This is a genomic window from Cellulomonas sp. NS3 (assembly GCF_024757985.1).
GTDB lineage: Bacteria > Actinomycetota > Actinomycetes > Actinomycetales > Cellulomonadaceae > Cellulomonas_A.
Genome location: NZ_CP103289.1, coordinates 511,759 through 567,660 on the forward strand (window position 1 = coordinate 511,759; position 55,902 = coordinate 567,660).

Below are 55,902 nucleotides of genomic sequence, written 5' to 3' on the forward strand. Positions count from 1 at the left end.
GGCACGCCCGCGATCGCGCGCGTGATCTCCGGTGCCGTCGAGCCGCAGGGGCGGCTCCCGCTGAGCGTCCCGGCCTCGGAGCACCTGCAGCCGACGACGTACCTCGCGCCGCCGCTCGGCCGGCAGAACGGGGTCTCGAACCTCGACCCGACCGCGGCGTTCGCGTTCGGCCACGGCCTGACCTACACGTCGTTCGCGTGGTCGGACGTCGAGCTCGACCGCCCCGACGTCCCCACCGACGGCGCCGCGACGCTCGCGTTCACGCTGCGCAACGACGGGCCGCGGACCGGCACCGAGGTCGTCCAGGTCTACCTGCACGACCCCGTCGCGACGGTGGTCCGCCCGGTCCAGCGGCTCGTCGGGTACGGGCGCGTGGTGCTCGCTGCGGGGGAGGAGACGCGCGTGCACGTGCGCGTCCCCGCCGACGTCGCCGCCTACACCGGGCGCGACGGCCGCCGGGTCGTCGAGCCCGGTGAGCTCGAGGTCCGGCTCGGGGCGTCCAGCGCCGACACCCGCCTGACCGCGACCGTGACGCTCACGGGCGCCGAGCGCGCCGTCGACCACACGCGCGAGCTGCACGCGACGGTGGCGTTCGGCGAGGTCTGAGGCCCGGGGCGGGACGTCCGCGTCGGCCCGGGACCCGCGCGACGGGTCCTGGGCCGACGTGCGTCCGGCGCGGTCAGCCCGTGATCGCGGTGGCGAAGCCGTCGAGCAGCCCGGCCCAGCCGTCGGGTGCCCCGAGCGACGCGCGCATCTCGGACGCCTGGTCCCCGTAGGCGTCGAGGCCGCGGTGCTCGAAGTCGACGCGCGTCGCCGCGGCACCGTCGGGCCCCGTCTCGGGCGTGAACCGGACCTCGATCTCGGTGACGAGCGAGGCGTCGAAGGCCCAGTCCGCGCCGACCTGCCAGGCCAGGACCACGCGCCCGGGCGGCTCCCAGGCGATCACGTGACCCCACTCGCACTCGGTGCCGGCGGCGTCGCGCTCGAACCAGCGGCCGCCCTCGCGCGGCTCGACGACGACGTCGACGAGGGGCTGCTCGCCCAGGTGGTAGTCGGCCTTCCACCAGCGCGCCATGCCCGCGGTGAACACGTCGAACGCGCGCTCGGGCGGCGCGGCGACGGTGAGGGTGCGGACGATCGGCTCGGTGGTGCTCGAGCTGCTGGTGCTGGTGCTGACCTGCTCCTCGGTGCTCATGGTCACTCCTCGGGTGCGGCGGGGTCGTGCTCGACGGCACGGGCGAAGGCGGCGAGCTGGTCGTCCCAGAACCGGTCCAGGTACGTGCGCAGCGCCGCGAGGCCGCGGGTGTCCAGCCGGTAGACGCGCTGGGTCCCGACGGCGGTGTCGGTGACGAGGCCGGCGTCCTTGAGCACGCGCAGGTGCTGCGAGACGGCGGGACGGCTCACCGGCAGGCGGGCGGCGAGCTCGCCGACGGCGTGCGGCCGCTCCGCGACGAGCTCGAACACGCCGCGCCGCGTGGGATCGGCGAGGGCGTCGAGCACACCTCCGTAAGTCGTCACGAACGGTAAGTTACGGCTGACGGATGCGCGGCGTCAACGCCCGGCCTCGATCCGGGTGAACTCGGGCCGGTGGTCGGGGTGTGCCGGGTGACCTCGCCCACACGGCGGCCGACGGGCCTCGGGCGTGCGGTACAACGTGACGCGTGACGACTCGGACCACCCCGCCCGACCTCGACGACGGCCCCGTCGCGCCTGACCCGCCCGCCGCCGGTGAGGCGTCCCGGGCGCCCGAGCGCCGTGCCGTGCGCGACGCGCCCGGCGCCCTCGACTGGCCCGACGAGCCCCGCCGCCCCGACGACGCCGACTGGCGGCCGCTCTCCCGCGCCGAGCGGCGCACCGCGTGGTGGGACCGCGCGGTCGCGAGCGTCGGGCTCGCCGCGCTCGGGCTCTGCCTCGGCGCGCTCGTCCTCACGGTCGCCGACCTCGGTCCGCGCGACGTCGCCCGCGACCTGGCCGCGACCGGCGTCCGCGCCCAGGTCCAGCGGATCGCGGTGCGGCCCGCCGAGGAGCCGGGCGGCCGGCTCGCTGTGACGTTCGAGGCGGGCGGCGCGACGGTCGTCGCGAACGCCGTCGGCTCGGGGACCGACCGGGCCGACGAGGACGCGGCGACGATGGTCGTGCTGCACGACCCCGACGACCCGACCCGCGTGATGCTCGCGGAGGACGTGCGCCACCTCGCCGACGACGCGCTCCGGGACGGGCTGGCGACCGCCGCGCTCCTCGCCGCCGTGGCCGCAGGCGTCGCCGGCCTGCGGGTCGCGCGCGCGGCGCGGGCCCGTCGGCGCGGGGGCCACCTGCGCGCCGTCGAACCGGGCGCGGTCGCGGCCGTCCTCGTCGTCGCCACCACCGTCTCGGGTGTCGTCGTCGCCGGTGAGCACGTGCCCGCGGTGTGGAGCTGGCTCGGGTTCCCGCTGTCCCTCACGGTCACCGTGGTCGCCGTCCGGCTGGGTGTTAGGGTCGCGCTGAACGACAGGGGAGCGCCTCGGCCCACCCGCCCGTGACCGGCCACCACCGGCCCCCGGGCGGCCCGGGTCCCGGCGCTGAGAGTGCGGTCCGCCGCAGACCCTCGAACCTGATCCGGCTCGCACCGGCGTAGGGAGTCGGGCTTCTCAGTCCTCGCCGTCGCCGTGCCGCACGGCCGCCCCCGGGCAGCCGGACCGGGCCGGTGCGGCGACGACCCCCTCCTGCATCCCATGAGGAGGAGCACCACGCATGGCACGCACCACCCCGCGCACCCGGTTCGCCGCCGGAGCGCTCACCGTCCTCGCCCTCGCCGGCTGCTCCACGATCGGTGCGAACGACGGGTCCGACGGCGCCACCGGTGACGCGACCGGCGCGGCCGGCGCCACCGTCACGCTCGTCACGCACGACTCCTTCGCGCTGAGCGACGGCATCCTCGCGCAGTTCGAGGAGGAGACCGGGCTCACCGTGAAGCAGGTCGCCCCCGGCGACGGCGGCGCGCTCGTCAACCAGCTCGTGCTGACCAAGGAGAACCCGCTCGGCGACCTCGTCTACGGCATCGACACGACGTTCGCGTCGCGCGCGATCGACGAGGGCGTCCTGCAGCCGTACAGCTCGGGCGCACCGGCCGCCGCCGACGCCGCCCAGCACGCCGTGCCGGACGACGACGAGGGGCTCCTCACCGCGATCGACCTCGGCGACGTCTGCCTCAACGTCGACCACGCGTGGTTCGCCGAGCGCGGCGTCCCGGAGCCCGTGACGCTCGAGGACCTCACGAGGCCCGAGTACAAGGACCTGCTCGTCGTGACCAACCCCGCGACGTCCTCGCCCGGGCTCGCGTTCCTCGTCGGGACCGCCGCCCGGTTCGGGTCCGTGCAGTACAAGGACTACTGGGCGAAGCTCCGGGACAACGGCGTCAAGGTCGCCGAGGGCTGGTCCGACGCGTACTACACCGACTTCTCGGGGGCCGACGGCAAGGGCCCGCGCCCGATCGTCCTGTCCTACGCGTCCTCCCCGCCGTCCACCGTCCCCGAGGGCGCCGACGAGCCGACGACGGGCGCGCTGCTCGAGACGTGCACGCGCCAGGTCGAGTACGCCGGTGTGCTCGCGGGCGCCGAGAACGTCGAGGGAGCCCAGCGCCTGCTCGACTTCCTGCTCTCCGACGCCGTCCAGGCCGACATCCCCGGGTCGATGTACATGTACCCGGTGAGCTCGGCGGTCGACCTCCCCGAGGAGTGGGAGAGGTGGGCCCCGCTCGCGACCGACCCCGCGCCGATCCACCCGAAGGACATCGAGGCGAACCGCGAGACGTGGATCGCCGAGTGGACGGAGATCGTGATCGGCTGATGCTCCACCCTGGCCGCGACCACCACCGCACCCGACGGAGCCGGCTGCCCGCCGGGTCCTCGGCGCTGTGGGTGCTCGCGGCCGGGCTGCCGCTCGCGTTCCTCGCCGTCTTCTTCGCGTGGCCCGTCGCGACGCTCGTCGCGCGCGGGTTCGTGGCCGACGGCGCGCTCGACCTCGGCGGGTTCGCCGACGTGTTCTCGCGGCCCCGCACGTGGCGGATCCTCGGGCTCACGCTCGCGCAGGCGGGCGTCGCGACGGCGCTCGCGGTGGTGCTCGGTGTCCCCGGCGCGTACGTGCTGTTCCGGTGCCGGTTCCCCGGGCGCGGTGCGCTGCGCGCCTTCGTGAGCGTGCCGTTCGTGCTGCCGACCGTCGTCGTCGGCGTCGCGTTCCGCGCGGTGCTGGCCGAGGGCGGGCCGCTCGGGGCGCTGCACCTCGACGGCACGTTCGCGGCGATCGTCGCCGCGCTCGTGTTCTTCAACTACACCGTCGTGGTGCGGACCGTCGGCGGGCTGTGGGAGCACCTCGACCCGCGCGCCGAGCAGGCCGCCCGCGCCCTCGGGGCCTCACCGGTGCGGGCGTTCGTCGAGGTCACCCTGCCCGCGCTCGGGCCCGCGATCGCCTCCGCCGCGTCGCTCGTGTTCCTGTTCTGCTCGACGGCGTTCGGGACGGTCCTCGTGCTCGGCGGCCTGCGCTACGGGACCATCGAGACCGAGATCTGGGTCCAGACCACGCAGTTCCTCGACCTGCGCGCCGCGTCGGTGCTCTCCGTCGTCCAGCTCGTCGTCGTCGCGGCGGCGCTCACGCTCGCCGCCCGGGCCCGCCGGCGCCAGGAGCGCGCGCTGCACCTGACCGCGACGGCCGGCTCGGCGCACCCGCTGCGGCTCGGGCGTGGGCACGGCGTCGACACCGCGGCCGCCGCCGTCACGGCGCTCGTGCTCGTGGGGCTCGCGCTGCCCCTGGTGACGCTCGTGGTGCGCTCGCTGCGCACGCCCACCGGCTGGGGGCTCGGCAACTACGTGGCGCTCGGCACGACCGGCGACAGCACAGGCGGCGGGAGCCCGCTCAGCGTCACCGTGTGGGATGCGGCGCTCACCTCGCTGCGCACCGCGACCGACGCGACGGTGATCGCGCTCGTCGTCGGCGGGCTCGTCGCGCTCGTCGTGTCCCGACGCCCGGGCGCCCGCACCGCCCGGCGGACCGTCTCGGTGCTGGACGCGCTGTTCATGCTCCCGCTCGGGGTCTCCGCCGTGACGGTGGGCTTCGGGTTCCTGCTCACGCTCGACCGGCCCCTCGGGCTGCCCGTCGACCTGCGCACGAGCGGGCTGCTCGTGCCGATCGCCCAGGCGGTCGTCGCCGTGCCGCTCGTCGTGCGGACCGTGCTGCCGGTGCTGCGCGCGATCGACCCGCGGCTGCGCGAGGCCGCCGCGACGCTCGGCGCCGGGCCGGGCCGGGTCCTGCGCGCGGTCGACCTGCCCATCGCCGCGCGTGCGCTCGGGCTCGCCGTCGGGTTCGCGTTCGCCGTGTCGCTCGGGGAGTTCGGTGCGACGTCGTTCCTCGCCCGCCCCGACCAGCCGACGCTGCCCGTCGTCGTCTACCGGCTGATCGGGCGCCCGGGGGAGCAGAACTACGGCATGGCGCTCGCGGCGTCGGTGCTGCTCGCGCTGCTGACCGCGGGGATCATGGCGCTCGCGGAACGGCTGCGCGGGTCGGTCCGGGGAGGGGAGCTGTGAGCGGCGGGCTGCGCGTCGACGGGCTGGTCGTGCGCTACGGGTCGGGCGACGGGGCCACCGTCGCGGTCGACGGCGTGACCCTCGGCGTCGCGCCCGGGGAGGTCGTCGCGCTGCTCGGGCCGTCGGGCTGCGGCAAGTCCTCGCTGCTGCGCGCGGTCGCCGGGCTCGAGCCCGCCGCCGCCGGGACGGTCACCTGGGACGGTGCCGACCTGACGGGCGTGCCCGTGCACCGGCGCGGGTTCGGCCTGATGTTCCAGGACGGCCAGCTCTTCCCGCACCGGGACGTCGGCGGGAACGTCGAGTTCGGGCTGCGGATGGCGCGCGCCCCCCGCACCGAGCGGGACGCCCGCGTGCGCGAGCTGCTCGCCGTCGTCGGGCTCGCGGGGTACGAGCGGCGGGCCGTGGCGACTCTCTCGGGCGGCGAGCAGCAGCGCGTCGCCCTTGCGCGCGCACTCGCCCCGCGGCCCCGGCTGCTGCTGCTCGACGAGCCGCTCTCCGCACTGGACCGCGCGCTGCGCGAGCGCCTCGCGGACGACCTGCGCACCGCCCTGACCGCGACGGGCACCACCGCGCTGCTCGTGACGCACGACCACGACGAGGCGTTCGCCGTCGCGGACCGCGTCGCCGTGATGGACGCGGGCCGCCTGCTCCAGGTCGCGCCGCCCGCCGAGCTGTGGCGGCGGCCCGCGAGCCGTCGCGTCGCGGAGTTCCTCGGCTACGAGGCGTTCGTCGCGCTCGACGACCCGGCGGCGGCGCCGCTGCGGACAGCGCTCCTGGCGGCCGGGCGCGGCCCGGCCGACCCGTCGACCTGGGCGTCCGACGTCGCGGCGCTCGTCGAGGGTGCGTTCGTCGTCGCCCCGCACGAGGAGGACAGCACCGCTATCGGGACCGTCGTCGGTGTCGCCTTCCGGCGCGGGCGCGCCGAGTACGCCGTCGACGTCCCGGATCTCGGCCGGGTCACCGTGCTCGCCCCCGCGGGCTCGGCTGCCGCTCCGGGGACGGTGCTCGCGCTCGCGGTCGACCCGGACGGCGTCGCGGTCCTCACCCGCTGAGAAGGCCTGGGCCGGGGGATGCGTCAAGCGGCTCGGTGCGCTGGTCGGCGGCCCGCGCTACGGTCGGAGGAGCCCGCCGACTCGACGAGGAGTGCGTGATGACGACCATGCGCCTGGAGCACCGCCAGATCGTGTCCATCGACATCAAGGCCGACGCGGCCACCGTCTGGGAGCACCTCCGCGAGCCCGCGAAGGTGCGCCGCTGGTTCGGCTGGGACTACGACGGGCTCGACGCCGAGATCCGGCAGATCTTCGTCGACGAGGCGCGCGCCGCCGAGACGAGCGCCGTCGACGAGCCGGCCCAGCCGGTGCGCAGCCTCACCTGGAAGCACGGCGACCTCATCACGGTGACGCCCGTCGACGAGGGGCGCAGCCACCTGACGATCGCCCGCCAGCACGACGGGCTGCACCGCTACGACGGCGTGCGCGACGAGATGGACGAGGGCTGGATCGCGTTCGCCCAGCAGCTCCGGTTCGCGCTCGAGCGGCACCCCGGGCAGGACCGCCGCACGCTGCGCGCCGAGGAGCTCGACGCGGGCGGCCCCCAGGACCGCCTGCTCGACCGCGCCGGGCTGCACGGGGTGCGGGGCATCCCGCTCGGGGGCCACGTCGAGGCGCGTCGCCCCGACGGGTCCCCGCTCGGCGGGACGCTGTGGCACCGCACCGAGTTCCAGGTGGGGATCCAGCTCCACGGGCTCACGGAGGCGCTGCTCGTGATCGAGGAGACGCCCGCGGCGAGCCGCCCGCCGCACGGCCTCGTCACGGCGACGCTGTCGCTGTACGGCGCCGACGACGCGCTCGTCGCGGAGGTCGAGCGCCGCTGGTCGACGTGGTGGGGCGCCCGCCGGGGCTAGCCCGGCAGGTCGGTGGCCGCGCACGCGTCCGGTCCGCACGCGGTCACAGGTCAGACCAGCTTCGCCTGCCACTCGCCGGAGCCGCCGGCCGGGTGGAACCCGAGCGCGACGTTGATCGAGAGCATGAACGAGTTCTCCTCGGCGTTCCACGTGCCGACGCGCCGCGCCTCCGGCTGCTCCACGGCGAGGCGCTCGAGGTTCGCGGTCTTGACGAGCATCCCGAGGCGTCGCCCGCGGTGCTCCTTGAGCACGAGCGTGTCCTCCTGGTTGACGTACTCCCGGTTCCAGCCCGAGGAGCCGAACGAGGTGTACGCGGCGAGCGTGTGCGTCGGCACGTGCTCGGCGGCGGCGACGCGGAACTCCATGCCGCGCTCGGCGAAGTCCTGCTCGTAGACGCGGATGCGCTCGGCGTCCCACGCGTCCTCCTCGAGGTCGAGCCCGCCCGCCGGGGCGTCGGTGCTCATGCGCGTGTTGAGGACGGCGAACTCGTCGACCCACTCGTCGGGGCACCGGGCGCCCCACGTGACGACGCGGTACTCCTCGCCGGCCGCCGCCTCCGCCGCGGCGCGGTGCTCCGCGAGGAACGCCGGGTCGACCGGCACGTCGAGCACCGAGTACCGGGCGACCTGCTCGAGCGCGAACCCGCGCGCGACCGCGAACCGGACCCCCGGGTCGTCGGCGCGGACGCGGCCGGTGCCGGTCGACGGCACGAGCGTGCCCGGGCCCTCGTCGGGCTCGGTGCGCTGGTCCGTCGACGTCTGGAGGGTCGTGCGGCCCGCGGCGGTCGCGACCTCGACGACCGCGTCGTACAGCGCCGAGCCGATCCCCCGGCCGCGGGAGCCGGGCCGCACCGACACGAAGAAGATGGCCAGATGGAGGTTGTCGGCGAGGGGCAGGTTGAGGATCGCGGTGCCGAGGACGCGCGCAGGGTCGCCCGGATCGGTGTCGTCCCCGGTGACCGCGACGAGGCGCACGCGTCGCACGTACTCCTGGTGACGCATCGCCGTGAGGATCTCGTGCGGGCTGCGCGCGTGGTCGAGGGTGCCCCACGAGTCGCGCATGGACTCGCGATCGGCCTCGACCGACCCGTGCAGCAGCCACGCCTCCGGTGCGTCGAGGGAAGCCGGGACGGGGACCTCGCGGATGCTCCAGTCGCTCATGCCGTCAGGGAACCACCGGCGGTTCGCCGGGGTCCACGCAATTGCGGGCCGCCCGGTCCGGGCTGCCCGTCGGGGCGGCCGGACGGGCAGCGCGCCGCGCGGGACGGGCTTCCTGTCCGGTCACGCCTCGGTCGCGGCGAGCCGGCCCTCGAGGTGGCGGCGCTCGACCGGGTTGTGCACGAGACCCAGCGCCGCGCGGAACGACGCGGCGGCCTCGGCGGGGCGGCCGGCGCGGGCGAGGAGCTCCGCGCGGACCGACGGCACGCGGTGGTGCGACGGCAGGGCGGCGTCGAGCCCGTCGAGCAGCGCGAGCCCCGCCTCGGGCCCCTCGGTCTCCGCGACGGCGACCGCCCGCGCGAGGCGGACGACGGGCGACCCCGTGAGTTCCTCGAGCCGTCCGTACAGGTCGGCCACGACGCCCCACCGGGTCGCGTCCGCGGTCGGCGCGGTCGCGTGCTCGGCGGCGACGAGGGCCTGGAGGCGGTACTCCTCGGCCTGCCCGACGCCGGGCGGGACGCTGCGCAGCACCGCGAGGCCCTCGGCGATCTCGTCGGCGTGCCACCGGCTGCGGTCCTGGTCGGGGAGCAGGACGAGCGCACCCGCGTCGTCGAGCCGGGCGTCGCGGCGCGAGTGCTGGAGCAGGAGCAGCGCGAGCAGCGCCCGGACGACGGGACGGCCGGGCAGGAGCCCGTCGAGCACCCGCACGAGCCGGATCGCCTCGTCGCCGAGCGCGGTCCGCAGCGGGTCCGGCTCGTCCGTCGGGTGGTACGCCGCCGTGAACACGAGGTAGAGCACCGTCGCGACGACGTCGAGGCGCTCGTCGAGCCGCTCCGGCGGCGGCGTCGCGAACGGGATGCCCGACGCGGCGAGCCGCTTCTTCGCGCGCGTGAGCCGGGCCGCCATCGTCGGCTCCTGCACCAGCAGCAGCCGGGCGATCTCGGCGGTCGCGAGCCCGGCGACGAAGCGCAGGGTCAGTGCGACGCGCGCCTCGGGGGCCAGCGCCGGGTGGCAGCACGCGAACACGAGCCGGAGCCTGTCGTCGCTCACGTGCGCCCCCGGGTCGGTCGCCTCCACGGCGAGCGCGCGCGTGCGCTCGTCGACCACCATGAGCGGCTCCTTGCGCCGGTGCACCGCCTCGGCGCGGAGCCGGTCGAGCACCCGGCGCCGGGCCGCGGTGAGCAGCCAGGCGCCGGGCGAGGACGGCACCCCGTCGGCCGGCCAGCGGCGCGCCGCGGCGACGAACGCGTCGGCGAGCGCGTCCTCCGCGAGGTCGGGCCGCCCGAACTGACCGATGAGCAGCCCGAGGACGGGCGACCAGTGCGCGCGCCACGCACGGTCGACCGCGTCCGCCGCGTCCGCGGGCTCGGTGGCCGCGGCTCCCGTCGTCCGTGCCGGTCCGGCCACGTCGGCGAGGCCCGCCGTGCCGGCCCGTCCCGCGTCGCCCGGCGGCGGCGTGCTCGCCGCAGCCGCACGCGCGGGATCGGGGCCGTCGGTCACCGCGGCGTCACAGTTCGATCGTCGGGCGGATCTCGATCGTGTACTCGGGGAGCAGCCGCACCAGCTCGCTCACCACGTCGAGGTCCGGCGCGTCGACCAGGTAGAAGCCGCCGAGCTGCTCGGCCGTCTCCGCGAACGGGCCGTCGGTCACGGTCACGTCGTCACCGCGCCGCCGGATCGTCGTCGCGGCGTCGACCGACGCGAGCCCCTCGCCCCCGGCGATCGTGCAGCCGTGCGCGGCGACCGCCGCCGAGAACGCGTCGTGCTGCCGGAACACCTCGGCGCGCCCGTCCGCGTCGAGAGCCGCCCAGGCGCGCTCGTCCTCGTAGAGCAGCACGAGGAACCTCATGCGTCCGCCGTCGCGCGCGCCGCGACCTCGGCCGCCGTCGCGTCGGCCTCGCCGCCCGTGACGACGGGCCGGATCTCGACCGTGCCGTCCTCGGGCCCGAGCAGCAGCTCCGCAGCGAGCCGTGCGAGGTCGCGGACGTCGTCCGTCGCGATCTGGTAGTACCCGCCGAGCTGCTCGACCGTCTCGAGGAACGGGCCGTCCGTCACGACCGGGGACCCCTCCGCGCCGGTGACGCGCACGAGCAGCGACGTCGCCGCCGGGGCCAGCTCGGCACCGCCCGTGACGGTGTGACCGCGCTCCGCGCAGAGCTCCATGAACCGGCCGTGCGCCGCGTACGCCGCGGCGCGCGCGGCCTCGTCGGCCTCCGCCCACACCCGCTCGTCGCCGTGCAGCAGCACCACGTACTCCTGAGCCATGATCGGTCTCCCTCGCGTCCGCGGGTGCACGGTGGGCACCCGTCACCAGCATGACGGGCGAGCTCCCGCGGGATCGACAGCTCGGCGGTGCGGATCTCACGGCGAGTGCCGAGAGCTGCTGCCGGCCCGCGCGCGGTCAGCCGCGCAGCGAGCGGGCGAACGTCCGCATCCGCTGCGCGTCGCCCGGGAACCACGAGGACCACAGCGGCGTGAGCGGGTGCCAGACCGCGGCGTGCCCGGTCGTGCTCGTGAGCTCCGGCCGGCCGCCCATCACGGCGGCGAAGGCGAGGCACAGCGTCGGCGCCCAGCCCGACCGGTAGGCGCGGGTCGTCGCGGCGGCCGGGGCGTCGAGCAGCGTCGGCTCGAGGTCCGTGAGCTCGGCGACCGCGCGCAGCGCCGCCTCGCGCGGGGCCTCGCCGGGCTCGACCGCGCCGCCCGGGGGGACGAGCCCGCGCCACGGGTGCTCGACGAGCACGACGTGCGTGAGCGTCCGGTCGTACACCCAGACCTCGGCGTGCAGCGCGGGCCGCTCGCGCAGGAAGGACGTGCCCGGCGGGCGCGGTGCCGGCGCGGCGTCGCCGTCCGCGGCCGGGTCGGCGCCGGCGCGCGGGGAGGACGTCACGCGGGTCTCGGGCGAGCCGGGGTCGCGGGCAGGGCCGGTGCTCTCCGTGCCGGTGCCGGTGACGCGCGGCGTCGGACGGGGGCGGGGGGTCAGGGTCTTCGACGCGCTCACGGGCTCCCTGTCGGTCAGGTCGGTCGTGCGGATCGGTCGTGCCGCCCGGCGCAGCGCTCCCCTCGCGGCGGCCCGGCGCGACGACCCTAGGCCATCCCCGTGACGGTCGGGCACATCTCACCCGCCGCGTCGGCGCTGTCCGGTTCGGGCGGGTCTATCCTGAAATGCTCACGGACATCGCTCCGGTGCCCGTACGACGAGGAGGTCGTGCGATGAGGCGGACATCCGTTCTCGCGATCCTGCTGCTGGTCGGCTCGTTCCTGCTGGTCCCGGCGTCGCCGGCCGGGGCCGCGCCCTACTGCGGCATCCGCTGGGGCTCGCTCACGAAGTCGGTGCTCAACTTGTCGCCCGCGACCGTCTCCGACGTCCGCACCGGGCGGCACACGTGCTACGACCGGCTCGTCGTCGACGTCTCGGGCGCGAGCGGCGGCTACCACGTCGGGTACGTCGACGAGGTCCGCGAGGACGGCTCGGGGCACGTCGTCCCGACGCGCGGCGGTGCCTCGCTGCAGATCACGCTGGGGAACCCGTCCTACGACGACTACGGCAACGTGACGTACGCCCCGGCGAACCCGTCCGAGGTCCGTGACGTCACGGGCTACCAGACGTTCCGCCAGGTGGTCTGGGCCGGGACGTTCGAGGGGCACACGAGCCTCGGGCTCGGCGTCCGTGCGCGGCTGCCGTTCCGGGCGTTCGAGCTCGCGGGGCCGGGGTCCGGGTCGCGGATCGTGGTGGACGTCGCGCACCGGTGGTGACGGTCGCGCACCGGTGATGAGCGTCGCGCGCGGGCGGTGACGCCGTCGGCCCAGCCGCCTGCGGCGCGCCGCGCCCGCGCGCCGCAGGTCCGCGGCGAGGCGGTCCTGCGGCGGCCGGGCGTGTCGGTGGCCGCCGCTAGCGTCGGGCGCGTCCGACGACGGTGCGGCCGGTGCGAGACGCATCCCGCGGGCGGCGCCTGGTGACGCGGACGGCGACGCAGGGGAGCGTGACTCATGCGGTTCGGGTTCGTGGGGAGCTTCGGCTCGGTGGCGCAGACGCTCGCGCTCGCGCAGGAGGCCGCGGCGCACGGCTGGGACGGGTTCTTCACGTGGGACGGCATCAGCGTCGGGGAGCTCGACACCTGGGACCCCTGGACGCTGCTCGGCGCTCTCGCCGTGAGCACCGAGCGGATCCGGCTCGGGGCGATGATCTTCCCGCTCGCCCGGCGCCGGCCCTGGAAGGTCGCGCGCGAGTCGGTGACGGTCGACCACCTCTCGGGCGGGCGCCTCGTGCTGCCGGTCGGGCTGGGAGCGGTCGACGACGGCGGGTTCGCACGCGTCAGCGGTGAGGCGACGACCGCACGGGGACGCGCCGAGCGGCTCGACGACGCGCTCGCGATCCTCGAGCGCGCGTGGAGCGGCGAGCGGTTCTCCTACGCCGGCACCCACCACACCGTGACCGACCTCGTGTTCCGTCCGCAGCCCGTGCAGCGCCCGCGCATCCCCGTGTGGGTGGTCGGCGCGTGGCCGAGCGAGCGGTCCATGGGACGGGCGGCGCGGTGGGACGGCGTGATCCCCCAGGGCCGGACCGGCCCCGTGACCCCGGACGACGTGCGCGCGCTCGTCGCCTGGGTGGCCGAGCGGCGGTCGGCGCTCGCGGCGGCCGAGCCCGAGCGGTTCCTCGGGGACGTCGACGTGGTCGTCGAGGGGGTGCTCCCGGACGGGCCCGCCGCCGCCGCGGCGCACGCACGCGCCTACGCCGACGCCGGCGCGACGTGGTGGGTCGAGTCGCGGTGGGACGGCGAGCGCGACACCCCGGAGGCGCTGCTCGACCGGGTCCGGCAGGGACCGCCGCGGCTCTGAGCGGGCCGCGGAGCGGTCAGCGCGTCGAGGGGTCGACCCCTCGGTCGCCGATCCTCACGGACTGCACCGAGACACCGTCGGTGCCGCCGACGGCGAACAGGACTCCCCCGTCCGGGTCGACCTGGAGGAGCCGTGGCGAGAGGTCGCCCACCGACCCCACGTGCTCGATCTCTCCGTCGTGCGCGATCCGGGCGACCTCGCCGTCGCGGACCGCGTAGGGCCGACGAGCGCTGTCGAACCCGACCGGATGGACCAGCCAGGCGTAGTGCTCGGGGCCGGTCAGGACGGTCCGGTGGACCGTTCCGTCGCGGTCGAGCTGCTCGACACCGCGGTGCCCGCCGGCGAAGTCGGTGAACACCGCGCACAGGACGCCGTCGACGAGGAACGGCTCGCCCGCGTCGGGGCTGCGGAGCAGGGTCCGGACCGGGTCCCCGGTGGCCGGCTCCCACTCGTACACCGCCGGGCCGTGCCGTTCGGACGTGAACACCTGCCGACCGTCCGTCAGGAGCTTCCCGAAGTCGCCCTCACGCTGCCAGGCCAGCGCCGCCCCGTCGTACCAGCGCAGCCGGGTCCCGCCGTCGACCCGGTCGAGGAGGCCGTACCTCCCGGCGTCCACGACGGCGAGGTCGAGCAGCGGCCCGCAGTCGCCGGGCAGCTCGATGACGCCGGGTGGTGCGCAGCGCACGACCCGTTCGGCCCCGTTGGTGACCCACAGCTCGCCGGCGCCGTCCCGTCGCACGTGGACCGGGGCGGGCACCAGGCGGACGTCCTCGGCCAGCACCCAGCCCGACCGGGGCGTCTGCTCCAGGCGCTGCGGGAGGCCGGTCGGCTCGGCCGACCAAGGCACGGTCGCGAGGGTCGTGGGTGCTACCACCGCGGGCTCCAGAACGTGACCGGCTTGCCCGCGCCGTTCTTCAGCAGGTCCTCGATCGTGGTGGTCTCGATCTTCAGGTTGTTGTGCGGCGGACCCCAGTGGCTGATGATCTCGACCTGACCTCCGACCAGACGTCCCGTGGCGAGGGACACGTGTCCCGCTGCGTCCTGGAAGATGACGACGTCTCCCCGCAAGGGTCTCGGCGAGCCGGGCTTCGCCGGATCGTAGACGTACTCGGTGCCTGCGCGGAGCTCGGCCTCGACGGTCTCCGGGAACGCGTACCCGCCTCGGGCCTTGTCGGCCGCCTGACCCTTGGTGTAGATCTCGCGCATCCGGGCCTCGGTGAGCTGTCCGGCCCGGAACGCCGAGAACATCACCATCTCCCAGCAGTTCCCCTTGGCCGTCTTCACGGCGGGGACCGAGCCGCCGCCCAGCATCCACCGCATGAAGTCGCTGCCCGACGTCGTCGGCCCCTGGACGTCCGCAGGGCTCAGGCCGACCCACTCCCCGGACCCGACGGCGCCCTCGGCCGTGCCCGCCACCTTCGACCGGGCCTGTGCCGTGCGCAGCCAGCCGTCGAGGTCGTGCGGGCCGAACATCGTTCCTGGGGGCAGCTGGTCTAGGTAGCGCAGCAGCAGCCGCAGCGCCAGCCGTGCGTCGTCGGGGCTGACCTTCTTGGCGGGCGTGCTCGACGCGATGTAGGCCTTGAACTCGTCGGTGGCGTCCAGCTGGGCGTCGGTCACCTGCGACGGATCCGTCTTCATGTGGTCGGCGACGGCGGCCCGCTGGAGCTGCAGGAGCTGCAGTCCGCCACGGCTCGCACCTCGCTGCAGGAGCGCCGACGTCGCAAGGTTTCCCGCTGTGCGTTGCAGCGCCAGGATCCCGGTCGCCCGTGCGGTCGGGGCGAGCGCGCCGGAGGGCCGGACCCGTCGTGCGGGCGCTCCCGGGGGCTGTCGCCGCTCGTCGGCTGAGCTCTCACGCGCGGAGCTGGACCGACCCATCGCCGTCGCCCCCTCGCGCCGCGTCAGTGCGAACCTACTCGCGGACGAGCCGCGGGACCACGGTCGAGATACCGCAGGGCCGCGTCCGGCTCGGCCGACCGCGCACCGGCACGGCCGCCTCACGCTGCGGCTGGTCCCGGCGTGGACGGGGAGCGCCGCGCCCCGCTCGGGCGGGCGCGGGTGAGATCCACCCGGTCGCGTATCAGCCTGGCGGTCGTCCCCTCATGTACCGGTGCTGCCGCGAGGGCGGCGGCCGGACGCCGCGCGCCCAGGTGGTCCGGCGTGATTCACCCGGGGCGGCCGAGGGCCGGACGGCGTGTCGCGCGACCGGTGCGTCGGCATCCTTCAACTTCCCCGGCCGAGCGCCGATGAATTGAAGCATCAAGCAGACAGTGCGGCGCGGCTCTTCCGGGGCCTGAGCGCCTCGGACGCAGTGGGGGCAGACATGACGAACGGAACCATGGTCGAGCCGGGCCGGACCGCAGCGGGCGTGCAGATGCTGACGCCGCGCGAGCGGGTCGTCCTCGCCGAGCTCGCGGAGGACGTGACGCTCGAGGAGATCGCCTCGCGGCTCTGGGTCAGCCGGAACACGGTCAAGTCCCAGCTCCGAACCGCCTACCGCAAGATCGGCGTCTCCACGCGCGCCGAGGCCGTCGCCTGGGTCGAGGCCTCCGGCCTGCGCTGAGCCGTCGTCTCCGGGTGTCTCCCGGGGTGCCCCGGGCGCCCCGGCTCTGGGGTATCACCGGCGCCCGGCGCCCTGCTCCTTGGTGAACCGCCGACCCACGGCATGAGACGGACATGCCGCTCACCCGCGGCTACGGCGTCGTCGTCGGCACCCGGCACAGCGACGACCGGGGCCCGGTCGGCGACCACTGCCCGTACTCCACGGCAACCTGCGCGTGGCGACGCCCCCGGGGGTGTGCCGATGCGCCATCGACGTCGACAGCACGTCCGTGCCGATCGGCATCTGGCAGGACGGCGCGACGGGCGTGCGCCGGGGCGACGGCGCCACGCGGTGTTCTGCACGACGTTCTCGACCCAGTCGGACGCGACCGACGACCTGGGACGCCGGCCTCCTGACGGGCAGCGCCGCTGACGGGGCCCGGTCGCGGTCGGGTCGCAGCGGCGATCCGGCCGCAGGCCTGATCCGGCCGAGGCCCTCCCGAGGAACTCGTCCGCCTCGACCTGTCCATCCGCGGCCTCCCCGTTCGTCGACCCCGTGTCGGCCGAACCGCACCGCAAGGTGCGAGGCGCCCTGTGCAAGGGCGCCGGCGACCGACCTGGGCAGGACGGTCGCCCGGAAGACTTGACCGGTACAGACGACGCCGCTACTTTAGCGGTACAGAATCGTCCGGAGGAGATCGCCATGATGGAGAGCCCGCAGCTCGCCCTGCTCCTGTCCCGCAGGGCCACCCTGCACGAGTCCCGCAGCGCCCGGCCCGACGCGCCCGTCGTCGAGCCGCGCCCGCAGCGCGAGCGCCCGCACGTCGCCCGGCGCACGCGCGGCGCGCTCGCGACCGCCCTGCACCACCTGGGCGACGCGGTCGCGCCGCGCTGCACCCCGTCCGGTGCGCACCCCGCGCACTGACTCGTCGGGCCCGGGCGCCCTCGCGACGGCCACGGCCGCGCAGGCCCCGGGCCCGTCGGGCGACCTCGCGGCGACCTACCCTGGACCCCATGACGGGGAACCGGGTGGCACAGTGGGGCGCGTGACGCTCCAGACGGTCGCCGAGAAGGTCGGCGTGAGCCGGATGACCGTCTCCAACGCCTTCTCGCGGCCCGACCAGCTCTCCGCCGACCTGCGCCGCACGATCCTCGCCGCAGCCGACGAGCTCGGCTACGTCGGCCCCGACCCCGCGGCGCGCGCGCTCGCCCGCGGCACCACCGGCGCCGTCGGCGTCCTGCTCACGGATTCGATCGGCACCGCGTTCCAGGACGAGATCGCGACCGGCTTCTTCGGCGCCCTCGCCGAGGAGCTCGCGCCGACCGGCCTCGCACTCGCGCTACTGCCCTCGACGGGCTCCGCGGCGATGATCCCCGCGCGCGACATCCCGATGGACGGCGCGCTCGTGTATGCCTGCGCGGGCGACACCCAGGCGCTCGACTGGCTCGTCAGGCGCCGGCTCCCGCTCGTCTTCGTCGACCAGCAGCCGCTCCCCGGGGCCGGCGGCGTGGTGCTCGACGACGTCGGCGGCGCCCGGCTCGGCGCGCAGCACCTGCTCGCGCTCGGCCACCGCTCGGTCGGCCTGCTCACGCAAGGCTACGGCGGCACGCACGGGCTCGTCGACCCCGAGACCGCGGGCACCACCTACGTGGACACCGCGCGCGTCGAGGGCTGGCTCTCCGTCCTGCGGCCCGCCGGCGTGCAGGTCAGCGCCGCGCAGGTGCCCGGCAACACCGAGCCCGACGCCTACGAGGGCGCCCGGCTGCTGCTCGACACCCCGGACCGCCCGACCGCGGTGCTGTGCTTCTCCGACCTCATGGCGCTCGCCGTCGTGCACGCCGCGCAGGACCTCGGGCTGCGGGTGCCCGACGACGTGTCCGTGGTCGGGTTCGACGACAGCGCACTCGCGAGCCGCATGCGCCCCGCGCTCACGACGATCCGCCAGGACCTGACCGCGAAGGGCCGCGCCGCCGCGGGGGCGCTGACCCGCGCGATCGAGCGCTCCCGCACGGGGGAGGCTGCGGAGCCCGAGCGGGTCGTGCTGGCGACCGAGCTCGTCGTGCGCCGCAGCACCGCGCCGCCGCCGGCCTGACGGCCCGCACGGCAGCCGGCCGCTCGGCGACGTGTGAGATGCGTCTCGTTCCTGAGAACCGCCGTAGGGGCTTCCTGTGAACGCCGCCCGGAGCGGTCGCCGCACGCGACGTCCGCGCGGAGAGTGGAGGGCATGAGCGACTCGTACGACGTCCTGGTCATCGGCGCCGGTCCGGCGGGGACGGCGGCCGCCCTGCGCGCCGCGGAGCTCGGCGCGCGCGTCGCCGTCGTCGAGGCGCGGCGGACGGGCGGCACGTGCGTCAACACCGGCTGCGTGCCGACCCGCGTGCTCGCGAAGACGGCCCGGCTCATGCGCGAGGTCCGCACCGCCGACGCGTACGGCATCACCGTCACCGAGCAGACGATCGACTGGCCCACCACGGTCGCCCGCGTGCGCGCGACCGTCGAGCGCGTGCTCGCCGCGAAGGACGAGCCCGACCGGCTGCGCGCCGCCGGCGTCGACCTCGTGCTCGAGGGCCGCGCGCGGTTCGTCTCGCCGCACGAGGTCGTGCTCGAGGCCACCGGGCGCACGCTGCACGCCGACCAGGTGATCCTCTGCGTCGGCGGGCACTCGCGCCGGCTGCCCGTGCCCGGCGCCGAGCTCGCGACGCTCCCCGAGCAGGTGCTCGATCTGCCGCGGCTGCCCCGTCGCGTCGCCGTGGTCGGCGCGGGCAACACGGGCGCGCAGCTCGTGACGATCTTCAACGCGTTCGGCAGCGACGTGACGCTGCTCGAGGTCGCGCCGCGGATCCTCGCGCAGACCGACGACGCGGTGTCGGCGGCCGTCGCGCTGGCGTTCACCGAGCAGGGGGTGCAGGTCGTCACCTCGGTCGAGCGGGTCGTCTCGCTGCGGCAGGCCGACGACAGCGCCGGGATCGTGCTCACCTGGCAGGCCGGCGGCGCGGAGCACCACGGCACGTTCGACGACGTCATCACGGCGACGGGCTGGCCGGCGTCGGTCGAGGGCCTCGGGCTCGAGGCGGCGGGCGTCCAGGTCGAGCGCGGGCGGATCGTGGTCGACGAGTACCTGCGCACGAGCGCGGCGCACGTCTACGCGGCCGGCGACGCGAACGGTCAGGCCATGCTCGTCCAGGCGGCGCACGTCGAGGCCGAGGCGGCGGCGCGCAACGCGGTGCTCGGCGCGACCCGGCGCACCCCGCACCACCTCCTGCCCGCGGGCGGGTTCACCGACCCCGACTACGCCGGCGTCGGGCTGACCGAGGAGCAGGCGCGCGCCCGCGACGCGGGGTGCCTCGTCGCGCACGTGCCGTACTCCACGATGGAGCGCCCGATCATCGACGACCGGCCGCGCGGGTTCCTCAAGCTGGTCGCCGACCGCCGGCGGGAGCTGCTGCTCGGCGCGCACGCGGTCGGCGAGAACGCCGTCGAGGTCATCCAGGCCGTCACGACGGCCATGGCGGCGGGAGTCGACCTCGCGACGCTCGCGCGTGTCGAGTTCGCCTACCCGACGTACAGCGCGGTGATCGGCGTCGCGGCCCGCGAGCTGCTCGCGGCCGCGCCGGTGGAGGACGGCGTCGCTCTCGTGGGGGCGCGCCGCTCGGCGTGACGGCGGTGGGCCGCAGGGGTGGCGACGGCGGCTTGGGCCCGCTCGGGGTGACGACGGTGGGGGCGTGGGCCCGCTCGGGGAGACGACGGCTGTGGGCGTGAGCCGCCCGGGGTGACGACGGCAGGCGCGCGGATGTCCACAGCGGCCGCCGCCCGGGGATGGGCGACGGCCGCTGTCGTCGTCAGGCGTCAGGCGTCAGGCCTCGGGAGCGGGGGTGGGCGGCGTCGTGCCGCTCGTCCCGGCGGGCTCGCCCGCGAGCACGAGGTAGAGCTCGCGGCGGGCGCGGTCGATCACCGCGAGCGCCTGCGCGGTCTGCGCCTCGTCACCGGTGCGGGCGACCTGCCCGGCGGCGGCGCCGAGCGCCTCCATCGCCTCACGCAGGGCACGGCCGGGGTGCACCGGGCGGTCCTGGGCGTCCTGCCAGGGGCTGCCGAGCTCGTCGGCGTGCTCCGCGACGTACGTCTGGCCCGCCTCGGTGAGCCGGGCCAGCTTGCGACCCTGCTCCGCGGTGATCGTGACGAGGCCCTCGTCCTCGAGCATCGAGAGCGCCGGGTAGATCGCGCCCGGGCTGGGGCGCCACCGCCCGCCGGTGCGCTCGCCGATCTCCTGGATGAGCTGGTAGCCGTGCATGGGCTGCTCGACGAGGAGCAGCAGCACGGCGGCGCGGATGTCGCCGCGCCCCGCACGCCGGCCCGGGCCGCGACCCGGTCCACGGCCGCGCATGTGCGGGCCGAAGCCGTGCTCGGGCCCGAACGGTCCGCCGCCGGGGTGGCCGTGGCCGAACGGCCCGCCGGGTCCGCCGGGGTGTCCGCCGAAGGGGCCGCCGGGGCCACCGGCGTGCCCGCCGAACGGCCCGCCGTGCCCGCCGAAGGGGCCGCCCCGGTGCGTGCCGGACGGGCTGTCGCCGCGCCCGCGCCCGCCCGGTCCGCCGCGGCGCCCAGGCTCGGAGCCCGAGTCGTCGGCGGGGAAGCCGGGGAAGCCGCCGCGGTTGCGGCGCACGCGCCACGTCCGGCCGGTCACGGCGTCGGCGGGGTCCGGTCCGCGCCGCTCGGTGCGGTCACGGCCGGAGGGAAGGTCACGGTGGTGGTGATGGGGGTGTCGCACGGGAGGTCTCCTGAGGTTCGTGGGTGCCGCGGACCGGGCGGTCGAGGCGGCAGGTGCGGCGCGGGGCGCGAGCGGGGGTCGCTCGGCTGCCTCGGGCGCCGGGAGGGAGCGCGTGCTCCGTCGATGTGTTAACGATATATCGGCGATAGCACGGTGGCAAGTCTTTCTGCACGAGCGACGTCGACCGGCCGCCGACGGGCCCTCCCGGGCCGGTAGGCCGCACGGGCGTCCCGAACCCCGTCCGAGGGCTGCGCGTCGCCCGATCGGCCGGGGTGACGTGCAGCGCCACCCGTTCGCCGAGGGGGTCCTCGCTCACCTCGCCCGCGGGCTGCCGATGGGGCGGGCGCACGCCGTCCCGAAGGAGACCCCATGAGCCCGCGCCGCACCTGGACCGCAGCCGCCGCCGCGGTCGCGCTCGTCGTCACGATCGGCGTCTCGGTCCTGGGCGGGGGTGAGGCCGTGGCGTACGCCGACGACTTCGGTGGCGGTGACGGCCTGCACCGGTACGTCGTCGTGCTCGAGGGCTCGCCGGCCGCCGCGGCCGCCAGCGTGCCCGCCGAGCCCACGGCTGCGCCGAGCAGCGCACCGTCCGGACCCGGCAGCACCGCCGCCGCCCCCACGGGCCCTGCGTCCGGGCGCGCCGAGACCGCGGCACCGGTCTCGACGCCGCACACCCCGGCGCCCGCCACCGCGGCGTCGAGCACCCGGCCCGACCCGGCCGACCCGGCGGCCGGCACCTGGTCCACCGACCGCGTGCGCATCGACCTGACCCTGCTCGCCCGGGCGCAGGCGCAGCTCGGCCTCGACGGGCACACCGAGGACCACGGGACGGTCGCCTACTACGTCACCGACGACGGCGCGATGGTCATCACCGAGGGCGGGAACGGGGAGGTCACCGCGCTCGCGGACACGCTCACCGAGCCGGCGCCCGCGGCCGTTCCGGCCCCGGCTCCCGGATCAGGCCCGTCCCCGGCCGGATCGCCGGTCGAGGTCGCGCCGGCAGCGGCGCCCACAGCTCCCACCGCCACGGCGCCCTCCACCGCGCCGGCCCCGGAGGTCGGCACGCTCCCCGTCGACCCGGAGGCGGTGGCGGCGCTCGGTGGGCAGCCCGGAGTGGTGTCGGCCCAGCCTCTCGACGGTGGGCGCGTGCTCGTCGCGACCCGGCTGGCGCTGGACGACGTCGCTGCGCTGCCCGGAGTGGCGGCCGCGGAGGAGTCACCGCAGGCCCGGGTGCTCGCGGCCCCGCCGAGCGACCCTCTCTGGGCGCGATACGGCTACAACATCGAGAACACCGGCGCGAACGCCTACCAGCAGACCGCCGTCGCGGGCGCCGACGTGAACGCCCCGACCGCCTGGGAGGCCACCCAGGGCCAGGGCGCGGTCATCGCCGTCGTCGACACGGGCTTCGACACCGACCACCCGGACCTCGCGGGCGCGCTCTGGACGAACCCGACGGAGGCCTGCGGGTCGGCCGACACGAACGGCAACGGCCTGCCCGGCGACTGCCACGGCTGGAACTTCTACGTCGGCTCGTCGGACCTCGACAACGGCACGCTCGGGTCGCACGGCACGAGCGTCTCCGGTGCCGCGGCCGCCCGTGCCGGCAACGGCAGCGGGAGCGCCGGGGTCGCACCGAAGGCGCAGATCATGCCGCTCGTCGTCGGCGGCGGGACGAGCATCGACATCCTGCTCGCCGCGAAGGCGATCCGGTACGCCGCGGACAACGGGGCCGACGTCATCAACGGCTCGTTCGGGGGCGGCTTCGGCGGGTACGCGCTCGACCAGCTGCGCGGAGCGATCGACTACGCCGTCGCCCGCGGCGTCGTGGTGGTCGTCGCGGCAGGCAACGACTCGGCCGACCGCGACGCCTCCCCGCTCTACCCGGCCTCGTTCACGAACCCCGGGATGATCACGGTCGGGTCGTCGACCGCCGCCGACACGATCGCCGGCCACTCCGCGTACGGCGCCGCGTCGGTCGACCTCTTCGCGCCCGGCTCGAAGGTCGTCGCACCGTGGCCCGGCGGCGGGTACGTCGCGCTCGACGGCACCTCCATCGCGTCACCGCACGTCGCTGCGGCAGCCGCGCTGTACCGCAGCCTGCGCCCCGAGATGCCGGTGCAGGACGTCGTCGACCGCATCCTGTCCGACGCGGCGCGCCGCCCGGCGTTCGCGGGCCGCTCGGTCACCGGCGCGCGACTCGACCTCGCGGACGTCGGGGCCGTCGTCGGCACGGACGCCGCGACGTACGCGTTCGCCGGGATGACCGGGACCCCGGGCGCGCAGACGCCGAGAGTCTCGGTGACGTCGCCGGCGGAGGCCGGGTCCTACCAGCTCGTGGTCGGCCTCGCGATGCTCGTCGACGGCGAGATCTGGGCGGTCGCCGACGAGGACGTCACCGTCGACGGGCGGACCTTGACGACCGACGACGCCGGGCAGGTCACGCTCGACCTCGGGAGCCGTCCGTTCCTCGGTGCACTCGACGTGCGGCCCGCGCTGACGCTCGGCGCCGGCAGCTTCGGCCTGACCGCGCAGGTGCTCAAGGACGGGCAGCCCCTCACGCGTCCGTACGCGGCACCGCTCGTCGTCCGCGCCGCCCCCGTGCAGCCGACGCCCGCCCCGACCTCGTCCGCGGCTCCCGCACCGGGGACCAGCCCGGCGCCGGGCGGCAGCACGCCGACCCCGGGGGCCACGCCCCGCCCGACGACTCCGGGCGTCACCCCGGCGCCCAGCACCTCGCCGGGCAACGGGTCCACCCCGGCGCCCAGCACGCCCAGGCCGACGTCGGGTGCCACGCCCGCGCCGGGCACCACGCCCGCACCAGGCACGGCTCCCGCGCCGGGGACGAGGCCCGCGCCGGGGACGACACCCGCACCCGCCACGACCCCGCTGCCCGGTGCGGCGCCGCGCCCGAGCACGACCCCCGCGGCCACCCCGCGCCCCTCGGTGACGGCGTCACCGGCGCCGGCCCCCACCCCGAGCACGTCGCCCACCGCCGGGACGGTCCGTCCGGCGCCGGCCCCGACACCCGCCGCGACGTCCTCGGCTCCCGACGTCCGGCGCTACGACCAGGTCGGCGCGTTCCGGGTCACGAGCATCTCGCCGGTGCACGTGAGCACCACCGGTGGGACGGTCGTCACCGTGACGGGGACCGCCCTCGAGGCGGGCACCGGCGTCCGCGTGGGCGGGACCCGCACCGCCGACGTGCTGAGCAGCTCGAGCACGTCGGTCGTGTTCCGGACCCCCTCGGCGGTCGCCGGGACCTATGACGTCACGCTGTTCAAGAACGGGCGGACGAGCGTGCTGACCGGCGGGCTGGTGTACGAGGGTGGCAGCTCGACCCCCGCTCCCGGCGGCTCCCAGCCGACCCCCGGCGCCACCCCGTCGCCCCCGGCGAGCACGCCCGCTCCGACCCCCGCGCCGACCCCCACACCGACCCCGGTGGGCGGTGTCCCGGGCCCCGGGGCGACGACGCCGGCGCCGGGCGGCGGCCCGGGGACCACGCCCACGACCCCGAGCGCGACCCGCGTCGGGCCGAACGGGGAGCGGCTGGTCCGCAACGACGCGCTCGCGGCGCTCGCGGGCCTCTGGGCGACGGACTGCTCGCGCGGCTGCCGCGGCGTCCAGGCGTAGTCGGCGCGTCGGCGGCACACGAGGATCCGCCCGGTCCGGCACCCCGTGTGGTCCGGACGGTCGGGATGCTCGCTCCCTGCTCCTCGGAGAGCCCAGGCCTGTGCCGGAGCGCGTGACGCGGCGCCGCTCGGCCTCGCGCCCGCGGCCTGGGTGCTCGACGTCGCAGGCCCGGGCGGCAGCGGCAGCATCGCCGTCCGCTCGCTCGACGACCTCGCCGTGCTCGGCGCGGTGGCCGGCTGGCCGCCGCCGCCCGACTGGCCGACGCCCGCGCCGACCGTGCGCCCCTGACGCGGACGCCGGCCGGCCCCGCCGCCGTGGCAGCGGGACCGGCCGGGTCCCGTCAGGTCACCAGAACGGCAGGCCCGGCGGGACGTCGATCCGCGGTGCGGCGGAGCGGGCGCCCGGGTCGGCCGGCGCGAACGGGACGAGGTCCGGCGCGCACACCGTGCCGTCGGCGGGCGGCTCGCCCGTGAGCAGGTACGTCGCGATGTGCTCGTCGACGCACACGCTCTTGCCGATCGCCGTGTGGCCCCAGCCGTCGAGGGTCAGCAGGTGGCCCGCCGGGAACAGGTCCCGGTACGGCTCGGTCTGCTGGTACGGGGTCGCGGGGTCGAAGCGCGTCCCGACCACCAGCACGGGCGCGGTCGTGGTCTGCTGCCACGGGCCGGTGAAGGCGTCGCGGTCCTCGATCTTCCAGCCCTCGCACGGCAGCCCGACCCAGCCACGGAACCGGCCGAAGTAGGGCGCGGTCTCGTCGTAGGCGTCGATCAGGCGCGGGTACCGGTCGACGCGGCCGTTCGACGCGGTGTCGACGCACAAGCTCGCGAGGGCGCCGCCGATCGACGGGTAGTCCTCTCCGCGCAGGCGGGCGCCGAGCGCGGAGCGGGTGCCCGCAGCGGCGGACGCCACAGCCGTCGGGTCGGGGGAGAGCGCAGCGAGCTCCGCGAGCAGCGCGGCCAGGTCCGGCCACAGCGCGGGCGAGTAGAGCGACTGGAACGTCGTCGCGACCGCGAGCTGCTGCGTCACGAGCAGCGTCGTGCCGTCCGGGAGCGGGATCTCGACGGGCTGCGTGGCGAGCCGGTCGAACGTCTCGTACGCGACCGTTGCGGGGTCGCCGAACGCCGCGAGCGGGCACGTCGCGGGGCCGCCCTCGGCGCACAGGCGCGTGAACTCCCCGAAGGTCTCGTGCGCGCCCAGCCCCTGCCGGATGCGGATGCCGAGCGGGACGGACGGTGCCGCGTCGCCCGAGCCGGTGCCGCTCCACGCGACGGGGTCGACCGTCGCGTCGAGCAGGAAGCGCCCGACCCGGTCGGGGAACAGGCGGGCGTAGGTCGCGCCGAGGTACGTGCCGTAGCTGTACCCGGCGTAGAACAGTCGCTCGTCGCCGACGGCCGCGCGCAGCAGGTCCATGTCGCGGGCGACGTTGGCGGTCGACGCGGTCGCGAACCGCACCGGCGACGTCACCTGGCAGCGCGCGGCGAGAGCGAGGCCCTCGAGCGTGTACCGGGCCTCCTCCCGCGGCGTGATCGGGTAGATCTGTGCCAGCAGCGGCGACGCGTCCTCCTCGGCCTGGGTCCGGAAGCACGTCGCGGGGTCCGAGCCGGCGACCGCACGCGGGTCGAAGCCGAGGACGTCGAACCGCGCGAGCACCTCCGGCGGGTAGATGAACGGGGCGGCCTGCTGGACGAACTGGACGCCGCTGCCGCCCGGGCCGCCCGGGTTCGTGAACAGCGTCCCGACGCGCTCCGCGGGGTCGCCGCTCGCGGGGAGCAGGGTCAGCGCGATCGTGGTCGTCGCGCCGCGCGGGCGGTCGTGGTCGCGCGGGACCTCAGCCGTCGCGCAGAGGAAGGGCTCGAGGCCCTCGCCGCACGGCTGCCAGTCGAGCTCGGGGACGGGTGCCGCGGTCCGCGCGGTTGCGGGTGCGGCGTCCGTGGGCGCGGACGGCGCGGCGCCCAGTGCGGTTGGGACGGCGAGCGTCGTGGCGAGCAGCGTCGTGGTCAGGAGGGCGAGCCCTCGGGTCCGGCGCAGGGTGGTCATGGCGGCTCCCGGTCGTCGTCGGTCGGTGCCTTCACCTTGCCAACGGGGGGCGCCGAGGCCAAGGGCTGCGGGGCGATCCGGTGCGAACGGTGCCGCAAGGGGCAGGCGTCGGGGTCGTGGCGGGCGCGGTCCCGAGGCGCACGTGTCGGTCGGTGCTCGTACGGTGCTCGGCACAGGTCGCGGCCGTGGCACCGGGGGAGCCGCGCGCGGCGTCGCGTATCACGGGCACGTGCCCGGCGTCCTCCCTGCGTCGCCGCCCGACGACGCCCACCCGTCCGAACGCCCAGCCCAGGAGCCGAGCATGCCCACACCCGAGAAGGCCAGGTTCTGCACCGACCGCATCCTGTTCCGCGACCAGCAGCGCCTCCAGCGCACCGTCGACGTCGACGGCCGGCTGCACGCGATCACCCTGCTGCACAAGCTGTGGATCACGGGGTCCACGCTGCACGTCCGGTTCCTCGGCGGCACGCCCGCACAGCGGCAGGTCGCGCGCGAGCAGGCCGGGTGGTGGACGGAGCACGCCAACATCCACTTCGTGTTCGACGACGCCCCCGACGCCCAGATCCGCATCTCCTTCGACGCGAGCGACGGTGCGTGGTCGTACGTCGGCACCGACAACGTCACGATCCCGCCCGACGAGCCGACGATGAACCTCGGCTTCCTCGACGGCGGCACCGCGGCGCACGAGTTCGGGCACGCGCTCGGCCTCGCGCACGAGCACCAGAACCCCGACGGCGGCATCCGCTGGAACGAGCCCGTCGTCATCCAGGACCTCATGGGGCCGCCGAACAACTGGAGCCCCGAGACGATCCGGCACAACGTGCTGAAGAAGTACACAGTCGACCAGGTCAAGGGCACGAAGTTCGACCCGAGGTCGATCATGCTCTACTTCTTCCCCGCCCGGTGGACCCTCGACGGGGTCGGCACGGAGGCCAACGAGGTGCTCTCCGAGGTGGACAAGTCCTACATCGGCAGCGCCGACGCGTACCCGAGGACGATCAAGCCGCCGGAGCTCCAGGCGACCGAGCTGCTCGTGGACGCCGCGAACCGCACGCCCGCCTCGATCGGCGAGGCCGGCGAGGAGGACCTGTACAAGTTCACGGTCTCGACGGCGGGCACGTACGTCGCGAACACGCGCGGGCCGACCGACCTCGTGATGGACCTGTTCGGCCCCGAGGACCCGACGAGGCTCGTCGCGTCCGACGACGACAGCGGCGTGGGCCTCAACGCCCGCATCGCGACGGCGCTGGACCCGGGGACGTACTACCTGCGCGTGCGCCACTTCGACGAGAAGCGGGGCACCGGGACGTACACGATGAAGGTCCGTTCGGCCTGACCTGCCCCCGGCGCCGGCCGTCGTCCCACGACGGCCGGCGACCCGGGCGGCGAGCAGCGCCGGGATCCTCGTCGTCACCCGGCCGAGCCCCCCGGTGGCGTCAGGCCGTCGTCGGACGTGGCGCCGGGGTGTCCGCCGGGTCGAGGCCGTCGCCCGCACGGTCCGCGCTCTCGGCCCGGTGCTCCGCCCTGCCCTCGTGCACGATCGCCGGACGACCCGCCGCGGGCCCGTACCCGCGCACGCGGGCCCGGAGCGCCGCCGCGACCAGCCCCGGGCGCAGCAGCAGCCACGGCGAGCCCATCAGGTGGTAGACGCGCATCGTCGTGCTGTGCGCGAGCTCGTCGCCGTGCACGGAGAGGCGGCCGAGCTCACGGGTCCACCGGCCCAGGAGCGCGGTGACGGCGGGCTGACGACCGTCGCTCGACGCGTACCGCAGGTCCTCGCCGGTCGCGATGGACCAGGGCAGCGCCGCGACGCGCGCGAACCGGCGCAGCAGCCGGCGCTCGTCCCCGTCGCGCAGCCCGCGCCGCAGCGCGTCGCGCAGCACGAGCGCCTCGCACGCCGCGACGGTGACGCCCTGCCCGTACACGGGGTTGAACGCGCACATCGCGTCACCGACCACGAGCAGCCCGGCGGGCCAGTTCCGCACGTCCTCGTAGTGGTGCCGTCGGTTGCCCGTCTGCCGGTGCACGGCGACGTCGCCCTCGGGCCGTCCTGCGGCGTGCAGCTCGGCGAGGGCGCCGTCCCGCAGGCCGGCCAGGTAGGCCGCGAGCGCGTCCGCGTCGCGCGGCGGGCGCTGCCCCACGCCCACGCCGCCGACGATCCAGCGCCCGCCCTCGACGGGCAGCGCGATCCCCCCGCGGGGGTCGTCGGGGGACGCCTGGATGACGATGCCCGGAGCGGCGACGCTGCCCGGGTCGAGCGCGTACACGCGCGCCGAGTAGCCCACGTGCGCGTCCACCTCGGTGACCCGGGCCGGGGCCACGCCCGCGGCGGCGAGCCACACCGGCAGCCGTGACGAACGTCCGGTGGCGTCCACGACGAGGTCCGCGGCGACCGACGTGCCGTCCGCGAGGTCGACCCACCACGCCGGCCCGGCGCCGACGTCGCCGCGACGCAGACCCGTGACCCGCACGCCGTCCCGGAGGGTGACGCCCGGGAGCGCCGCGACACGCCGCCGGACGACGTCCTCGAACAGCGGTCGCGTCGCCGAGAGCACCGCGAACTGCGGCCGCCCGGTCGGCTGCCACCCGCGCTCGCTGTTCCAGGCGAGCGTGCCGGTGTCGATCTCGACCGCGCCGGCCGCGTGGAGCTCGTCGCGGAAACCGGGCAGCAGCTCCTCGACGGCGAGCATCCCGCGGTAGAGGAAGACGTGCGGCTGACGCCCCTGCGGGACGCCGCTGCGGGGCCGGGGTGCGTCGGGCAGCTCGTCGCGCTCGAGCACCGTGACCGTGCGGCCGGCCGCGGCGGCGGCCGCTGCGGCGAACGACCCGGCGAGGCTCGCACCGAGCACGACGACGTGGCGGGGCTGGGGGCGGGACCGGACCGGCGCCACCGGACCTCCAGGGTGAGGTGCGCCGGCGGCGAGGGCCGTCGTCGGCTGCGTGCCCACTGAAGTCCACGCGGAGCCGGGGCGTCAACGGTCCGCGCGGACCGGGACACCCCTGCGGGCGGGGTGCTCACCGGCAGCCCGCCCGCGGGACGTCACTGCTGCTGCGCCCGCGCGATCAGCCGCTGGCCGAGCTGCCCGGCGGTCTGGTTGTCGAGCAGGTTGGTCTGCGCCTCGACGATCCGCGTGAGCGCGGGGTCGTGGCGCTGCACCTCCGAGGACTGGAGCAGCACCGTGCCGGCACCGGTGAAGTCGTACTGGCGCTCCTCGCCGGACTCGCGCCCGAGCATCGCCTGGACGCCGGACATCAGGGAGTACGCCATCCAGTTGTAGTCGTAGTGCTGGCTCGGGGACGGGCAGTCGGCCCAGCCGAGCAGGGCCTCGGGGTCCGCACGGAACGGCGGCTCGACGAAGATCACCGGGCCGTTGGACGACGCAAGGAACTTGCCGGTGCCGATGAGCGTGACGAACCCGGGGACGATCGACTGCTTGAGCTCGAGGCCGGTCTCGAACGCGAGCAGGTTGACCTGCTTGATCGTCAGGTTCCCGTCGTCGAGGTCGTAGGAGTTGATGTCGTTGCCGCGGTCGCCGATGACGAGCTTGCCGCGGCCGCTCGCGACGACCCAGTCCTGCGCGTACAGCGGCGAGGCGAACCGGGCCGCGACCCACGCGGCGCGGGACGCGAACGCGCTCACGCCGGAGAAGTCGATGGTCCCGTAGTAGGCGATCATCGCGCCCTTGGACGTGAACCACTCGCCGTTCAGGTCGATGCTGAACGCGTAGGCGTTGACGTTGTCGTTGCTGGGCAGCGTCTGGGCGTCGAGGACGGCCGCGTCGATCCCGGTGATCATCAGAACTTCGCCTCCGAGGCCTGGACGTAGACGGTGCCGTGACCCGACACGTGGAGCTGGAACGCCTCGCCGGAGCCGCGCCCGACGAGGTCACGCATGCCGACGCTGGCCTTGAGGTCGACCTGGAGCGCGCCGACGTGGCCGACGTAGGCCTGGGGGTCCACGCCGACGGTCTCGCCGTTGAGCTGCAGCGGGAACGTCCCGCCGTGCGAGAGCAGCGCGACCGACCCGTGCCCGCCGACCCGGGTCGTGAACAGGCCCTGACCGGTCATGGCGCCGCGCACGGCCGCGCGGACACCGCCCTGGCCGATGAACTCGACGCTGGTCTGGAGGTTCGCGTCGTGCGCGAGGAGCCGGTCCGCCTCGACGGTGAGCGAGTCACCGGTGAGCTCCAGGACCGTGACGTGCAGCCCGCGGAACCCGTAGAGCACCGAGCCGTTGCCCTCGGTCGCCATCATCGGGTTGGACTCGCCGGACATCGCGGCGCCGACCATCCCGCCGACCCCGTGGCCCTGGCCCTGGATCGGGCGGAACGTGACCTGGCCGTCGTACCCGAGCATCGCACCGCGCCGGGCGAGGACGGGGCTCTGCTGGCTGACCTGGGCGCGGACGACCTTCTTGTTGACGATCTCGAACGGCATGTCCCCGCCCCCTCAGCGCTCGGCCGGCTGGATGTACACGGTGCCCTGGCCCTCGAAGCGCAGCGAGAACGGCTCCCCGCCGCCGTCGCCCGCGATCGAGCGCCACGAGACGCCGGAGACGAGGCTCATCTGCGTCTGGCCGACGCCGGCGACGTAGACGTCGGGGTCGACGACGAGCGGCTGCCCGGGGGTGACCGCGAGCGCGATGAGCGGGCCGTGCGACATGATCGCGCACTGCCCGGTCCCGGAGATCTTGGTCGTCGCGAGGCCCTGGCCGGTCGTCATGCCGCGCAGCCCGGAGAACTGGACGTCGAGCTGGAGGCCCTCGGTCACGGCGAGCACGTGCTCGGACTCGACGGTGAGCGTGTCGGCCTGGAGCTGCACGACCGTCACGTCCATCGCGTCCTGCGCGAGGTAGACGCGTCCGGCGCCCGAGCAGGTCATGAGCGAGATCGACTCGCCGGCGACCTTCTGCTTGAGCGCGGCGCGGAACCCGCCGCCGCCGCCCATGCCGGCGGACTTGAACTCGACCCTGCCGGTGTACGCGACCATCGAGCCGGACGCGGCGCGAACCGTGTCCCCTTGCAGGTCGGCGTGGAGCACCCGCTTGTCCGCGGTGAGGACGGCCACCGGTTCCCCTGTCTTCTCGTGCCCTGACGGGCGTGGCGCGCGCCCGGCCCGGGCAGCACGATCGGGGCGGCGCGGACCAGGCCCGCCGTCGCCCCGCGGCAGCCTAACCGCGGGGAACGGCTTCCCGGGGCCGTCCGGCTGGACGTCACCCGCCCGGGCCCCGGCCGGCCGGCGTGCGGCGGCGGGTGATCGAGGTGGTGCGCTGCGCCCGCCTGCGTGCCACGCTGGTGCCGGTACGGCGGTGCGGTCCGGACGGGGCCGGGGCCGCCCGGGCAGCGGCTCGCGTCCGCGGATCGGATCTCCCATGCAGGAGCTCTCGCCGTCCCTCCACGAGCAGGTCGACGCAGCGGCGCGCCGGCTGGGTGCGGCGGCCAGCCTGACGCTGCAGCAGCAGGGCGCGGTCGTGCGCGCCGTGAGCAGCGACGCCGGCGCGGCGGCGTGCGACCAGGTCGAGGCGCGCCTCGGGGCCGGTCCGTGCATCGCGGCGATGGAGCAGCTGCGCGTCGTCGTGGTCCCGCGCGTCCGCGAGGGCTGCGGCTGGTCGGCGTGGCGTGCGCGGGCGGCGGACGCGGGCTTCGCGTCCGCGGTCGCCGTGCCCGCGCCGGTCGCGCCGGGGGTCTGCGTGGCGCTCAACCTGTACTCGACGCGCGAGGACGCGTGGGACGACGCCGCCCTGGCGGAGGCCGCCCGGCACGCGCAGCTCCTCGCGGACGAGCTCGCCGGACGCCTCGCGCGGCCGCTCGCCCGGCTGCACGGGACGGTCGACGCACGCGTCCGCATCGACCAGGCGATCGGCGTGCTCATGCACTGCAACGCCTGCACGGAGCAGGACGCCGAGGCGTCGCTCATGCGTGCGAGCACCGCGGACCGCGTGGACCTCGCCGAGGCGGCGGGGACGGTGCTGCGCGCGCTCGTCGAGGACGACGCGGTCATCCGCCCGCGTGAGCTCGCCGTCCCCGGCCGGTGAGGGACGCTCGCGCCCGCGGCGGTGCGGCGGTCCGTCGGTCGGCCCCGCGTCCGGCCGCCGAGGGGGTGCAGGGCTCAGGCCACCAGGTCCCACGTGAGGCGCACGACCAGCGCCGCGACGACGACGAGGAAGACGACGCGGACGAACCCGCTGCCGCGCGCGACGGCCATGCGTGCGCCGACGTAGCCGCCGACGACGTTCGCGGCGCCCATCAGCAGCCCGAGCACCCAGAGCGGTGCGCCGGTGAGCGCGAAGACGATCAGCGCACCGAGGTTCGTCACGGCGTTGATGATCTTGGCGTTCGCGGACGCCTCGAGGAACGCGAACCCCAGCAGCCCGACGAGCCCGATGACGAGGAAGCTCCCGGTGCCCGGCCCGACGAGGCCGTCGTACCCGCCGACCGCGAGCCCGAGCACCACCGCGGCGCCGGTGTGCCGCGCACCGGACCACCGCAGCTGCGTCACGCGGCCCGCGGCGGGCCGGGCGAGGGTCCACACCGCGACGACGACGAGCGCGACGAGGACGATCGGGGTGATCACCTCGGGCGGCAGCGAGCTCGCGAGCGCCGCACCGCCCGCGCCGCCGAGCAGCGCGGCGACGGCCATCGGTGCCGCGGTGCGCAGCCCGGGCCGCACCCGGCGGTAGAACACGACGGCGCTCACGCTCGTGCCCATGATCCCGGCGAGCTTGTTCGTCGCGAGGGCCTGCACGGGGGAGACCCCGGGGACCAGCAGCAGCGCCGGGAGCTGGAGCAGCCCGCCGCCGCCGACGACCGCGTCGACCCAGCCCGCGAGCAGCGCCGCGAGCAGGAGCAGCAGGACGGTCGTGGTGCCGAGGTCGGCGACCTGCGCGAGCGCGTCCGTCACGGGGTGGGCCCGGCGGTGCGGCGGGGGGTGGCCGGGTCGGGGTGTGCGGTGCGGCTCGGCGCACGCGTCGGTCGCGGCATGGGGCCAGTCTCGCGCACGCCTCGCAGCGGCACCCGCGGCGCGTGCGGGACGGCGTCGCGGCGCGTCAGGTCGGGGTCAGGGTGCCGCGACGACGTACGTCGCCAGGCCGCCGGTGACGACACCGAGCGAGATCACGAGCGAGATCAGCCAGACGACCGCCACGTCGCCGAACGAGCGGCGCCCCGGGCTCGCGCCGCAGTGCGCGCACGGAGCACCCGGCTCACCCGGCTCAGCGGTGTCGACGGCGGAGGGCAGGTCCACGTCCCAGAGCCGGTCCTCGACCGGCGTCCAGCGGTGCCCGTCCCAGAAGAACCTCCCGTTCGGGGAGTACCGGGGCTGGTCTGCGTATCCCATACCCGGTTGATCGGCCGTCGCACCGCGCGTCCTGAGCGGCCGCCAGGGTGGTTCCGTGGGCGCTCGTCGACACGGGGCACGTCGTGGGGACACGGTCCGACGGAGCCGGGCCGGCGCCGCGGACAACGACGCGGCCGCGCGGCTCGTCGAGCGACTGCGCCGCTGACCGCGGCCGGCGCGGGGGTCGCTCCGCCGAGGGCGGAACCGCGAGCCTTGTCGCCCGCGCGAGCGGCGTGCCACGGTGGCAGGACGCCCGAGGGAGGCCCCATGACCGAGCCCGCCGCACCGACCGTCGACGGCGCGCCCGCGTCGTCCGACGGCACCGAGAGCCTGTACGAGCACGTCGGCGGGACGGACGGGCTGCGCCGGCTCGTCGCCGCCTGGTACCCGACGGTGCTGACCGACCCGCTGCTCCAGCCGCTGTTCGGTGCGGGTCACCCGGCGCACGTCGAGCACCTGGCCGCGTTCCTCGCCGAGGTGTTCGGCGGCCCGACGCGCTACACCGACGAGCTCGGCGGCTTCCCCGCCCTGCTCGCCCCGCACGAGGGCAAGGCGATCCGCGAGGACCAGCGGCGCCGGTTCGTCGACCTCTTCCTCGCGGCTGCGGACACCGCCGGGCTGCCCGACGACGCCCGCACGCGCGACGCCCTGCGGGACTACCTCGAGTTCGGCACGGAGGTCGCGGTGCAGAACTCGCACGCGACCGACGCGGACGGGCTGCACCCGTGCCAGGAGGTCCCCCGCTGGGACGCGTGAGGGCGGCCGTCCGGCGCGGTCGTCCCTACGCGGGCCGGTGCCCGACGGCGAAGACCCGCGAGAAGCCCAGCACGACCCCCCACTCCTCCCGCGGGTAGGCGCGGTCGAGCGCGGCGGTGTAGTCGTCGAGGAACGCCGCGCGCTCGGCGTCGTCGGTCAGCACGCCGAGCACCGGCCGCAGACCCGTGGCCCGCACCCACTCGAGCACGGGGGACGCCTGCTCGCCGGCGGGGTCGAGGACGTGCTCGTACGTCGTCGTCCACACGTCGGGCTCGAGCCCGAGGCGGGCCAACGCGGCGAGGTACTCGCGCGGGGACGCGACGGCAGCCGCCCGGTCGAGGTGCGGGAGCAGGTCCGCCGCACGCGGGTGCCGGGCGGCGACCTCGCGCATGAGCCGGTGCGACGGGGCGTCGAAGTTCGCGGGCACCTGCAGCGCGAACCACCCTCCGGGAGCCAGCGCCTGCACCCAGCGCGGGACCAGGTCGAGGTGCCCCGGGACCCACTGGAGCAGCGCGTTGGTCACGAGGACGTCGACGGGACCACCGAGGGCCGCGGGGTCCCATCCCTCGGCCCGGGCCTGGACCCACTCGACGCGGCCTGCGGCGTCGAGCGCGCGAGCGGCGTCGAGCATCTCCGGGGAGGAGTCCACGCCGACGACCCGTGCCTCGGGCCACCGCTCGGCGAGGCCCAGCGTGAGCGGCCCGTCGCCGCACCCCAGGTCGACGACGAGGCGGGGCTCCCGCGCGTCGACGCGGGCGACTAGGTCGGCGAACGGCCGGCCCCGGTGCGTGCCGAAGAGCGCGTACTGGCGGGGGTCCCACATGGCGGCTCCTCGGCGGCGCGCGACGGGTATCTCGACGTCAAGATACCTCGCGGGTACCCGAGCCGTCGGTGCCGCCGACCTCGTCGGCGGCATCCGCCGGGTCCGGCAGGCTGGGGTACGTGGTCGGGTACAGGCCGGCGACGAAGCCGTACGTCGTCTCGCCGCCGCGGGGGAGCGCGGAGAACTCGCGCGTGAGCTCGAAGACGCGGTCCCAGAACTCGGCGGCGCGCTCACGCGGGATGCGCGCGTGCCGCAGGATCGCCCGCAGCGTGTCGGCGTGGTGGGCGGGAGCCGACTCCGCGGCGGCGTCCGCGACCGGGCTGGTCATGCGGCCGAGGGCGTCGACGGGCACCTGGCCGATGTAGAAGATGCGCGCCGTGCGGCCGTAGAAGCGCTCCTCGATGGCCCGGACGCGCCGCGTGCGCACGACGCGGAGCAGGCCCGCGTCCAGCAGGACGTGGACGTGGTACGCGACGGTGCTCGGCGGGCGCCCGACGGCCGTCGCGAGCTCGCCGACGGTCGCGGCGCGCTCGAGCAGCAGGTCCAGGAGCGTGTCGCGCAGCGGGTGGGACAGCGCCGCGAGCTCCGTGCGCGCGGTCACGACGCGCAGGTCGTCGAGCGGGTAGTCGGGGAGCGCCAGATTGCTCGACATTTCTCGATCATAGATCTACGGTGAACGCTCCAGAAGATTCGATCATTGCTCGGCGCGACGGCCGCGGTCGACGCACCGGGTGCGACGGGAGACTGCGATGGCCGAGGTCCTGCTGTTCCACCACGTGCTCGGCCAGACCGAGGGCTTCCACGCCTTCGCCGACGAACTCCGCGCCGCCGGGCACGTGGTGCACACCCCCGACCTGTTCGACGGCGCGACGTTCCCCACGATCGAGACGGGTGCCGAGTTCGCCGGTCGAACCGGCTTCGACGTGCTCGGCCGGCGCGGGGTCCGCGCGGCCGAGGGGCTGCCCGACGGCGTGGTGCACGCCGGCATCTCGTTCGGCGTCATGACCGCCCAGCGGCTCGCACAGACCCGGCCCGGTGCTCGCGGCGCCGTCCTCCTCGAGTCGTGCCTGCCCGCGTCCGAGCTCGGCGCGTGGCCCGGCGGGGTCCCCGTGCAGGTGCACGGCATGAGCGAGGACCCGTTCTTCGCGGGCGAGGGCGACATCGACGCCGCTCGGTCGCTCGTCGCCGAGGCCGAGGACGGCGAGCTGTTCGTCTACCCCGGCGACCAGCACCTGTTCACGGACCGGTCGCTGCCCTCGTACGACGCCGCGGCGGCGGCCCTCGTGACCGAGCGCGTGCTCGCGTTCCTCGCCCGGCTCGCGTAGAGCCGGGCGCGCACGCCGACGCGGCTGCGCCCAGCAGGGTCCAGCACGCGGCCCACGCGGCGGGCGATCGACGTGGACCCCTCGTCCCTCGCACCACGACGGCACCGAGCAGGAGCTGACGGCTCCCTAGGACAGCGCCGCCAGCCGGTTGTAGAAGAGCCACCGCAGCCGGTGCGGGTCGTCCTTCCCGACCACCGGCTCCCCGGGTGCCAAGGGCTCGCGCAGCTGTCTGCCCGCCGCCACGAACAGGTCGTTGAGCGGGTTGACCCACCCCGCCGAGTACCCGCTCGCGTCGGGCGGGCGGGCGAGGACGACGCGGCCCTCGTCGGCGAACGGCTCCGGAGGGTGGTGCAGCACCTCCCAGCGCACCCCCGGCGGCGGCGCGGCGGCCCGGAGCAGCTCGCCGTGGTACGCCGCGAGCGCCCCGACGACCTCGACCGTCGCCGCGGAGAGCGCCCCCACGATGCGCCCCGGCCGGACCACCTCGGGCCACCGCGCCCATGCCGGGAGCGCCTCGTACGGCTCGTCGGGCGGCGCGTACGCGAGCACGGGCATCGCCGCCGTCCACAGCGGGACGAGGTCCTCGGGCGTCCCGGTCAGGTCGAGCCCGAACCGCTCGCCGAGCCACGGCCGGGCCCGCTCGACGAGCTCGAGCCACTGGCCGAACCGGAGGGCCTCGTCCTGGTCACCCGCCGCCGTCATGCTGCTGATCCTGCCGTCCGGCCCGCCCCCGTGGAAGTCACGTGGCCGCGTGGATGACGAACGGGATCCGGTACTGCTCGAGGCAGGCCAGCGCCGCCGCGTCGGGACCGACCCCCCAGAACTCGGCACCACCCTGCTTGAACACCTGCGCCGGGACGAAGTGCCACACCTTCTCGTCGAGGTCGCCGGCGTCGAGGAGGTCGCGGTCCTTGCGGGCCTGCTCGCACAGGTCCGAGCTGCGGTTGAACCGCGTGACCGGGCCGGCCTTGACCTCGATCGCGTTCTGGTTGGTCGGTCCCCAGCGGATGTCGTCCTCACGCAGCCGGCGGTTCGAGCCGGGCACGTTGTGCCACGCGTTCGTGGTGGTCCGGTGCACCGCGGTCCACGCGTTGTCGAGCTGCCCGCGCACCACGAGGTCCTGGACCTGCCGCTCCGCGACGATGCTCGCGCGGACACCACCGGCGCGCACGGCCCACGGCATCGGCACGGCGCGCGCACCGCTGACCCGCAGCGTCGAGCCGAGCGCCGCGACGAGCTCGTCGATCTTCTGGTGCTGCATGATGCGGGCGAGGACCTGCGGCGTGAAGCCGGCGTTCTCGAGCGTCGAGAACCCGGGCAGCAGCACCCGGAACACCGTCGCCTTCACGGTGTCGCTGAGGACGTCGCTGTTCGCGACCCACCGCATGACCGGAGCCAGCTTCGCCGGGAACCTGGACAGGAACTTGCCGATCTTCGCGACGACCGACGCGGCGTCCCCGACGGCCGGGATGAGCCCGACGAGGCTGAACGCCGCTCCGACCCAGTCGGTCTTGATCAGTCCCGCGAGGACGTCCCGGATGTCGACGAACGGGATGAACGAGCCGATGACGTAGCCGATGAGCCGCACGACCTGGTCGTTCTCGCCGCAGCCGATCCAGCTCCAGGTGATGTCCCCGCACAGGAACCCCTGCACGAAGTAGCCGATGTACTCCCAGGTGCCGAGCCGCTCGTCGAAGACGGTCGGGCTCAGCCCCTCGTCCTCGGCGTGGTCCACCTCGTAGCCGTCGGAGAGCGAGTCCCCGTCGGTGTCGGACGCGAGCGGCGTGGTGCCGTGGTCGAGCTCGTCGGCGTCGGACAGGCCGTCCGCGTCGGTGTCGCCCTGCCAGGCCTGGGTGGTCTCGTCGAGCTCCTCGCCGTCCTCGAGGCCGTCGCCGTCGGAGTCGAGCACGGTCGGGTCGGAGATCGCCTGGAACGCCGGTGTGCCCTCCACGACGGTCGAGGGCTCGCCGGCCTCCTCGCCGTCGCCGATGCCGTCCCCGTCGGTGTCCTCCTTCGCGGGGTCGGTGCGCACGATCGTCGACGTGCCGAGCGCGAACCCGCCCGTCTCCAGGCAGTCCGCGAGCCCGTCCCCGTCCGTGTCGACGCTCTCGCACGCGGGATCGGCGACGCCGCCGCCGGGCGTCGGGTCGTTGACGCACCCGGCGATCGAGCGGAAGACCTCGGGCAGCTGGTCCGCGGTCGCGACGCCGAAGTACTGGCCCTCGGTCTGCGTCGCGATGCCCTGGAGCAGCGTCGCGTCGGGTCCGGCGCCGAGCCCGATGGTGTAGATCGGCGCGCGGAGCCCGCGCGCCCGGTCGATCAGCGCCGGGTCCCACGAGCCGTCGCCGTCGGTCAGCAGGATGAGCGCGTTGAGGCGCTCGGCGCTGGCCGGCGGCAGCGTCCCGAGGCCCGCCGAGACGCCCGCGTCGATCGCGGTGCCGCCCAGGTCGTCGACGAGCACGATCGCGGCGTCGAGCGCGGCCTTGTCGCTCGTGAGGCCCTGCAGGACGGTCGCGACGTCGTCGAAGTCGGTCACGGAGGCCCGGTCGTCGGCGTTGAGCGCGTTGACGAACTGCGACGCGGCGATCTTGCGCAGGCCCTCCGGGTCGTTGTCGGCCATCGAGCCGGACGAGTCGAGCACGATCGCGACGTCCGCCGGCAGCGCCGGGTCCTCGCCGGGCGTGCACCCGGCTCCGACCGAGTCCCACCTCTGCTCCCAGTTCGCGATGTCGAAGATCGCGTACCGCGAGAAGTGCGTGACGGTCACCGAGACGGTGCGCGCGTCGGGGTCGAGCGCGAGGTCCGCGCCGGTCGGGACCCAGCGCTGGAGCGCCTCGTCGAACACCAGCACGCGCAGGTCGGCGGGCTCGGTGCCCGTCGGGAGGTCCGCGGGGTACGGGAGCGTGAGGCGGGCCTGCTCGAGCTGACCGGTGCGGTCCGCCGGGAGCGAGATCTCGACGGCGTCGCCGACGGCGCCGAGCGCGCGCTCGGTCGCGGTGACGGGCTGGGTCGCGACGTGCACGGAGCCCGCGAGGTCGCCGGAGCCGACCAGCGAGAGCTCGACGCCCGCGCGCCGGACGGGCTGGGCGACGACCTCGTCCGCGTCGCCGGTGCCGTCGTAGTCGGTGTCGGTGGACAGCGGGTCGAGGCCCGAGCGCACCTCGGCGCCGTCGAGGAGGCCGTCGCCGTCGGTGTCCGCGGTCCGCGGGTCGGTGCCGACCGCGAGCTCGTCGGGGTCGGCCAGCGTGTCGCGGTCGGGGTCCGCCGAGCGCGGGTCGGTGCCGGCGGAGATCTCCTGCGCGTTGGTCAGGGTGTCGGTGTCGCTGTCCTCGTCGGCGTCGCCCGTCCCGTCGCCGTCGGAGTCGGCGGCCGTCGGGTCGGTCACGCCGAGCAGGTGGGCGGCCTCGTCGCCGTCGCCGAGGCCGTCGTCGTCCGAGTCGCGGTCCTTGGGGTGGGTGCCGAGGCTCAGCTCGAGCGGGTCGGGGAGCGTGTCGTAGTCGGCGTCCGCGGTCGTGGACCACGGCCGCACGCCGACGGCCTCCAGGCTCGCGACGCCCCAGGCCTGGGCTGCGGCGGCGTGCGCGACGGCCCGCACCGGCACGGCGTCCTCGAGGGCCGCGTCCATCGCGGCGAGGTGCGCGGACGCGACGCCGAGCCGCCGGGCGACGGAGCCGGACGCGCCCGACGTCAGCGTGCCCAGCTCCTGCTCGAGCCGGTCGGCGTCGTCCGTCGCCCGGCCGACCGTGCGCGGCTCCGGCGTCGCGGCCGTGACGCGCACGGCGTCCGCGACGGCCGCCCGCGCGCTGCGGACGGCCGCGGAGAGCGTGCCGGTGAGCGCCTCGGTGCGCGCGGCCGCGAGGGCCGGCGTCGAGGCCGACTCGGTGCGGTCCGCCAGCACGTCGGTCGCCCGTCCCTCGTCGAGCGAGACCCGGACGAGGGACGCCCTGCTGGTGACCCGCACGCCGTCGCCGTAGAACCGGTCCGCGGCGTCCTCGACGAGCCGGTCCACGGCGGCGGTGACGTCCGCCTCCGGGTCGCCGTCGACCGCCGTGGCGGCAGCGCCGAGCAGCACCGCGCTGGTGGCGCCGGGGGTCGTGCCCGCGAGCGCCTGGACGGCGGGTCGCCAGTCCGCTGCGGGTGCCGCTGCGGCGGCGGGTGCTCCGGCGACCGCGACGGCCGCCGCGAGGAGCGGGACCCACCACCGGCGCAGCGCCGCACGCCTTCCCCTGCGCTCGGCTGTCCGGTCGGTCGTGCTGAACGCTCGCGACATCGCGTGCCCCCCCGGGTCCGTCGTGCGGTCGACCCGCGAGAGCCAAGCACCGGAGCTCCGCGCAGGGCCACCGTTCCGGGACGAACCCGCCCGAAAGGGACGAGTCGCCGCGGCTCAGGCGCGCGGGTCCCGGGGAGCGCGGTGCCGCCGGACCGACGCGACCGCGGTCAGCAGGAGCCCGCACGCCACCCAGGCCAGGAGCACCACGACGGGACGGGTGGCGCCGGCTCCGTCGAGGTACGCGGTGCTGCGCAGCAGGCTGCCGGTCGCCCCCGGCGGGAGGAGCTGCCCGACGAGGCCCCACGGCGGCGCGAGCAGCTCGGGTGCCGACGCCATGCCGGACAGCGGGTTGCCGACGAGCACGACGAGCGCGGCGCCGGCCGCCAGGCCGGGCGTCCCGGCGACGCGCTCGAGCCCGAGGAGGGTCAGCGAGGTCGCGGCGATGCCGAGCGACAGCCCGAGCGCGACGGGCCAGAACGCGCCCGACGTGCTGCCGAACCAGCCGTCGAGGAGCGCGGTGAGCGTGAGGCCGGCCATGAGCGAGTACCCGCTCGCCGCGGCGACCCGGAGCCAGGGCCGGTGCGGGAGGGCGCGCGCGAGGGCGACCGCGGGAAGGATGCCGCCGAGCGTGATCGGCAGCACGGCGGCGGCGAGCCCGGCACCGCGCGGGTCGTCCGCCGGCAGCGGCACGACGTCCTGCGTGGTCACCGGCGTGCCCGAGCGCTCGGCGAGCGCCTCGCCGGCATCCGCGAGCAGCTGGGCGACGACCGGGCTGGCGCCGCTCGCCACGACGACCGTCGCGCCGTCGGGTCCGAGGACGAGCCCCCCGTACGCGTCACGGCCGAGGACCGCGGCGCGCAGCGCGTCGGCGTCGGGGTAGGTCGTGGCGTCGAACGCGCCGGGCCGGGCGGCTGCGAGCGCCTGCTCGACCTGCTCGACCGCGGGCGGCGGTCCGGCGATGCCGATCGGGACGTCGTGGGGCTCGGAGGTCACGGCGGGCAGGGCGAAGGCCACGAAGATCGTCGCGACCGCCGCGGTGAGGGCCAGCGCGACGGCGGTCGCGAGCGCCCAGGGGTGTCGCCCCCCAGGGTGCCCGGGCCCCGGCCGGTGCGGCGCCGGGCTCGTCGGGGTCGTGCTCGGGGGTGTGTGCACGTCGGTCATGAGGACTCCTCGGTCGCCGTGTCCCCGGGTCGGGGAGCGATGCTCCGAGCGTAGAACTCATCAGCCGTTGAATTCAACACCTGATGAGTTCGTTAGGCTGCGGGCATGGCAGAGGCGGTACGGCGCGGCGGGCGCCGCAGCGGGCAGAGCGGCACGCGCGACGCGATCCTCGGCTCGGCGAGGACGCAGTTCGCGGAGAACGGCTTCGACCGCGCGACGATCCGCGGGATCGCGACGGCCGCCGGGGTCGACCCCGCCCTCGTGCACCACTTCTTCGGCACCAAGGACGAGCTGTTCGCCGCGGCGCTCGAGCTGCCGTTCGACGCCGCCGTCATGCCCGACCTGATCGCGGGGGACCCGGACGGCGTGGGCGAGCGCGTCGTGCGCCACTACCTCGGCGTCTGGGCCGACCCCGTGACCGGGCCGCACCTGCAGGCGGTGTTCCGGTCCGTCGCGTCGCGCCCGGAGGCCCTGGACACCGTCCGCCGCTTCGTCATCGAGCGCGTCCTCGAGCCCGTCGCGGCGTCGCTCGGGCGCGACCGCCCCGCGCTGCGCGCCGAGCTCCTGGGGGCGCAGCTCGTCGGCATCGCGTTCGCCCGGTACGTCGTCGGGCTCCCGCACCTGCAGGAGCTCGAGCTCGAGGACGTCGTGGCGCTCGTCGCCCCGTCCGCCCAGCGCTACCTCACGGAGGACCTGCCGGGCGTCTGACCCTCCGGACCCCGGCGACGACGAGGCCGCCGGGACCGGACCCCGCAGGAGCGGAGCGCCGGGCCCGACGGCCTCGGTCGATCACGGGCAGGTCACCCTCCCGGGCAGGGTGTCAGCCTCACGAGCAGGTGGCCGGCGGCGTGCTGCTGTTGCCGTTCTTCATCACCGTGACGCCGAACGAGCTCCCGTTCCCGTTGGGCGTGAACGTGGTCCCGTTGCGGGTGGCGTTCCAGCTGCTCTGGATCGACTGGCCCGAGCCGAGACTCAGGGTGACGGTCCACGCCGAGCTGCCGCTCACGGTGTAGGTCACGTTGAAGCGGTCCGACCAGTCCTCGGCGCGGGTCGCGGTGACCGTGCAGCCGCCGGTGCCGGGGTTCGGGTTGGTCGGGTTGGTCGGCGTCGTGGTGCCGCCCGACGGGGCGACGGCCCGACCGGTGCTCGTCGAGATGTGACCCGTGCACAGGTTCCGGGCCGCGAGGTCGGACAGGATGCCCGGCAGCGTCTGGATCGTGGCGGTCGGCCAGTCGTGCAGGAGGATGATCTGGCCGTTGGTCAGGCGGCTCGCCGCCTGCCGGATCTGGCTCGCGCTCACGTTGTCGTAGTCCTGCGAGTCGACGTCCCAGAGGACCTCCCGCAGGCCGAGCGAGGACGCGACCGACTTCAGCGTCGCGTTGGTCTCGCCGTAGGGCGGCCGGAAGATGGTCGGCGTGACGCCGGCGGTCTGCTGGATCGCCGTCTGCGAGCGCGAGAGCTGCGACTGGATCTCGCTCTGGCTCAGATTCACCAGGTGCGGGTGGTCCCAGCTGTGGTTGCCGATCTGGAAGCCGGCGTTCTTGTACGCCTGCATGAGCGACGCGTTGCTCGTCGCGTTCGAGCCCGTCGGGAAGACGGTCGCGGTCGCCCCGGCGTTCCGCAGGGTGCTGATGAGCTGGTTCGTCGTCGCCGGGGTGGGGCCGTCGTCGAACGTGAGCCCGACGTAGCCGGCCGAGCAGCTCGCGTTGGTCGGCGGGGGCGTCGTCGTGGTCGGGTTGGGGTTCGGGTTGGTCGTGCCGCCGCCCGAGCAGGACGCCGAGGGCGTCGTGCTGTTGCCGTTCTTCATCACGGTGACACCGAAGGAGCTGCCGTTCCCGTTGGGCGTGAACGTCGTGCCGTTGCGGGTGGCGTTCCAGCTGCTCTGGATCGACTGGTCGCTGCCGAGGCCGAGGTTGACCGTCCAGGTCGAGCTGCCGCTCACGGTGTAGGTGACGTTGAACCGGTCGGACCAGTCCTCTCCGCGCGTCGCGGTGACGGAGCAGCCGCCCGTCCCGGGGTTCGGGTTCGAGGTGGTGGTCGGGTTCGGGTTGGGGTTCGGGTTGGACGTCCCGCCCTCGCTGACCGTAATGCTCGAGCTGCCGGAGCTCTGGTAGCCCTCGGTCGCCATGACCATGTAGTCGTGGGTGCCGAGGTTCATGCCCTTGCTGGCCCAGGCGTCGAAGTGGTTGCCCGTGGTGATCGTGCCGCCCGTGCGCTTCTGCTGGCGGACGCTCCAGTACTGGGAGAAGGTCGAGCGGTCGCCCTCGATGGAGGGCTGGTTGACCCGCTGCGTGCGGTAGATGTCGTACGTGCCGCCGTCGCTGGTGACCGTGCCCATGTGCGTGCCGGTCGGGCGGTACGTGCCCCAGTTGTCGACGACGTAGTACTCGACGAGCGGGCCCCGGGTCCACCCGTAGAGCGTCAGGTACGAGTTGCCGCCGGGGTTGAAGGTGCCGGAGTACTGGACGACCTTGCGGCCTCCGGTCTGCCAGCCCTTGCCGCCGACCCAGTTGTTGATGCCGGACCACGAGGTCCGGTAGCTGCCGGCGTCGCCCATCGTGAACTGGACGTTCCCGCTGTCCTTCCAGAACGAGTAGAAGAAGCCGTTGTGCGTCCCCGTGCCGTTGTTGGTGAGGGTCACGTCGGCGGCCTGGGCCGGTGCTGCGGCGACGAGGGCGCCGACGGCCAGCGTGCTGGCGGCGGCGAGGCCGGCCAGTGCGCGGACCAGCCGGCTGCGCCTCGGCGCACCGCGGGTGAGAGTCGTGCTTGCGGACATCCTGCACTCCTTCGTGCCGAATCGGCGTCGAAAATTTCGGGCCCGCGGGCGGGTCTTGGGTGGGCCGGCCTGCGCTCGAAACGAGGGCTGCCCGCGTCGTCGTCGACGCAGGGAGCCGTTCCCGGCGAGTGTGGAGCGGTTCTCCGGCGCAGGCAAGGAGCTGGGTGGGCTCCTGAGGGGCTCTGAAACGTTTCTCAGCGTTCGATAGTTTCGGCGCCCCGCGTCCTCGTTTCGCGTCGGTTCGTCGGGTCAGCGGCCCGCTCCGAGCGGGCCGCCGCCACGGGCGCACGCGCCGGCCCGTCCGGGCAGCGGTGGGCGACGAGCCATGGACACGGCTCCGGAGACGGGCCGACCATGGAACATGACCCCTGGACCGGAGCCCGACGGCGAGTCTGGTGACGCCCTCGTCGAGGTGCCGCTCACGGACCTCGACGACGGGCAGGTGGACGCGGTCCACGAGCTGCTCAGGTCGACGTTCCGCGCCGACGAGCTCGTCTCCCTCGCCGGGCTGAGGGCCGGGTACCGGGGGGAGGCTCCGCACCCCTCGGTCGTCGTGCTGGCGGGCGGCGCACCCGTGGCCGTGATGCTCGCCGAGTGGCACGTGGACCACCAGGTGCTGCTGCTGGCGTACCTCGCCGTCGCGCCGTCGATGCGGGGCCGCGGGCTGGGGGCGCACCTCGTGGGCGACGTCCTCGCCCGGTGGGCGGCCGAGAGGGACGGCGCGCTGGTGCTCGCGGAGGTGGACGACCCCGCGCGCTGGCCGGGCGACGCCGGCCACGGGGACCCGGTCGCGCGGCTGCGGTTCTACGGGCGGCTCGGCGCCCGCCTCGTCCCCCTGCGGTACGTCCAGCCCGCTCTCCGCGCGTCGTCGGGCCGCGTCGACGGCATGCTGCTGCTCCGCCTCGACCGGGGCACGGACGCACCGGGGGACCGGATCGCCGCGTTCCTCGAGGAGAACGTGGTGGCCTGCGAGGGCGCCGCGGCGCTCGACGACCCGCAGGTCGCCGGGCTCGTGGCCGACGCGCGGGCCCTGACCGACGGCCGGGCGCTGTGGCCGGTCGACCGCTGGGCGGAGGTCCGCGCGCCGTAGCCGGCGGGGTGCGCCGCTCAGACGCGCTGCGGACCGCGGGTGACCGGGTCCACGTGCAGGTCGTGGAGCAGGTCGCGGTCCTCGCAGACGAGGCGGAGGCGGGCGCGGCGGACGGCCCTCGCGCACGGGCCCGACGGGTTGCCCAGGTCCTCGGCGTGCGGGCCCTGCGGCCACAGCAGGTGGGCGAGGGACCGGGGCCTGCCGGCCGCCGCGGCCAGGACCGCGCGCGTGCAGCGCGGACCGTCGTCCACCCCCGCGACCGTGTCCTCGACGGGAAACGTCAGCAACCCCAGCACCTCGCGCGTGAGGTCCTGCTCGCTGCGACGGACGACGTCCTTCACGAGGAACCGCAGCGCCCGTGCGCGGACGTCCACGTAGAGCTGCCTCGTGTACGGGTCCGGTGGCCCACCGACGTTGTGGTAGAGGTACGCGTGCACCACGGCACGCTGGTAGCTCCATGCGGCGGCGTGGACCTGTCCCTGCGCGCGGAGCATGTCCGCGCGCAGCCGGTGCAGGTGGCTCATGAGCTCGTGGTCCGGGTCCGGCGGGTCCGCGGACGCGCCGCCCGTGGGCCGGTCCGGCTGCGCGGTCCGCGCGGCGGTGCCCCACAGCTCCTGCACGCGCGAGAACGGCGGCAGGGCGGTTGTCGCGTCGGGGTCGGCCGCCGCGCGCGCGTTGTCGTGGGCGATGAAGAGCAGCTGCGCCCGCTCGTAGGCCAGCCACGGGGCGACCCAGTGCTCGTGGTCGGCGTCCGCCACGATGTCCGACGAGCGCACGTAGGCGGCGTCGGCCAGCCGGAACGACCGGTCCGTCCAGGGCGCGTACGTCCAGGCCCGCGCGACGAACAGCTGGGCGGTCGCGGTGACCCGTCGCTCCGTCGCGGCGTCCTCGCCGCCGCCGCGGATCTCCTGCAGCGTCTGCAGCGCCTCCTGGATGCGGAGCCAGTCCACCTTCTCCGACTTGGTCGACCAGGGTGGGTAGAGGTCGGCGATGTCGGCGAGCGCACGGTGCAGCTCCGCGAGCTCGGGCCACGCCCGCCGCCCGACGAGCGCCGCGACGCTCGACGGGTTGTCGCTCGCCTCCCGCCGCGTGACGAGCTGGTGCAGGTCGGTGACGAGCTTGTCGCAGAAGTCGAAGTGGACGTAGTTCCCCCACCAGTGGAACGCGTCGAGGAACAGGGCCGCCGCCTCGAGCACGAAGCGACGCTGCTCGGCCGGCTCCGTCAGCGCGCCGGAGTGGTACAGCCACTCCCGCGCCGCGGCCTGCCAGGCGGGGTCCTCGTACCGGAACTGGGCGGCGAACGACCCGCCGGCACCGTCTGCCCCGTGCGCCCCGCTCTCCATCCGCGACCGGAAGTACGCCGCCGCGGCGCGGGACAGCGACGCCACGCGCGGCTGGTCGCTGGCCTGCAGGCGGGCGAGGAAGCTCGTGCGCACGTGCTCCTGGAGCCGCAGCACCGTGCCGTCGCCGTCGACGGTGTCGACGAACGACAGCGTGGCGAGCTGGTCGAAGAGCCGCGGGACGCCACCCCGGTGACCCCCCGGCGCCAGGAGCGCGCGCAGCAGGTCGGCCGTGACGACGCGCGGGACGGCGGCCGCCTGCACGGCGCGCAGCAGGTCCTTGCGTCCCGAGCGTTCGAGCAGCTCGGTGACGAGGAGGGCGCACTGGTGCGGGCCCGGCCGCGGGAGGCCCAGCAGCACGGCGTCGAGCCGTCCGGGCTCGGGCGCCGCAGGTCCCCAGAGGATCTCGGCGACGAGCCGCAGCGTCGCGGGGTGCCCGCGGGTCAGCGCGAGCAGGCGCGCGGCGGTCAGCTGGTCGAGCGACGCCCCACGGCCGTCGGGCGACCGCTCGGCCCGGAACCGGCGGACGAACGCCCGCATCGCCGGCTCGTCGAGGTCGGACAGGACGTGCGGGGAGGCCCGGTCGGCGCCGAGCCGGCGCACGGCTCGGTCCGGCGCCGCGCCCGCGCCGGGTGGCGCCGTGAGACCGAGGACGGCGACCAGCCGGGTGGGCCCCGCCCCGCCCGTCGCCGCCAGCGTGTGCAGGAGCTCGGTGAGCCAGGTCCCGATGGGCTCGTCGAGCACCTTGTCGACGTCGTCGAGGAGCAGGAGCGGGGGACCGTCGGGGCCGCCCGCGCGGCGCCGCCAGCACTCGGCGAACCGCGCCGCCACGTGCTCGGCCGCCCTCCCGACCGCCCGCACCTGCTCGTCCGGCTCGACCGGCCTGCGGAGCCGCTTCATGCTGGCCGCCAGGTCGGCCTCGCCCTCGGTCAGCAGGTGCTCGCGTGCCTCCGCCGCGGCACGCTCGATCGCGCTCAGGTCCCCGTCGACCAGCAGGGCGCGGGCGACGTCGGACAGCAGCTCGACCCACAGCGCGTAGCTCGCGTGCGCGCCGCCCACGGACGTCGCGGTCGCTTCGCCGGTGTGCCCCGGGTCGTACCGCTCCAGGTCGACGAGGTACGTCGGCCGCCGGCACGTGGCGGCGATCTGACGCAGCACGCTCGTGCGGCCCGACCCCAGCTCGCCGTGCAGCTCCGCAAGCGGGCGCGCGTCGTCGTCCTCCCGCAGGACCTGGTGCACCAGGTCGTCCCGCCCGACGAACCCCGCCGCGCCGCTCAGCCCCGGGGCCGAGCCCGCGGGAGGAAGGTCCTCCTCGTCGTGGATCGGGGTCCCGAGATCCTCCGCCTCCGTCGCGCCGGTGTACCCGTCCGGCCACCGCACGTCGCGGAACCTGACCCCGCGCGGGCGGACCCCCGCGAGGTCGGCCTTCTCGAGGTCGGTGTGGTCGAGCCGCGCGCCGTCGAGCACGGCGCACCCCAGCGTCGCGTCGACCAGGACGGTGCGGGTGAGGTCCGCCCCGTCCAGGCGCGCGCCGTCGAGCGCGGCGCGGTCGAGGTGCGTGTAGCCCAGGTACGCGCCCTCGAGGTGCGCACCGCGCAGGTCCGCGCGGCGCAGGTCGAGGCCACCGAGCCGGAAGAGCTCGACGCCGTACGCCGACGCCGGTCGGCTCACGAGCAGGGTCAGCGCGGTCTGGGCGTCGAGCGGGAGGTCCACGGCGTCTCCTCGCTGCACGACGCACAGCTCGCGCACCACGGTCTCGAGCACGCGTGCGCACACGACGCGGTGGGTCGCGCTGTCCGCCAGGCGGTCGAGGAGGTGGAGTGCGCCGATGCGGGTCTCGAGGTGCTCGTCGCGCAGCCGCTCCATGGCGTCGGCGAAGCGGGCGGCGCGCTCGTCGACCGTCCGGTCGTGCCGCTGGGCGGCGAACTGGCGCCAGGCCAGGGCCGCCCCCGACAGGGCGATGACGGCGGCCAGCGCCTGGGCGATCGGCGCCCGTGCGGCGCTCTGCACGGTGAGCCGGGCTGTTTCCGCCGCGATCCGGTCCTTGCCGGTGACCTCGGCCGCCGCCAGCTCGGCTGCGGTCAGCGGTGGGTAGAGGACCTGCGGCAGGAGCACGAGGGCGGCGAGCGTGAGGACCGTCCCGACGACGAGCACCACGACCAGCGTCCGGCGGCTCATGGGCGCGGCCGCGTCGGGGTCGGCCGCCCGCGCGTACGGGACGCCCGCCGGTGGGCAGTCGTCGGGTGCCTCCGGGCGGCTGCGGTCGGCCCTCCGCAGCGCGGCACGGAGGCGGCGCGAGGGCGACGGCCGCGGGCCGACCCCGCTCTCCGGGGCGCCTTCGGGGCCCTGCCGGCCGTCCTCGGCCGTGGTGTTCCGCGTGGTCGTGTCGTGCTCGGACATGGCCTTCCTCGCCGGGAGTCGTCGTCCACCCTTCGGCGAGGAGAGACCCGAGCGCGGACCGAGATACCGGGGGTGCGCCTGGCGGCTGCCCCGGTCCGGCGGCTGGACGACGCCACGAGCCGGCTGGCCGGTGCGACCTCGCGGGGGGACGACGACGGCGCGCACCGCCCGGGCGGGTGCCCGTGCCGTGCGCGCCGTCGCGTGCGCTCCCGCCGCCCGCGGACCGGGTCCGTGGGCGGCCCGTCGTCAGCCGACCGTGCCGGTGACCGCCGTCCCGTTCCGGACGACCGTGTACTGCAGCGTCTCGCCGCTCCAGAAGTGGAACGTCAGGACGACCGGCGCGCCGTCGGTCACCTCGGCGAAGAACGCCGGCCGCAGCACGATCGTCCCCGCGGCGGTGTCCGGCGCGAACGTCACGTCGTACTCCTTGAAGGACGTCCAGCTGTGCGGCCCCGCGTTCGAGCCGTCGAGGTAGCGCGCCTCCATCGTCGCGAGGCGGTCACCCCGGAACTCCGTCGGCACCGCGAACGCGTCGGTGGTCCCGGTCGCGTCCTGGAGCGCCGGGATGTCGGCGCTGACGACCTCGAGCCGCCACGGGACGCCCTTCGAGAACCGGACCTCGAGCACCGCGCGCGTGCCGTGCTCGCCGGAGCCGACGAGCCGGGTCAGCAGCGCCGCCGGCAGCGTGAGCGCGTCGCCCGCGAGCGTGAAGTCCTTGCCGGCCTTGAGCTTCTTGCCGTCGAGGTACAGGCCCTTGAAGGTCTGGCCGTTCGGGTTCAGCGTCACGGTCTGCGCCGCGACGGCGCCCGGGCGGACGAACACCTGGTCGGTCGACGCGGTGCCCGAGCGGCGCGTCCAGCTCGACCGGATCTGCGCGTACAGCGCCGGGTCGCTCCACGTGAACGCGGTGCGGTCCAGGTGCTGGCCGTTGTCCCAGAGCATCGTCGTGACGCCGGTCGTGCGCGCCTGGTGGCCGAGGGCCTCGAAGAACTTGAGCTTCTCGCCCTGCTCGATCGTGCCGGTGTGCCGGTCGAAGCCGAGCAGCCCGTACTCGCCGAGGATCACGGGGATGCCGCGCGCGACGAACGTGTCCCGCACGCGGTCGAACGTCCCGGTGAGGTCCGCCTGCGCGGCCGCGTCGAAGCGCGTCCCGCCCGCGACGTTCACGCTGAACGGCCAGTAGCCGTAGTAGTGGAACGTCGCCGCGAGGTTCGGGTCGTCGAGCTCCTCGAACGTCGCGACGAGCGCGTCGAGCCGGCCCTGGTCCGCGTTGGTGTGCAGCGTCGGCAGCACGAGCACGCGGTCGGCGTTGCGGCCGCCCGACGAGCGCACGACCTCGTGGAACCGCACGTTGAGCTCGTGCAGCAGGGCGTAGCTCTGCTCGTCGCCGGACACCCCGGCGAACTGCGGCTCGTTGATGCTCTCGAACAGCAGCGTGCGCGGGTGGTCGCGGAACCGCTCGGCGAGCTGCTCCCACGTCGCGGTGAACTGCGCGAGGACCTCGTCGTGCCGGGTCGGCATCTGGTTCGTCCACATCCACGAGTCGTGGTGCAGGTCGAGCAGCACGCTCAGGTCGGCGTCGAGCGCCCAGTCGACGACCTCCTCGACCCGGTCGAGGACCGCCGGGTCGATCGTGTACGTCGGCGCGGGGCCCGAGTGCTGGCCCAGCGTCACGGGGATGCGGACGCTCTGGAAGCCGGCGTCCTCGACCGCGCGCAGCAGGTCCTCGGTCACGCGCGGGTTGCCCCACGCGGTCTCGTCGGCTCCGACAGCGTCGAGCGTGTTGCCGAGGTTCCAGCCCGGCTGCATCTCGGCGACGACCTCGGACGCGGGGTCGACGGCGGCGGGGCGCGGGCCCGCCTGCGGTGCTGTGCCGGCGCTCGCGGGAGCGACGACGGTGGTGGTCAGTGCGAGTGCGGCGGCCAGAGCGGTCAGGCTCGTCCAGGCGGGTCGTCTCACGGGTTGCCCTTCTACGCGGGGGGCCTCGTTGCCCCGGGGGCGCGGTGCGACACGGGCCGCGACGGCTCGGTCCGTGTCGAAGCGCTTCGACTGCAGCGTAGGCGACTCCGCGCCGGAACGGCACCCCCTGCCGTGGAGTGGTGTGCGGCGGTTGCCGGGGGGTCCGCGGTCCGGCTACGCCTCGCCCCCGACGGCCGCCGGGTCGCCGTCGCGCGCCCGCTCCTGGCGCAGCAGGTCGCCCGGCTGGCAGTCGAGCGCCTCGCACAGGGCCTCGAGCGTCGTGAACCGGACCGCCTTGGCGCGGCCGTTCTTCAGCACCGCGAGGTTGGCCGGCGTGATGCCGACGCGTTCCGCGAGCTCGCCGACCGACATCTTCCGGCGCGCGAGCATGATGTCGATGTCGACGACGATGGGCATCAGATCACCTCGTCGAGCTCGGCGCGCAGCGTGGTCGCGGTCGAGTCGAGCGCGACCGCCTTCGCGAGCAGCGCACGCATTACGAGCACGAGCAGCGCGATCCCGATCCCGCCGATCGCGCCGACGCCGATGATCAGGACGATGCCGGGGGCGACGGCCTCGCCGGGCGCCAGGACCGTGCCGAGCGCGAGGGCCAGCACGGAGCCGGCGACGGCGGCGCCGATCACGACGTCGACGTAGCGGAACGCCGCGGGGCTGAACACCGTGTCGCGCCGCACCATCGTGAGCAGCCGCCAGAGGCACACGAGCGCGACCTCGACCGCGGCGACGGCCAGGAAGCAGATCACGACGATCGGCCAGCGCAGGTGCGTGAGCTCGCCCACCTCGCCGTCCGGGTCGACCGCGAGGAGCGGGAGCATCGCCGCCTGGAGCGCGAGCATCGCCGCGAACATCAGCACGATCACCACCCGGAGCGCGAGAACCGCCATGCGTCCCATGTCGTGCACCTTCCCGTCGACCTATCGAAGAACGATAGGAATCTATCGTTCTAAGACGCCGTCGGCAAGACTGCCCGGCGAACCTCACCCGAGCAGCACGTCGGCCAGCACGAACCCCGCGAGACCGCAGGCGAGCGTCAGCAGGAGCGAGCGCCGGAGCGCACCGAGCAGCGCACCCGCCGCGGCGGCCAGCACCGGCGGCTCCGGCAGCTCGCCGCCACCCAGCAGCGCGACCGCCGCCAGCCCGGCGAACAGCGGAGCCGGCAGCGCGTCGAGCACGTCGGCCGCGCGCCCGTGCGGCGTCGGGAGGAGCGTCATCGGCAGGACCCGCGACGCCACCGTCACGAGCGTCAGGGCGAGCAGCAGCGCGGTGGTCACGGCCGTGCCTCCGCCGTCGGGCCGGTCGTGGCGAGCGCACGCTCGACCGCGGGGTCGTCGCGGCGTCGCCGCACCGTCGCGGCGCACGCGCCCGCCACGACGACCGCCGCGAACGCCCCGGACTGCGGCACGGCGAGCGCCGCCGCCCCGGTCGCGATCGCCGCCGTCGCCGCGCGCAGCACGTCGGCGCGGGACCGGCACGTGAGCGCCGCGAGGCCGACGAAGAGGATCACGAACACGACGCCCGCCGCCTGCTCGGCGCCGAGCAGGTCGGCGCCGAGCGCCCCGGCCGTGGTCCCGGCGACCCAGGCGGCGTACGCACCGAGACCCACGACCACCAGCGTCCGCGCGGCGGGCCGGTCGCGGGCCACCGCGAGCCCTGCGGTCTCGTCGAGCAGGACGAGCGCCAGGAGACCGCGCCGCGCCCGTCCGGCCCGGAGCCGGGGGAGGACGACCGCGGCGAGCGGCACGTGCCGCAGCCCGAGCGCCGCGACGGCGACCAGGACGCCCTCCGGCGAGGCCCCGGCCTGCACGAGGCCGACCATCGTGAACTGGGCCGCGCCGGAGAACAGCAGCACCGACGAGGCGAGGGTCGTGCCCGTCCCGAGGAGCGGCGCGGCCGTCGCGCCGTAGATGACGCCGAAGACGCCGATCGCCGCGGCGACCGGGAGGGTGTCGAGCACGAGGCCCGCGCGGGTGGATCTGTCCATGAGCCGACCGTAGGGACACACTGGTCCCGTGCCCGGGTCCAATCCAGCGGTGCCGACCGGTACCAATCCTTCGCCGCACCTCGAGCTCGCCCCGATCGCCGGAACCGCCATGCCGTCCGTGGCCCTCGCCGAGGCGCTGCGCCGTGCGGTGCGCGACGGCCGGCTGCCCGCGGGGTCGCGCCTGCCGCCGTCGCGCGGGCTCGCGGACCAGCTCGGGGTCTCGCGCGGCGTCGTCGTGCGGGCGTACGAGCAGCTCGTCGCGGAGGGGTACCTGCGCTCGCGGACCGGCTCCGGGACGGTCGTCGGCCACGTGCACGTCCCCCCGGCCGCGCCGGTCGTGCCGTCGCGGCCGTACGTCCCCGCCAACCCCGGGGTGCCCGCGCTCGGCTGGTTCCCCCGCACCGAGTGGCTGCGCGCGGCCGAGACGGCGGTGCGCGAGGCCACGGACCGCGAGCTCGGGTACGGCGACCCGCGCGGGCACCCGCGCCTGCGGCGCGCGCTCGCCGCCTACCTCGGGCGGACGCGCGCGGTCGTCGCACCCCCGGACCAGGTGGTCGTCACCGCGGGCTTCGCGCAGGGCGCGCGGCTCGTGGCCGAGGCCCTCGCGCGGCACGGCGTCGACGAGGTCGGCGTCGAGGACCCCGGCTCGGCGGGCGTCGTCGCGACCCTCCGCGCGGGGGGAGTCCGGACCGCCGCCATCCCGGTCGACGCCGACGGGATCCGGGTCGACGCGCTCGCGGCGGGCGACCTGCGCGCCGTCCTCGTGACTCCCGCGCACCAGTTCCCGACCGGCGCGGTGCTGACCCCGGCCCGGCGCGCGGCGCTGCTCGCGTGGGCCGACGAGCGCGACGCCGTCGTCGTCGAGGACGACTACGACGCCGAGTACCGGTACGACCGGTCGCCCGTCGGCGCGCTCCAGGGGCTCCGGCCCGACCGGGTCGTCCACGGCGGCAGCGTCTCCAAGAGCCTCGCGCCCGGGCTCCGGCTCGGCTGGCTCGTCGCGCCGGCGTGGCTCCTCGGCACGCTCGTGGAGGTCAAGCACCACGCGGACATCGCAGCCCCTGTCCTCGAGCAGCTCACGCTCGCGGTGTTCCTCGAGAGCGGCGGGCTCGACCGGCACGTCCGGCGCACGGCCGTGCACTACGCGGCCCGGCGGGCGCACCTGCTCACGGCCGTCGAGCGGCACCTGCCGGGGTGGCGCGCGACCGGCGTCGCGGCGGGCCTGCACGCGGTGGTCGTGCCCCCGCGCCCGCTGGCCGCGGACGTGCTCGACGCGATGGTCGCGGCGTCGGGCGACGTCGGCGTCGTGCCGCTCGCGGCGTTCGCGCACGGCGGTGGGCATCGCGGCGCGCACGTCAGCGGGCTCGTCGTCGGCTACGGCGACGTCGCGCGCGACCAGCTCGACCGCGGCCTGGCCGCGATGGCGGCGGCCCTCGGCGGGCGGCGTCCGGCGTCCCCGCGCGCCTGACGTGCGTTGTGCTCGCCGTCACACGGCCGGGTGGAACCCCCGCATCATCCGGGTGCACCGCGTCCCGCGCGCTCACGTGCCGGCGGTGCCCGGCCGATGGACGACGAGGAGGTGACCGTGCCCACGCTCGTCGAGCTCGTGTCCCTGGTCGCGGCCGTCCTGGCGACGATCACGGGCGTGCGCGTGCTGCGTCGCCGCCGGACCTCGCCGCTCGCGCCGCCCCTCGCGCTCATGCTGTTCGCGGCCTCCGAGTGGGCCGCGGCACGCGCGCTGCTGCACGTCGCCGAACGGTCCGTCCCGGCGACCGTGGCCCTGCACTACGCGGTCTTCCCCGGAGCGGCCGTCGTCGTCGGTGCCGCGTTCTGGTACTTCCTCGTGCTCTCCGGCCGCACGCTCTCGCGCCGGACCGCCGTGCTCCTGTGCGTCCACCCCGTCGTGCTCGGGCTCGTGCTCCTCACGAACCCGTGGCACGAGGCGTTCCTGCGCCTCGACGTCGTCGACGGGGCGGTCGTGGACGGCGTCGGGCCGCTGTTCTGGGTGCACAGCGCGTACAGCTACGCGCTCCTGGTGCCCGGGATCGGGCTCGTGCTGCGCGCCATGGCCCGCGCCGTGCCCGGGCACCGGCACGTCTACGCCGTCGCGGTCCTCGGTGCCACGGTCCCCTCGGTCGGCAACGTGCTGACCACGGTCATCGCGACGCGGTCCGAGAACCTGCACCTCACGCCCGTGTTCTTCCTGGTGAGCGCCGCCATCTGGGCGTGGGTCGAGCGGTTCC

The 55,902-nt window shown here is 75.7% G+C and carries 51 protein-coding genes (2 of these 51 cut by a window edge); 22 read left to right on the forward strand and 29 right to left on the reverse strand.

The features are described 5' to 3' along the window. On the forward strand, window positions 1-606 hold the end of the coding sequence (locus NXY84_RS02340) for a glycoside hydrolase family 3 N-terminal domain-containing protein (RefSeq protein WP_258725570.1). 1,794 nt of this gene lie to the left of the window's left edge; only the last 606 of its 2,400 coding nucleotides appear in the window; the start codon falls outside the window, past its left edge; it ends in the stop codon at window positions 604-606. A 73-nt stretch (window positions 607-679) separates the two neighbouring features. On the opposite strand, the gene NXY84_RS02345 is transcribed toward NXY84_RS02340, so the two are convergent. Together NXY84_RS02345 and NXY84_RS02350 are read right to left on the reverse strand one after the other, a co-directional pair. Continuing rightward, on the reverse strand, window positions 680-1,195 hold the full coding sequence (locus NXY84_RS02345; RefSeq protein WP_258725571.1) for an SRPBCC family protein: 516 nt from the start codon (window positions 1,193-1,195) through the stop codon (window positions 680-682). A gap of 2 nt (window positions 1,196-1,197) precedes the next feature. Then, window positions 1,198-1,518, reverse strand: a complete 321-nt coding sequence (locus NXY84_RS02350) for an ArsR/SmtB family transcription factor (RefSeq protein WP_258725572.1) — start codon at window positions 1,516-1,518, stop codon at window positions 1,198-1,200. A 143-nt stretch (window positions 1,519-1,661) separates the two neighbouring features. On the opposite strand from NXY84_RS02350, the gene NXY84_RS02355 reads away from it, so the two are divergent. From NXY84_RS02355 to NXY84_RS02375, 5 genes are all read left to right on the forward strand, one after another. Further along, window positions 1,662-2,519, forward strand: coding sequence for a hypothetical protein (locus NXY84_RS02355; RefSeq protein ID WP_258725573.1), 858 nt, complete (start codon window positions 1,662-1,664; stop codon window positions 2,517-2,519). 211 nt (window positions 2,520-2,730) lie between these two features. Continuing rightward, the gene (locus NXY84_RS02360; RefSeq protein WP_258725574.1) at window positions 2,731-3,825 is read left to right on the forward strand and encodes a thiamine ABC transporter substrate-binding protein; all 1,095 of its coding nucleotides are present in this window, start codon (window positions 2,731-2,733) and stop codon (window positions 3,823-3,825) included. After that, window positions 3,825-5,555 (forward strand): ABC transporter permease, encoded by a 1,731-nt coding sequence (locus NXY84_RS02365; RefSeq protein ID WP_258725575.1) that lies wholly within the window; start codon window positions 3,825-3,827, stop codon window positions 5,553-5,555. The genes NXY84_RS02360 and NXY84_RS02365 overlap by 1 nt, the downstream gene beginning before the upstream one ends. Beyond that, entirely contained in the window at window positions 5,552-6,607 is a 1,056-nt protein-coding gene (locus NXY84_RS02370) for an ABC transporter ATP-binding protein (protein WP_258725576.1), read from the forward strand. Before NXY84_RS02365 ends, NXY84_RS02370 begins: the two co-directional genes overlap by 4 nt. 98 nt (window positions 6,608-6,705) lie before the next feature. Continuing rightward, entirely contained in the window at window positions 6,706-7,461 is a 756-nt protein-coding gene (locus NXY84_RS02375; RefSeq protein WP_258725577.1) for a hypothetical protein, read from the forward strand. 50 nt (window positions 7,462-7,511) lie between these two features. Here NXY84_RS02375 and NXY84_RS02380 read toward each other — a convergent pair whose 3' ends face one another. The 5 genes from NXY84_RS02380 to NXY84_RS02400 all read right to left on the reverse strand — a co-directional run bounded on the left by NXY84_RS02380 (window position 7,512) and on the right by NXY84_RS02400 (window position 11,616). Beyond that, window positions 7,512-8,621 carry a GNAT family N-acetyltransferase gene (locus NXY84_RS02380; RefSeq protein ID WP_258725578.1) on the reverse strand — a complete coding sequence of 370 codons (1,110 nt, stop codon included), beginning with the start codon at window positions 8,619-8,621 and terminating at the stop codon, window positions 7,512-7,514. Window positions 8,622-8,741: 120 nt separating this feature from the next. Continuing rightward, window positions 8,742-10,025, reverse strand: a complete 1,284-nt coding sequence (locus NXY84_RS02385) for an RNA polymerase sigma factor (protein ID WP_258727098.1) — start codon at window positions 10,023-10,025, stop codon at window positions 8,742-8,744. Between the two features lie 100 nt (window positions 10,026-10,125). Continuing rightward, a complete protein-coding gene (locus tag NXY84_RS02390) occupies window positions 10,126-10,467 on the reverse strand; it encodes a YciI family protein (RefSeq protein WP_258725579.1) in 342 nt (113 codons plus the stop codon). Further along, the gene (locus NXY84_RS02395) at window positions 10,464-10,883 is read right to left on the reverse strand and encodes a YciI family protein (RefSeq protein ID WP_258725580.1); all 420 of its coding nucleotides are present in this window, start codon (window positions 10,881-10,883) and stop codon (window positions 10,464-10,466) included. Before NXY84_RS02395 ends, NXY84_RS02390 begins: the two co-directional genes overlap by 4 nt. Window positions 10,884-11,019: 136 nt before the next feature. Further along, a complete protein-coding gene (locus NXY84_RS02400) occupies window positions 11,020-11,616 on the reverse strand; it encodes an NUDIX hydrolase (protein WP_258725581.1) in 597 nt (198 codons plus the stop codon). A 212-nt stretch (window positions 11,617-11,828) separates the two neighbouring features. Between NXY84_RS02400 and NXY84_RS02405 the strand changes: the two genes are divergently transcribed. Both NXY84_RS02405 and NXY84_RS02410 read left to right on the forward strand, forming a co-directional pair. Further along, entirely contained in the window at window positions 11,829-12,371 is a 543-nt protein-coding gene (locus NXY84_RS02405) for an AMIN-like domain-containing (lipo)protein (protein WP_258725582.1), read from the forward strand. Between the two features lie 234 nt (window positions 12,372-12,605). Then, the gene (locus tag NXY84_RS02410) at window positions 12,606-13,454 is read left to right on the forward strand and encodes an LLM class flavin-dependent oxidoreductase (RefSeq protein ID WP_258725583.1); all 849 of its coding nucleotides are present in this window, start codon (window positions 12,606-12,608) and stop codon (window positions 13,452-13,454) included. Window positions 13,455-13,470: 16 nt separating this feature from the next. Here the strand turns inward: NXY84_RS02410 and NXY84_RS02415 are convergent, their stop codons facing one another. Beyond that, window positions 13,471-14,301, reverse strand: a complete 831-nt coding sequence (locus NXY84_RS02415; protein ID WP_258725584.1) for a hypothetical protein — start codon at window positions 14,299-14,301, stop codon at window positions 13,471-13,473. A gap of 20 nt (window positions 14,302-14,321) precedes the next feature. Beyond that, a complete protein-coding gene (locus NXY84_RS02420) occupies window positions 14,322-15,092 on the reverse strand; it encodes a hypothetical protein (RefSeq protein WP_258725585.1) in 771 nt (256 codons plus the stop codon). A gap of 682 nt (window positions 15,093-15,774) precedes the next feature. Between NXY84_RS02420 and NXY84_RS02425 the strand changes: the two genes are divergently transcribed. The 4 genes from NXY84_RS02425 (at window position 15,775) to NXY84_RS02440 (ending at window position 19,651) form a co-directional block, all read left to right on the forward strand. Continuing rightward, window positions 15,775-16,014 carry a helix-turn-helix domain-containing protein gene (locus NXY84_RS02425; protein WP_258725586.1) on the forward strand — a complete coding sequence of 80 codons (240 nt, stop codon included), beginning with the start codon at window positions 15,775-15,777 and terminating at the stop codon, window positions 16,012-16,014. Window positions 16,015-16,695: 681 nt separating this feature from the next. Further along, a complete protein-coding gene (locus NXY84_RS02430; RefSeq protein ID WP_258725587.1) occupies window positions 16,696-16,917 on the forward strand; it encodes a hypothetical protein in 222 nt (73 codons plus the stop codon). Between the two features lie 121 nt (window positions 16,918-17,038). Beyond that, window positions 17,039-18,085, forward strand: a complete 1,047-nt coding sequence (locus tag NXY84_RS02435) for a LacI family DNA-binding transcriptional regulator (protein ID WP_258725588.1) — start codon at window positions 17,039-17,041, stop codon at window positions 18,083-18,085. 132 nt (window positions 18,086-18,217) lie between these two features. Continuing rightward, the gene (locus tag NXY84_RS02440) at window positions 18,218-19,651 is read left to right on the forward strand and encodes a dihydrolipoyl dehydrogenase family protein (protein ID WP_258725589.1); all 1,434 of its coding nucleotides are present in this window, start codon (window positions 18,218-18,220) and stop codon (window positions 19,649-19,651) included. 195 nt (window positions 19,652-19,846) lie between these two features. Here NXY84_RS02440 and NXY84_RS02445 read toward each other — a convergent pair whose 3' ends face one another. Then, window positions 19,847-20,755 carry a PadR family transcriptional regulator gene (locus tag NXY84_RS02445; protein WP_258725590.1) on the reverse strand — a complete coding sequence of 303 codons (909 nt, stop codon included), beginning with the start codon at window positions 20,753-20,755 and terminating at the stop codon, window positions 19,847-19,849. A 369-nt stretch (window positions 20,756-21,124) separates the two neighbouring features. Between NXY84_RS02445 and NXY84_RS02450 the strand changes: the two genes are divergently transcribed. Both NXY84_RS02450 and NXY84_RS02455 read left to right on the forward strand, forming a co-directional pair. After that, window positions 21,125-24,385 (forward strand): S8 family serine peptidase, encoded by a 3,261-nt coding sequence (locus NXY84_RS02450; RefSeq protein WP_258725591.1) that lies wholly within the window; start codon window positions 21,125-21,127, stop codon window positions 24,383-24,385. Window positions 24,386-24,535: 150 nt separating this feature from the next. Next, window positions 24,536-24,673, forward strand: a complete 138-nt coding sequence (locus tag NXY84_RS02455; RefSeq protein ID WP_258725592.1) for a hypothetical protein — start codon at window positions 24,536-24,538, stop codon at window positions 24,671-24,673. A gap of 57 nt (window positions 24,674-24,730) precedes the next feature. Here NXY84_RS02455 and NXY84_RS02460 read toward each other — a convergent pair whose 3' ends face one another. Next, window positions 24,731-26,422, reverse strand: coding sequence for an alpha/beta hydrolase (locus NXY84_RS02460; protein ID WP_258725593.1), 1,692 nt, complete (start codon window positions 26,420-26,422; stop codon window positions 24,731-24,733). Between the two features lie 301 nt (window positions 26,423-26,723). Between NXY84_RS02460 and NXY84_RS02465 the strand changes: the two genes are divergently transcribed. Further along, window positions 26,724-27,758: a M12 family metallopeptidase gene (locus NXY84_RS02465; RefSeq protein WP_258725594.1), complete on the forward strand. Its 1,035-nt coding sequence runs from the start codon at window positions 26,724-26,726 to the stop codon at window positions 27,756-27,758. Between the two features lie 100 nt (window positions 27,759-27,858). Here NXY84_RS02465 and NXY84_RS02470 read toward each other — a convergent pair whose 3' ends face one another. The 4 genes from NXY84_RS02470 to NXY84_RS02485 all read right to left on the reverse strand — a co-directional run bounded on the left by NXY84_RS02470 (window position 27,859) and on the right by NXY84_RS02485 (window position 31,489). Then, a complete protein-coding gene (locus NXY84_RS02470; RefSeq protein WP_258725595.1) occupies window positions 27,859-29,313 on the reverse strand; it encodes an NAD(P)/FAD-dependent oxidoreductase in 1,455 nt (484 codons plus the stop codon). A 149-nt stretch (window positions 29,314-29,462) separates the two neighbouring features. Further along, the gene (locus tag NXY84_RS02475; protein WP_258725596.1) at window positions 29,463-30,218 is read right to left on the reverse strand and encodes an AIM24 family protein; all 756 of its coding nucleotides are present in this window, start codon (window positions 30,216-30,218) and stop codon (window positions 29,463-29,465) included. Next, window positions 30,218-30,859, reverse strand: coding sequence for an AIM24 family protein (locus tag NXY84_RS02480; protein ID WP_258725597.1), 642 nt, complete (start codon window positions 30,857-30,859; stop codon window positions 30,218-30,220). The genes NXY84_RS02475 and NXY84_RS02480 overlap by 1 nt, the downstream gene beginning before the upstream one ends. Window positions 30,860-30,871: 12 nt before the next feature. After that, entirely contained in the window at window positions 30,872-31,489 is a 618-nt protein-coding gene (locus NXY84_RS02485; protein WP_258725598.1) for an AIM24 family protein, read from the reverse strand. A gap of 304 nt (window positions 31,490-31,793) precedes the next feature. On the opposite strand from NXY84_RS02485, the gene NXY84_RS02490 reads away from it, so the two are divergent. After that, complete coding sequence (locus NXY84_RS02490; protein ID WP_258725599.1) at window positions 31,794-32,456, forward strand: ANTAR domain-containing protein; 663 nt, start codon at window positions 31,794-31,796, stop codon at window positions 32,454-32,456. Between the two features lie 74 nt (window positions 32,457-32,530). Here the strand turns inward: NXY84_RS02490 and NXY84_RS02495 are convergent, their stop codons facing one another. Further along, a complete protein-coding gene (locus NXY84_RS02495) occupies window positions 32,531-33,322 on the reverse strand; it encodes a TSUP family transporter (protein ID WP_258725600.1) in 792 nt (263 codons plus the stop codon). A 156-nt stretch (window positions 33,323-33,478) separates the two neighbouring features. After that, window positions 33,479-33,757 carry a hypothetical protein gene (locus tag NXY84_RS02500; protein WP_258725601.1) on the reverse strand — a complete coding sequence of 93 codons (279 nt, stop codon included), beginning with the start codon at window positions 33,755-33,757 and terminating at the stop codon, window positions 33,479-33,481. A 267-nt stretch (window positions 33,758-34,024) separates the two neighbouring features. Here NXY84_RS02500 and NXY84_RS02505 point away from each other — a divergent pair, with 267 nt between their 5' ends. After that, window positions 34,025-34,513, forward strand: a complete 489-nt coding sequence (locus NXY84_RS02505; RefSeq protein WP_258725602.1) for a group II truncated hemoglobin — start codon at window positions 34,025-34,027, stop codon at window positions 34,511-34,513. Window positions 34,514-34,538: 25 nt separating this feature from the next. Here NXY84_RS02505 and NXY84_RS02510 read toward each other — a convergent pair whose 3' ends face one another. Together NXY84_RS02510 and NXY84_RS02515 are read right to left on the reverse strand one after the other, a co-directional pair. Beyond that, window positions 34,539-35,336 carry a methyltransferase domain-containing protein gene (locus NXY84_RS02510; RefSeq protein WP_258725603.1) on the reverse strand — a complete coding sequence of 266 codons (798 nt, stop codon included), beginning with the start codon at window positions 35,334-35,336 and terminating at the stop codon, window positions 34,539-34,541. Between the two features lie 37 nt (window positions 35,337-35,373). Further along, a complete protein-coding gene (locus tag NXY84_RS02515; protein WP_258725604.1) occupies window positions 35,374-35,988 on the reverse strand; it encodes a transcriptional regulator in 615 nt (204 codons plus the stop codon). Window positions 35,989-36,085: 97 nt separating this feature from the next. Here NXY84_RS02515 and NXY84_RS02520 point away from each other — a divergent pair, with 97 nt between their 5' ends. Further along, window positions 36,086-36,661 (forward strand): dienelactone hydrolase family protein, encoded by a 576-nt coding sequence (locus tag NXY84_RS02520; protein WP_258725605.1) that lies wholly within the window; start codon window positions 36,086-36,088, stop codon window positions 36,659-36,661. Window positions 36,662-36,787: 126 nt separating this feature from the next. On the opposite strand, the gene NXY84_RS02525 is transcribed toward NXY84_RS02520, so the two are convergent. The 3 genes from NXY84_RS02525 to NXY84_RS02535 all read right to left on the reverse strand — a co-directional run bounded on the left by NXY84_RS02525 (window position 36,788) and on the right by NXY84_RS02535 (window position 42,092). Next, window positions 36,788-37,363, reverse strand: coding sequence for a hypothetical protein (locus NXY84_RS02525; RefSeq protein WP_258725606.1), 576 nt, complete (start codon window positions 37,361-37,363; stop codon window positions 36,788-36,790). 37 nt (window positions 37,364-37,400) lie between these two features. Then, the gene (locus NXY84_RS02530) at window positions 37,401-40,931 is read right to left on the reverse strand and encodes a VWA domain-containing protein (RefSeq protein ID WP_258725607.1); all 3,531 of its coding nucleotides are present in this window, start codon (window positions 40,929-40,931) and stop codon (window positions 37,401-37,403) included. Between the two features lie 114 nt (window positions 40,932-41,045). After that, window positions 41,046-42,092: an ABC transporter permease gene (locus NXY84_RS02535; protein WP_258725608.1), complete on the reverse strand. Its 1,047-nt coding sequence runs from the start codon at window positions 42,090-42,092 to the stop codon at window positions 41,046-41,048. Between the two features lie 105 nt (window positions 42,093-42,197). On the opposite strand from NXY84_RS02535, the gene NXY84_RS02540 reads away from it, so the two are divergent. Next, window positions 42,198-42,800 carry a TetR family transcriptional regulator gene (locus NXY84_RS02540; protein ID WP_258725609.1) on the forward strand — a complete coding sequence of 201 codons (603 nt, stop codon included), beginning with the start codon at window positions 42,198-42,200 and terminating at the stop codon, window positions 42,798-42,800. A 118-nt stretch (window positions 42,801-42,918) separates the two neighbouring features. Here the strand turns inward: NXY84_RS02540 and NXY84_RS21715 are convergent, their stop codons facing one another. After that, on the reverse strand, window positions 42,919-44,868 hold the full coding sequence (locus NXY84_RS21715) for a glycoside hydrolase family 11 protein (protein ID WP_309485049.1): 1,950 nt from the start codon (window positions 44,866-44,868) through the stop codon (window positions 42,919-42,921). Window positions 44,869-45,229: 361 nt separating this feature from the next. Between NXY84_RS21715 and NXY84_RS02555 the strand changes: the two genes are divergently transcribed. Beyond that, a complete protein-coding gene (locus tag NXY84_RS02555; protein ID WP_258725610.1) occupies window positions 45,230-45,958 on the forward strand; it encodes a GNAT family N-acetyltransferase in 729 nt (242 codons plus the stop codon). 17 nt (window positions 45,959-45,975) lie between these two features. Here the strand turns inward: NXY84_RS02555 and NXY84_RS02560 are convergent, their stop codons facing one another. From NXY84_RS02560 to NXY84_RS02585, 6 genes are all read right to left on the reverse strand, one after another. Next, complete coding sequence (locus NXY84_RS02560; protein ID WP_258725611.1) at window positions 45,976-49,698, reverse strand: pentapeptide repeat-containing protein; 3,723 nt, start codon at window positions 49,696-49,698, stop codon at window positions 45,976-45,978. A 246-nt stretch (window positions 49,699-49,944) separates the two neighbouring features. After that, the gene (locus tag NXY84_RS02565) at window positions 49,945-51,657 is read right to left on the reverse strand and encodes a cellulase family glycosylhydrolase (protein ID WP_258725612.1); all 1,713 of its coding nucleotides are present in this window, start codon (window positions 51,655-51,657) and stop codon (window positions 49,945-49,947) included. A gap of 174 nt (window positions 51,658-51,831) precedes the next feature. Continuing rightward, on the reverse strand, window positions 51,832-52,074 hold the full coding sequence (locus NXY84_RS02570) for a helix-turn-helix domain-containing protein (protein WP_258725613.1): 243 nt from the start codon (window positions 52,072-52,074) through the stop codon (window positions 51,832-51,834). Continuing rightward, entirely contained in the window at window positions 52,074-52,571 is a 498-nt protein-coding gene (locus NXY84_RS02575) for a DUF2975 domain-containing protein (protein WP_258725614.1), read from the reverse strand. Before NXY84_RS02575 ends, NXY84_RS02570 begins: the two co-directional genes overlap by 1 nt. Before the next feature lie 84 nt (window positions 52,572-52,655). Further along, entirely contained in the window at window positions 52,656-52,949 is a 294-nt protein-coding gene (locus NXY84_RS02580; RefSeq protein ID WP_258725615.1) for an AzlD domain-containing protein, read from the reverse strand. Further along, window positions 52,946-53,659 (reverse strand): AzlC family ABC transporter permease, encoded by a 714-nt coding sequence (locus NXY84_RS02585; RefSeq protein WP_258725616.1) that lies wholly within the window; start codon window positions 53,657-53,659, stop codon window positions 52,946-52,948. The genes NXY84_RS02580 and NXY84_RS02585 overlap by 4 nt, the downstream gene beginning before the upstream one ends. Before the next feature lie 49 nt (window positions 53,660-53,708). Here NXY84_RS02585 and NXY84_RS02590 point away from each other — a divergent pair, with 49 nt between their 5' ends. Together NXY84_RS02590 and NXY84_RS02595 are read left to right on the forward strand one after the other, a co-directional pair. Continuing rightward, window positions 53,709-55,127, forward strand: coding sequence for a PLP-dependent aminotransferase family protein (locus NXY84_RS02590; RefSeq protein ID WP_258725617.1), 1,419 nt, complete (start codon window positions 53,709-53,711; stop codon window positions 55,125-55,127). 96 nt (window positions 55,128-55,223) lie between these two features. After that, window positions 55,224-55,902, forward strand: partial view of a histidine kinase N-terminal 7TM domain-containing diguanylate cyclase gene (locus tag NXY84_RS02595; protein ID WP_258725618.1) — the start only. The gene runs 893 nt beyond the window's last position; 679 of the gene's 1,572 nt are visible here — the first part of the coding sequence; it begins with the start codon at window positions 55,224-55,226; its stop codon lies beyond the right edge, outside the window.

Bases quoted from the DNA above. Each gene is read 5' to 3' on its own strand.
- NXY84_RS02345 (WP_258725571.1), bottom strand. From the start codon at position 1,195: ATGAGCACCGAGGAGCAGGTCAGCACCAGCACCAGCAGCTCGAGCACC.
- NXY84_RS02360 (WP_258725574.1), top strand. From the start codon at position 2,731: ATGGCACGCACCACCCCGCGCACCCGGTTCGCCGCCGGAGCGCTCACC.
- NXY84_RS02365 (WP_258725575.1), top strand. From the start codon at position 3,825: ATGCTCCACCCTGGCCGCGACCACCACCGCACCCGACGGAGCCGGCTG.
- NXY84_RS02375 (WP_258725577.1), top strand. From the start codon at position 6,706: ATGACGACCATGCGCCTGGAGCACCGCCAGATCGTGTCCATCGACATC.
- NXY84_RS02380 (WP_258725578.1), bottom strand. From the start codon at position 8,621: ATGAGCGACTGGAGCATCCGCGAGGTCCCCGTCCCGGCTTCCCTCGAC.
- NXY84_RS02390 (WP_258725579.1), bottom strand. From the start codon at position 10,467: ATGAGGTTCCTCGTGCTGCTCTACGAGGACGAGCGCGCCTGGGCGGCT.
- NXY84_RS02395 (WP_258725580.1), bottom strand. From the start codon at position 10,883: ATGGCTCAGGAGTACGTGGTGCTGCTGCACGGCGACGAGCGGGTGTGG.
- NXY84_RS02405 (WP_258725582.1), top strand. From the start codon at position 11,829: ATGAGGCGGACATCCGTTCTCGCGATCCTGCTGCTGGTCGGCTCGTTC.
- NXY84_RS02410 (WP_258725583.1), top strand. From the start codon at position 12,606: ATGCGGTTCGGGTTCGTGGGGAGCTTCGGCTCGGTGGCGCAGACGCTC.
- NXY84_RS02420 (WP_258725585.1), bottom strand. From the start codon at position 15,092: ATGAAGACGGATCCGTCGCAGGTGACCGACGCCCAGCTGGACGCCACC.
- NXY84_RS02425 (WP_258725586.1), top strand. From the start codon at position 15,775: ATGACGAACGGAACCATGGTCGAGCCGGGCCGGACCGCAGCGGGCGTG.
- NXY84_RS02430 (WP_258725587.1), top strand. From the start codon at position 16,696: ATGATGGAGAGCCCGCAGCTCGCCCTGCTCCTGTCCCGCAGGGCCACC.
- NXY84_RS02440 (WP_258725589.1), top strand. From the start codon at position 18,218: ATGAGCGACTCGTACGACGTCCTGGTCATCGGCGCCGGTCCGGCGGGG.
- NXY84_RS02450 (WP_258725591.1), top strand. From the start codon at position 21,125: ATGAGCCCGCGCCGCACCTGGACCGCAGCCGCCGCCGCGGTCGCGCTC.
- NXY84_RS02460 (WP_258725593.1), bottom strand. From the start codon at position 26,422: ATGACCACCCTGCGCCGGACCCGAGGGCTCGCCCTCCTGACCACGACG.
- NXY84_RS02465 (WP_258725594.1), top strand. From the start codon at position 26,724: ATGCCCACACCCGAGAAGGCCAGGTTCTGCACCGACCGCATCCTGTTC.
- NXY84_RS02475 (WP_258725596.1), bottom strand. From the start codon at position 30,218: ATGATCACCGGGATCGACGCGGCCGTCCTCGACGCCCAGACGCTGCCC.
- NXY84_RS02480 (WP_258725597.1), bottom strand. From the start codon at position 30,859: ATGCCGTTCGAGATCGTCAACAAGAAGGTCGTCCGCGCCCAGGTCAGC.
- NXY84_RS02490 (WP_258725599.1), top strand. From the start codon at position 31,794: ATGCAGGAGCTCTCGCCGTCCCTCCACGAGCAGGTCGACGCAGCGGCG.
- NXY84_RS02500 (WP_258725601.1), bottom strand. From the start codon at position 33,757: ATGGGATACGCAGACCAGCCCCGGTACTCCCCGAACGGGAGGTTCTTC.
- NXY84_RS02505 (WP_258725602.1), top strand. From the start codon at position 34,025: ATGACCGAGCCCGCCGCACCGACCGTCGACGGCGCGCCCGCGTCGTCC.
- NXY84_RS02510 (WP_258725603.1), bottom strand. From the start codon at position 35,336: ATGTGGGACCCCCGCCAGTACGCGCTCTTCGGCACGCACCGGGGCCGG.
- NXY84_RS02515 (WP_258725604.1), bottom strand. From the start codon at position 35,988: ATGTCGAGCAATCTGGCGCTCCCCGACTACCCGCTCGACGACCTGCGC.
- NXY84_RS02520 (WP_258725605.1), top strand. From the start codon at position 36,086: ATGGCCGAGGTCCTGCTGTTCCACCACGTGCTCGGCCAGACCGAGGGC.
- NXY84_RS02525 (WP_258725606.1), bottom strand. From the start codon at position 37,363: ATGACGGCGGCGGGTGACCAGGACGAGGCCCTCCGGTTCGGCCAGTGG.
- NXY84_RS02530 (WP_258725607.1), bottom strand. From the start codon at position 40,931: ATGTCGCGAGCGTTCAGCACGACCGACCGGACAGCCGAGCGCAGGGGA.
- NXY84_RS02535 (WP_258725608.1), bottom strand. From the start codon at position 42,092: ATGACCGACGTGCACACACCCCCGAGCACGACCCCGACGAGCCCGGCG.
- NXY84_RS02540 (WP_258725609.1), top strand. From the start codon at position 42,198: ATGGCAGAGGCGGTACGGCGCGGCGGGCGCCGCAGCGGGCAGAGCGGC.
- NXY84_RS21715 (WP_309485049.1), bottom strand. From the start codon at position 44,868: ATGTCCGCAAGCACGACTCTCACCCGCGGTGCGCCGAGGCGCAGCCGG.
- NXY84_RS02555 (WP_258725610.1), top strand. From the start codon at position 45,230: ATGACCCCTGGACCGGAGCCCGACGGCGAGTCTGGTGACGCCCTCGTC.
- NXY84_RS02560 (WP_258725611.1), bottom strand. From the start codon at position 49,698: ATGTCCGAGCACGACACGACCACGCGGAACACCACGGCCGAGGACGGC.
- NXY84_RS02570 (WP_258725613.1), bottom strand. From the start codon at position 52,074: ATGCCCATCGTCGTCGACATCGACATCATGCTCGCGCGCCGGAAGATG.
- NXY84_RS02575 (WP_258725614.1), bottom strand. From the start codon at position 52,571: ATGGGACGCATGGCGGTTCTCGCGCTCCGGGTGGTGATCGTGCTGATG.
- NXY84_RS02585 (WP_258725616.1), bottom strand. From the start codon at position 53,659: ATGGACAGATCCACCCGCGCGGGCCTCGTGCTCGACACCCTCCCGGTC.